Here is a 55,200-nt window from a genome sequence, read left to right as displayed (position 1 = left end):
TTCGGCGATACCGCCCATCCCGGCACCACCGATGCCGATGAAGTGGATGCGACGCACGCGGCGCATTTCAGGGATAACGGTACGCAGTTTTGCCAGTTCAACCTTGGTCATAGTTCTCTCTCAATCTGCCCGGTCGCCAGGCGTTTGCACTCATCGGCAACTCGCTCGGCGGCATCGGTAATGGCCACACGACGGGCGGCCTGGGCCATGTTCAATAGGGTTTCCCTGCGCCCGGCAAGCCAGGAGAGACGGGCGGCCAGGGAGGCCGTCGTCAGCTCGGATTGGGGCAGGAATTCAGCCGCACCGCCGTCGACCAGGGTCAGGGCGTTGCGGGTCTGGTGATCATCCACCGCGTGGGGCAGCGGTACAAAAATGGCGGCGACCCCGGCGGCAGCCACTTCGGAGACGGTCAGCGCCCCCGCCCGGCACACCACCAGATCGGCCCAGGCGTAGGCACCGGCCATGTCTTTGATAAATTCGCTCACTTCAGCCGCAACGCCCTCTTTGGCGTAGGCTTCGGCCACCGCATCGCGATTGCCCTTGCCACACTGGTGACGCACCTCGATGGGCACGCCGGCCGCCGCCACCGCTGGCGGCACCTGCTCGTTGAGCACCCGGGCCCCCAGGCTGCCACCGACGATCAGCAGCCGCAGTGGCTCGGCCCCGCTGCGCAACTGGGGATCCGGCAGCGCCACCACTTCGGGGCGTACCGGGTTGCCCACCACGGCGGTGCGACGGCTCGGCGCAAAGGCGCCCGGAAATGCCATCAGCACCCGCTTGGCGAGGCGAGCCAGCAACTTGTTGGTCAGGCCTGCGGCAGCATTCTGCTCGTGCAGCAGCAGCGGGATACCGGACAGCCAGGCCGCCACGCCACCCGGGCCGGAGGCAAAGCCGCCCATGCCAAGCACCACGTCGGGGCGAATGGTCTTGAGCACCCGGCGGGCCTGCAGCACGGATTTGACGATGCGATAGGGCGCCACCAGCAGACGCTTGATGCCGTTGCCACGCACCCCCTGAATATCGATGAAGGAGATGGGGTAACCATGGGCAGGCACCAGCTCGGCCTCCATCCGGTCGGCGGTGCCGAGCCAGTGAATGGTCCAGCCCTGGGCCTTGAGGCGATCAGCCACGGCCAAGCCGGGGAACACATGGCCCCCGGTACCGCCTGCCATCACCAACAGCGTCTTGCTCACTAAACCTCCCGCACGCGCGCCTGGGCACTGGCCTGGCGCAACTCGAAATCGATACGAATCAACATGCTCACCGCCACCATCATGATGATGAGGCTCGAACCACCATAACTGACCAGCGGCAGGGTCAGCCCCTTGGTCGGCATCATGCCGCTGGCTGCCCCCACGTTGACGAAGGTCTGGAAGCTAAACCAGATGCCGATGCCGATGGCCAGATAGCCTTCATACAGTCGCTCGGCCACCAGCGCCTGGTGCCCCAGCTTGAGCGCCTTGATTGCCAGCGCAAAGATGAGAAACAGCGCGCCCAGCACGCCCACATAGCCCAGCTCTTCCCCCAGGATGGCGAACACGAAGTCGGTGTGCGCCTCCGGCAGGTACTCCATCTTCTGGATGGAGTTGCCAAGCCCCTCGCCAAACCAGCTGCCACGGCCGAAGGCCATCAGCGACTGGGTCAGCTGGTAGCCGCTGCCGAACGGATCGGCCCAGGGATCGAGGAACGAGGTCACCCGCCGCATCCGGTACGGTTCGGCGATGATCAGGGTCACCACGGCGCTCACCCCCACCAGGATGAGACCGATGAACTGCACCAGGCGGGCACCGGCCAGGAACAGCATGCCGAGCGAGGTGACGAACATCACCACCACCGAGCCCAGATCGGGCTGGGCCAGCAGCAGGATGGCCACCACGAACAGCACCGCCATCGGCTTCATGAAACCGATGAAACGCTCGCGCACCTCGCTCTGGCGGCGCACCAGGTAGCCCGCCAGATAGACGAACAGTGCCAGCTTGCCGAACTCGGCCGGCTGCAGGTTGAAGGGGCCGAGCGGCAACCAGCGCACCGAGCCGTTGACGCTGCGCCCCACCAGCAGCACCAGCACCAGCATGACGATGGCCAGCAGCAGCATGGGGCCGTTGTAGTGCTGCCAGCGCGCCATCGGCACCTGCAGCACGAACCAGGAGATGCCGAGCGCCATCAGCAGAAACAGGCCGTGACGCTTCACGAACATGAAGGGATCGTTGTTGATGGCGATCCCCTCCGGGATCGAGGCGGAGGCCACGATCACCAGACCTACCGCCATCAGCGCCAGCGCCAGCACGACCAGCTGCCGGTCATAAAGCCCGGCAGGGCGCGCCGGCAACAGCCAGCGCTGCAAGAAGCCTGCGACTGCGCGAAGGGCGTTCATAACTTTTGTACCAGCTCGGTGAAACGATCACCGCGCGCTTCGAAAGACTTGAATTGGTCCAGGCTGGCGCAGGCCGGCGCCAACAGCACCCAGTCGCCGGGTCTGGCATCGGCGGCCGCCTTGGCGACCGCGGCATCCAGATCCGCGACCCGTTCGGTCTGCTCACCCAGCGCCAGCAGCACCTCGGCATCCTGGCCGAAGCAGTACATGTGATCGATCTGGCTGCCGAGCAGGGCCTGCACCGGGCCGAAATCCTGGCCCTTGCCCTGGCCACCGGCCAGCAGCAGCAGACGGCCCTTCACCGACTCGCGCACCCCGGCCACGGCAGCCAGGGTCGCCCCCACGTTGGTGGCCTTGGAGTCGTTGATCCAGCGCACCCCGTTCACCTCCCGCACGAAGCGGGCACGGTGAGGCAGCCCCTCGAAACGGCGCAGTACTCGCAACTGCGGCTCGCGCGGGATGCCGACCGCATCGCACAGGGCCATGGCCGCCAGCGCGTTGGCCTGGTTGTGGGCGCCGACGATCTTCATCTCGTCCACCGCCAGCAACGGCTCGCCGTGCAGGGTCAGCCAGTGACGGCCATCCAGCTCGCAGCGACCGTAACCGTTGCAGTCGAGGCCGAAGCTCTGCCACACCTGGCCCACGTCGGGCAGGGTCTGGGCATCGTCGCGATTGATCAGGATGTGCTGGGAGTGCTGATGGATCTCCATCTTGGCGGCGCGATAGTCGGCCATGCCCTGATAGCGATCCATATGATCTTCGGAGAGGTTCAATACCACGGAGGCGGCGGCGCGCAGGCTGTGGGTGGTCTCCAGCTGGAAGCTGGAGAGCTCCAGCACGCAGAGATCCATCGGCTGCTTGAGCAGCTCGAGCGCCGGCGTGCCGATGTTGCCACCTACCCCGACCTTGAGGCCGGCTTCGGCGATCATTTCGCCCACCAGGGTGGTGACCGTGCTCTTGCCGTTGGAGCCGGTGATGGCGATCACCGGCACCTGGGTCTCGCGCACGAACAGCTCGATGTCGCCGACGATGCGCACCCCGAACTCGGCGGCGGCTTGCAGTTCGGGCGTCGCCAGGGCAATGCCCGGGCTCGCCACTATCATGTGTGCCTGCTTGAGCAGCTCGCCATCCAGCCCGTGGATGAGTTCCACCTCGGCAGGCAGTTGATCCTTGCCGGGCGGGTTGGCGCGGGTGTCCATCACCAGCGGCGTCACGCCACGGCCGAGGAAATAGTCGACGCAGGAGAGTCCGGTTTTGCCGAGTCCGATGATGATGACCATGGCTTACCTCACCTTCAGGGTGGCGAGGCCGAGCAGCACCAGCATGAGCGTGATGATCCAGAAGCGCACGATGACGCGCGGCTCCGGCCAGCCCTTCTTCTCATAGTGGTGATGGATCGGTGCCATGCGGAAGATGCGCACGCCGCGCAGCTTGTAGGACCCCACCTGCAGGATCACCGAGACGGTCTCCATCACGAAGACGCCGCCCATGATCACCAGCAGGAACTCCTGACGCACCAGCACGGCGATGGTGCCGAGTGCGCCGCCCAGCGCCAGGGAGCCCACGTCCCCCATGAACACCTGGGCCGGATAGGTGTTGAACCAGAGGAAACCCAGACCCGCCCCGACGATGGCGGTACAGACGATCACCAGCTCGGAGGTATAGGGTACATAGGGAATATGCAGGTAGTTGGCGAAATTGACGTTGCCGGTGGCCCAGGCGATGAAGGCGAAGCCCCCCGCCACCATCACGGTCGGCATGATGGCCAGACCATCCAGGCCATCCGTGAGATTGACCGCGTTGGAGGTGCCGACGATGACGAAGTAGGTCAGTACGATGAACATCAGCCCGAGTTGCGGCATCACATCCTTGAGGAAGGGCACCACCAGCTGGGTCTGACCGTCGTGCGTGGCGGTGGCGTAAAGGAACACGGCCACCCCCAGCGCAACGGCGGATTGCCAGAAGTACTTCCAGCGGGCGATCAGGCCGTCGGTGTTCTTGCGTACCACCTTGAGGTAGTCATCGGCAAAGCCGATGGCGCCATAGGCACCCAGCACGAACAGCACCAGCCAGACATAGGGGTTGTCGAGGCGGCACCAGAGCAGCACCGAGATGAAGATGGCAGCGATGATCATCAGGCCGCCCATGGTCGGGGTGCCTTTCTTGCTCAGGTGCGACTCCGGACCGTCATTGCGGATCACCTGGCCGAATTTGAGGATCTGCAGGCGACGGATGAGGCGCGGCCCCATCCAGAGCGCCACCACCAGGCCGGTGATGATCGACAGGATGGCGCGAAACGTCAGGTAGGAGAAGACGTTGAAGAAGGTGAAGTGCGGGGTGAGCAGTTCCGCCAGCCAGACTAGCATGTGGCTGACTCCTGACGGTCTTTGACCATCTCGACGATATCTTCCATGCGGGAGCCGCGGGCACCCTTGACCAGGATCGCGATTTCTTGATGTGTATTTATCATTTGCGCAAGCACTTCAAACAACGACGCCTTGTTATCGAAATGTCGGCCAGCCGCGGCATCTGCGGTGTGGCGACTCTGTTCCCCTACGGTCAGCACGGCATCGAGGCCGCGCTCGCTGGCGTGGCGTCCGACCCGGGCGTGTTGCTCGGCGGACTCCTCACCCAACTCCTTCATGTCACCGAACACCAGCACCTTGTAGCCGCTCATGGCGGTCAGGGCATCGATGCCCGCCAGCACGGACTCCACGCTGGCGTTGTAGGTGTCGTCCACCAGGGTGAGACCACCCCAGCGCTGGACGCAGAAACGGCCCTTGACCGGTGCCATCTGCTCGAGCCCGGCCTTGACCGAGGCGAGCGAGGCGCCGAGCGCCAGCGTGCCGGCGGCGGCGGCCAGGGCGTTCGCCACGTTATGGCGGCCCGGAATGGCCAGGGTCAGGCTCACTTCACCCTGCGGGGTCACCATGACGAACTCGGCACAGCCCTGCTGGTTGATCACCACGTTGCTGGCATGGAACGGCTGACGCTGATCCTCGATGGAGAAGGCGCACTGGATCCCGCGCGCCTGCCACTTCGGCCAGAATTCGTTGTCGGCATTGACGATGGCGGTGCCGCCCTCGCCCAGCCCCTCGAAGATTTCGCTCTTGGCGTGGAATACCCCTTCCAGCGAGCCGAAGCCCTCCAGGTGCGCGGCCGCCACGTTGTTGATGATGGCAGCATCGGGTTTGGCCAGCGAGGTCGTCCAGGCAATCTCGCCCGGGTGGTTGGCCCCCAGCTCCATCACCGCAAACCGGTGTTGCGGCTCGAGGCGCAGCAGGGTGAGCGGTACCCCCACTTCGTTGTTGAAGTTGCCGGCGGTGGCCAGCACTTCCCCTTCCTGGCGCAGGATGGCGGTCGCCATCTCCTTCACCGTGGTCTTGCCGCAGCTGCCGGTGATGGCCAGCACTTTCGGGTTGATCCGCTCGCGCACCAACCGGCCGAGGCGACCCAGTCCCTTGAGACTGTCGGTCACCACCAGCTGGGGAATCGCCAACGGCAGTTCACGCTCGACCAGCAGGGCCGATGCCCCGGCGGCCACGGCCTGCTCGCAGAAATCGTGGGCATCGAAACGCTCGCCGCGCAGCGCAACAAACAGCGCGCCTGCGCCCAGGGTACGGGTGTCGGTGCTGACAGCCGTGATCGCTCCGTCTTCACCAATCAGACGGGCATCGAGTACCTGCGCCAGCTCGGCAAGCCTGAGGGTCATCATGCGAATGACTCCAATAATGTGTGCAAGGCGGCCGCGACGGTTTCCCGGTCGCTGTAGTGCCGCTTGTCGGTTCCAATGATCTGATAATCCTCGTGACCCTTACCGGCCACCAGGATGATGTCCTGTTTGCTCGCCTGGCTCAGTGCCAGCTGGATTGCCTTGGTCCTGTCGTGCTCGATCTGCACGGCGCCGGGATCGCGAAGACCCGCCACCATGTCGGCCATGATCCGGGCCGGCTCCTCGGTACGGGGATTGTCATCGGTCAGGATCACGCGATCCGCATGCAGCTCGGCCATGGCGGCCATCATGGGACGCTTGCCGCGATCCCTGTCGCCGCCACAACCCACCAGGCACCAGAGCCGCCCTTCACAGTGCACCCGCAGGGCCTGCAAGGCCTTCTCCAGCGCATCCGGCGTGTGGGCGTAATCGACTACGGCGAGCGGCGCCTTGCCGCCACCAAAGCACTCCATGCGGCCGGTTACCGGCTGCAGTTGCGGCGCGCTGGCCAGCAACTCGTCGAAGTCATAACCGAGCACCAGCATGGCGCCCATCGCGGCCAGCACGTTGCTGACGTTGAAGCGCCCGAGCAAGGGGGCGGATAATACACCATTCCCCCAGCTGGAGTTAATCTGCGTGCGAAAACCTTGCTGGTGGAAATGGGGATCCTGCGCCGTCAGCTGTCGCCCCGGGTGACCGGCCACCGGGCCGTGCACGCTGAACGCCACGGCGGCCGGATAGGCAGCCAGCCATTGGCGGCCCAACCGGTCATCGGCATTGAGCACGGCGCAGGGTTCGTCCACCAGTTTCAACAGCTCTTCCTTGGCGGCGCCGTAGGCCTCCATGGTGCCGTGATAGTCCAGATGATCCCGGCTCAGGTTGGTGAATACGGCGGCGGCAAACGGCAGGGCCGCGACGCGATGCTGTACCAAGCCGTGGCTGGACACCTCCATCGCTACCAGATCCGCCCCCTGCGCTTGCAGAGCGGCCAGATTGGCCTGTACCTGCACCGCGCTGCCGGTGGTGTTTTCCGCTTCCACCAGATCGCCGAACAGACCGTTGCCGATGGTGCCCATCACCCCGGCCTTGCCCCCCAGCAGGGTGCGCCAGTTAGCCACCAGCAGCGCCGTGGTGCTCTTGCCGTTGGTGCCGGTGATGCCCACCAGATCGAGCTTGCTGGCTGGCTGGTCGTAGAAATAGCCGGCCAGCTCGGAGAGCCTGGCTGGCAGATCCGGGATCCCGAGACAAGGCACGCTCAGCGCCGGTGCCACGAATTCACCATCCTCTTCAAACAGTACGGCGGTCGCTCCCTGAGCCACCGCCTGTTCGATAAACCGTCTGCCATCCACCTGATGCCCGCGAATCGCCACGAAGAGACAACCGGGCACGACCCGCCGACTGTCCAGCTGGATGTCGGTAAGCGCGAGCGCCGGGGCAGTAATGCCAAAGGGGCGCATCAGTTGATCAAGTGCGCGGGACAACATTGGAAGCCTCCGTACGGGCAAGTTTGGTGGGCACCGCAGGCGGTACCGCGTCGGGACGAATATTGAAGAGCTGCAGTACCCCGCCCATGGCTTCGGCAAACGGCGGCGTCGCAACGGCACCACCGTAGTAGGCGTCGCCCTTGGGCTCGTTGATCACCACTACCATGACGAAACGGGGATTGCTGGCCGGGGCGAAACCGGCGAACCAGGCCATGTAATCCTTGCCGTAGCCACCTGCGACCGCGACCTTGGCGGTACCACTCTTGCCGCCGACCCGGTAACCGGGGATCTGCGCTTTCGGAATGGCATTGCTGACCACGTACTCCAGCGCCTGCAACATGGCGGTAGCATTGTTGTGGTCGATGACCTGCTCCCCCTTGGGCGGCTCGGTCACCTTGACGATGGAGAGCGGTACCCGCTTGCCCTTGTTGGCCAAAGTGGCATAAGCGGAGGCCAACTGCAGCGGGGTGACCCGCAGGCCATAACCGAACGACAGGGTGGCCCGTTCGATGTCGGACCAGCGCCGGCGCTGGGGCAGCATGCCGCTGCTCTCACCCATCAGGCCGCTGCCGGTGTCCATCCCGAAGCCCACCATGCTGAGGGTGTTGATCATCTCCTGCGCCGGCATCCGCAGCGCGATGCGCGACATGCCGATGTTGGAGGAGTAGCGCAGGATGTCGTACAGGTTGGTCGCCTTGTGGATACTCACGTCGCGGATCTGCTTGGCCCCGATAAACAGAGGGCCACCCGGAATGGTGTCCTTCCAGCTGGTAACACCGGCCTGCAGCGCGCTGAGCAGGATCAACGGCTTGACGGTGGAGCCCGGCTCGTAGGTATCGGTCACCACCCGGTTGCGCACCCGGAAACTCTGGTACTGACCGCGGTTGTTGGGGTTGTAGGAGGGGGTGTTGACCATGGCGAGCACTTCGCCGGTCTTGACGTCCAGCATCACCATGGAGCCGGAGGTTGCCTTGTTCTCGTCGGTGGCGCGCTTGAGCGCCCGGTAGGCCAGCGCCTGCACCCGTTGGTCGATGCTCAGTTGCAGGTCGTTGGCGTTCTTGCCCTCTTTGACCAGACCAAGCCGCTCGATGACCCGGCCCTGCCTGTCCTTGCGCACCCGCATCTCGCCAGGGGTTGCCGTCAGCCACTCGTTGTAGCTGCGCTCAATCCCCTCGATGCCGCTACCGTCGATGTTGGTCACCCCCACCAGGTGGGCGCTGATCTCGCCGGTCGGGTAGAAACGGCGCGCCTCGGGGCGCAGATAGATGCCACCCAGCTTGAGGCCCTTGATGTATTCCGCCACCGCCGGCGTCACCTGACGCTGCAGGTAGACGAAGCGCTTGCTCGGGTTGGAGATGCGGTGCTTGAGAGTATTGATGTCGAGCTTGAGTACGGCGGACAGGGCCAGCCAGGCCCGCTCGTTATGGATGGCGCCAGATTCGTGCACCGTCTTGGGATCGGCCCAGACGGCTTCCACAGGCACCGACACCGCCAGCTGCTCGCCGTTGCGATCGGTGATCATGCCGCGCACCGCCTGAGTGGCGGTGGTACGCAGCGAACGCATGTCCCCTTCCTGACGCAGCCGATCCGGGTCGATCACCTGGATCCAGGCCAGTCGCAGGATCAAGCCGGCAAACGCAATGCCGATGAAGAACACCAGCGTGCGAAAGCGCCACGGATAGAGTGACGGAGCTTTGACCTTGGGTTGAGCCTTGGCGGAAGCCTTGCGTTTCATGGTTGTGTAATTACCTTCTCGGTGGTCACCAGCGGGCGAGCCATCTGCAACTTGTCCATGGCCAGACTCGCCACCCGGGAGTGCTCGGCCAGCGTGCCCTGCTCCAGCAACAGGTGCCGCCATTCGATGTTGAGCCGATCCTCCTCCGCCATCAGGTCGTTCTGCTTGGCCGTCAGACCACGGGTCATGTTGGTCACCAGGATCACCGCAAAGGCGGTGATCAGCACGGCGATGGCCAGCACCACCTGCAGCTTGTGCCGCCAGAGATCTCCGAGGATCTCCCTGGCCAGATGAACGCGCACCTCGCTCATGGCTTACTCCGCCAACCGCTGGGCGACCCGCAGCACCGAGCTGCGGGACCGACTGTTTTCATTGACCTCGTGCTCGGAAGGCTTGAGCGCCTTGCCGACCGACTTCAATTTGCGACCGCCGGCCAGCTGGGCCTCGGTCAACGGAATGCCGTGCGGCACTTCCGGCCCTTTCTCATGCTTGCGAATGAAATGCTTCACCAGCCGATCTTCCAGCGAGTGGAAGCTGATGACGGAGAGACGACCTTCCGGTGCCAGCACCTGCAGGGCACCGTTGAGCGCTGTCTCGATCTCGTCCAGCTCGCTGTTGATGTAGATGCGGATGGCCTGGAAGCTGCGGGTGGCGGCGTGCTTGCCCTTCTCCTTGCTCGGATTGACGCGGGCAATCATCTCCGCCAGTTGACGGGTGCGGACATAGGGCTCGGTCACCCGATCGTGCACGATGGCACGAGCGATCTTCTTGGCGAAACGCTCCTCGCCAAAGGTCTTCAGCACCCAGGCAATGTCGTCCACATCGGCGCGAGCCAGCCATTCGGCGGCGCTCTGACCGGAGGTGGGGTCCATCCGCATGTCGAGCGGACCGTCCTTCATGAAGCTGAAACCACGCTCGGCATCGTCCAGCTGGGGAGAAGAGACCCCCAGATCCAGCAGGAAACCGTCTACCTTGCCCAGCAGGCCGCGTTCATCCAGATAGGAGGCAATGCCGGAGAAGGGGCCGTGCACGATTTCGAAGCGGGGATCGTGGATCTTGGCCGCTTCTGCAATGGCCTGGGGATCCCGGTCGATGGCGATCAGCCGGCCGTTGGGGCCAAGCTGCTGGAGAATGAGACGAGAGTGACCACCCCGGCCAAACGTACCGTCGACGTAGATGCCGTCCGGCTTGATGGCCAGCCCTTCAACGGCTTCGTGCAGCAGCACTGTGATGTGTTCAGCGGCTTGGGTCATTTATAAAGAGAAATCCTGTAGTCGTGGCGAGCTTGCCCAATCGTCCTCGGGCAGGCCCTGAATGTCGTCATTGACCTGTTGTTGCCAGCGGGCTTCATCCCACAGCTCAAACTTGTTGAGCTGGCCCACCAGCATGATCTTCTTGTCCAGCCCTGCATGGCTGCGCAGTGGCTGGCTGAGCAGCAAACGGCCATTGCCGTCCAGCTCGCATTCGGTCGCATGCCCGAGCAACAGCCGCTGCAGGCGGCGCTCAAGGGGATTCATGCTGGAGAGCGTCTTGAGCTTGCGCTCTATCTCTTCCCATTCGTTCAGGGGGTAAAGCAGCAGGCAGGGATGGGCAATATCGATGGTGCAGACCAGCTGGCCCTCGCTTTCGTCGCGCAGCCAATCACGGTACTTGGTCGGAATCGCCACTCGCCCCTTGCTGTCGAGGCTGATGGCATGCGCACCACGCAACAAATTGCAGTCCCTGAAAATGAGTTAAAGGGGGCAAATCGCCCGATAAAAACCACTTTGATCCACTTTTCCCCACCTTGAAGTTTAAGGACGTGCTGAGGGCTTTTCAAGCAAGGATCTCGGGCATGGGGAACATATTGACGCAGCATTTCAGCAGCGAGGATTAAATGAGTTGATTTTCCACAAGTTATTTGTGTTTACGGCAATACGATTAATTGCGAAGAATTAAAAGCTCAGCAGGGTGAGCGAATAAGCAGCGGTATGATCCGCTCAGATTCACAGGTACCCACATAACTCAGGCATTGAGTATGAAAAAAACCATAACCAACTGATCTATATGCATAGAGCCAGCTATCTCACTATCCGCCAACACATATATCTCTCGGCACAAGCTGCTATTTTCTCGCCAATAAAAAAGAGCCTCGCGATAAATCGCAAGGCTCTTCAGGAATAGGTCGGAGTCGGCCTGTAAGCCGGGTTCTGTACCGGGTTGCCCCGGGTAGCAATCATTCCTCTAGGCCAGCAATCGCTCACTGGCTCAAGCAACCTACCCGCCCCCAACGCGGGCCGCGCCAATAGGGGCCTATTTGGTCTTGCTTCGGGTGGAGTTTACCGTGCCACGAACTGTTACCAGTCGCGCGGTGCGCTCTTACCGCACCCTTTCACCCTTACCTGATCCCTTGCGGGCCATCGGCGGTTTGCTCTCTGTTGCACTGGTCGTAGGCTCACGCCCCCCAGGCGTTACCTGGCACCCTGCCCTATGAAGCCCGGACTTTCCTCCCCTCCGCCCGTCTGTCCCGAGGGACACAACGACGAAGCAGCGATTGCCCAGCCAACTCCGGTCGCGGATTATAGCCTTGTCCGGCACCTCGGGTAAACCTGCAATTGAGTTTTGACCGAGTTAATCACACTCGAGAGAACGCCCAAGCTGGCCTCTGGCCTGCATTTATCCGCCTCAGTAATGTTCGAGGCCGTACTTGTAGAGCGCGTTCTTCTTGACCCCGTGGATCTCGGCGGTGAGGGCTGCCGCTTTTTTGAGCGGCAGTTCGGTCACCAGCAGTCCCAGGGTACGGATCGCCTCGGCCGGCAGCTCCTCTTCCGTTTTATTGGCACCCGCGACCACCAGCACGATCTCGCCGCGGCAGCGATTTTCGTCCTCACCCAGCCAGACCAGCATCTCGGAGGCGGGCAGACCGTGGATCGACTCGAAGGTCTTGGTCAGCTCGCGGCACACCACGACCTGACGTTCGCCGAGAATGCGGGCGATTGCTTCCACCGTGTCCTGCACCCGACGCGGGGATTCGTAGAATACCAGTGAGCGGGCGTCTTCGATCACCGCCTGCAAACGGTCGTCACGGCCCTTGCTCTTGGCAGGCAAAAAACCTTCGAAGGCAAACCGGTCGGTGGGCAGCCCGGCCGCGGAAAGCGCCGTGATCGCGGCACAGGGGCCGGGCAGCGGCACTACCTTGACCCCGGCTTCGCGACAACGGGTGACCAGGTGATAACCGGGGTCGCTGATGAGTGGCGTACCGGCATCGGAGACCAGGGCCACGCTCTTGCCCTCTTTTATCCGGCCGATCAGCACGTCCGCCTTCTGCTGCTCGTTATGATCGTGCAGCGCGAAGGTGGGCACCGAGATTTGATAGTGGCTGAGCAGGATGCCGGTATGGCGGGTATCCTCGGCTGCCACCAGATCGACACTGCGTAAAATGTCCAATGCACGCTGGGTAATGTCAGCCAGATTGCCGATCGGGGTGGGGACTATGTACAGGGTTGGGATGTCACTCATGGGAGCTCCGAGTGTCCCGACAATTGTGTCGCCATATTGGCCCGTTTACACTATGGAGAATTTCAACACTGGTCGGGGAATGAACTTGAACCGGGTTACAAAGCAGCTAAGTGTATCACGACTCTTCGGCATCCTACTCGCGGCAGTACTGCTTGCCGCCTGTGCGTCGGAGCCCAATCAATCAGCCGGACAATCCGGCATGCCGTCGGCCTTCTCGGATCTGACCAAGAATGCCCAGTGGTATCTGGCACAGGTGGACCCGGCCAAACCGGCCGAAGCCTTCACCTGGCAGGTGATGGCGGCGCGCAGCTATCTGGCGCTCGGCCAGGCCAAGCCGGCCGCGGCCCTGTTCCAGCAACTGCAGAAGCAGGGCCAGAGCACCGAGCAAAAGGCCCAGCTGCAACTGTTGCAGGCTCACCTGCTGCTCGCCCAGGGCAACGCCAACCAGGCGCTGATCCTGCTGGAGGGCAAACCCGAGGTGGCGCTGGATGCCGATACCCAGAAGGACTGGTATCGCCAGCGGGTGGTGCTGCAACTGGACATCAACAACAAGTTCGGTGCCGCCAAGTCGCTGATCCTGCTGGAGCCCTATCTGGCACAGAACGAGCTGGCCACCAATCACCAGCAAATCTGGTCACTGCTCAAAAGCATGACCCCCTCCACCCTGCAGGCTCTGGAAGAGGCGCCGGCTCCCGACGTGACTACCGGCTGGCTGCGACTGGCGGCGCTGGTGAACGAGTTCGGCGCCCAGCCCAATCAGCTGGCACGCCAGCTCGCTGGCTGGAAGCAGGCCTTCCCGAACCACCCGGCCCAGAAAGACATGCCGGCGGGTCTGGGTGATCTGGCGACCAGCAACGTCAACACCCTGCAGCAGATCGCCGTGTTCCTGCCGCTCTCCGGCAATCTGGAACCGCAGGGCGCCGCCATCCGCAATGGCATGCTGATGTCTTACAAGGAGAATCAGGGCCAGTTCACCCTGAACTTCTACGACACCCAGACCAAGGCGATGGGCGAGCTCTACAAACAGGCGATTCAGGAAGGGGCCAACATGATCATCGGCCCGCTGCTCAAAGACCGGGTCGAGGAGCTGCTCAAGTCCAATCCGACCGTGCCGGTGCTGGCACTCAACGAGCTGGACAAGCCGATCGTCAATGACAACACCTTCTACTTCTCCCTTTCCGCCGCCGCCGATGCGGCGCAGGCCGCCCAGTACCTCTACGGTCAGGGCTATCGCAAGCCGCTGCTGATCGCCGCCCAGGGGCGGATCGGTTATGGCAGCATCAAGGCGTTCGAACAGGCCTGGGCCACCGTGAGCCAGGACAAGCCGGTCGTCGCCACCTTCGGCGCTCGCAACGAAGTGCAGGGCATGGTCAAGAACGCTCTGAGCGGTCGCTCCACCGCCCGGGCCGGCGAAGTGGTGCAGCTTGCTGACACGGCGCCGCGCAGTATCGACGTGGTCTATGTGGTCGCCAACAGCCTGGAGACCCGGATGATCAAGCCGTATGTGGACATCTCGGTCAATCCGATGGGCAGCTTGCCGATCTACAGCAGCTCTCGCAGCTATGACAGCGCCACCACCGAAGTGGCTTCTGAGCTCAACGGCATGCATATCTCCGACATGCCGCTGCTGCTGGGTGGTTACGAGAAGCAGCGCGAACAGATCGCCCTGCTCTGGCCGCAAACCCAGGGTGACCTGCTGCGCCTGTTCGCCCTGGGCTACGATGCCGTGGCGCTGGCGGAAAACCTGCAGCAGATGCGCAAGGTCAATGCCATGCAGCAGCCGGGCATGAGCGGCCAGCTGAGCGTGGATGCCAGCGGCAACATAGTGCGGGTACTGGACTGGGCCACCTACCAGAATGGCAAGCTGGTCAGTGACAGTGCCATGCCTCAGCTCGAGGGCGCTCCCCATGAAGGGTCTATTGGCACGGATGCACCAGCAGTGGCAGAACCTGTTCCCGTCAGCACCGAGCAAGGGACAGCACTTTGAGCAGCTAGCGGAACATTGGTTGCAGGCCCGCGGCCTGCAACCCGTGACCCGCAACTACCGCTGCCGGGGCGGCGAGATCGATCTAATCATGCGCCAGGGGGAGACCCTGGTGTTTGTCGAGGTCCGCTACCGCGCCCAGAACAGCCATGGCGGCGCCGCCGCTTCGGTCACTCGGCGCAAGCAGCACAAGATCGTGCTGGCAGCGCGCCACTATTTCAAGCAACATGCCATCAACGAGGCCAGCCAGGCCTGCCGATTCGATGTGATCGCGTTCGAGGGCGACCAGCCAGACTGGATCCAGAACGCATTTTAAGAGGACCCCATGACTGACCGCATCAAAGAGAACTACACCGAGAGCATCCAGACCAAGATAGCCGCCGCCGAGGCGCTGCCGGATGCCATCCATACCGCAGCCCAGATGCTGACCATCTGCCTGCTCAATGGCCACAAGGTGATGGCATGCGGCAACGGTCCTTCCGCAGCGCTGGCCCAGCTGTTCATCTCGGAATTGGTCAACTGCTACGAAACCGAGCGCCCTTCCCTGCCCGGCATGGCGCTGACCCCTGACATGGCCACCATCAGCGCCATCGCCACCGACCATGGTTTTGAAGAGGTGTATGCCAAGCAGATCCGGGCGCTCGGTCAGCCCGGCGATATCCTGGTGGTCATCACCACCACCGGCAACAGCCGCAGCCTGATCAAGGCCGCCGAGGCAGCCCTCTCCCGTGACATGACCATAGTGGTGCTGGGTGGCGGTGACGGCGGCGAGATCGCCGGTCTGCTCGGCCCCAACGACGTGGAGATCCGGGTGCCGTCGGCTCGTCGACCCCGCATTCTGGAAGTGAACCTGTTGACCCTGCACTGCCTGTGTGATCTCATCGACCAGACTCTTTTCCCGCAACAGGAAGATTGAAACCATGAACAAGCAAATGCTCCTGCTCGGCCTGCTGGCCGGCACCCTGCTGCTGCAAGGTTGCGCGGCCGTAGTGGTAGGCGGTGCAGCCGGCACCGCCAAAGCCTCCGGCGATCGCCGCACCCTGGGCGCCCAGTGGGATGATCAGGCTATCGAGCTGAAAGCGGCCAACCTGCTGGCTGACAACAAGCCGCTCAGCACGGCCAGCAAGATCAGCGTCTACAGCAACAACGGCCGCGTGCTGCTGGTCGGCCAGACACCTTCTGACGCTTACAAGCTCGAAGCTGGCAAGATAGTGGCCCGCATCGAGGGAGTACGCCATGTCTACAACGAATTGCGCCTCGGCCAGCCGGTCAGCATAGGGGTTCGCAGCAACGACTCCTGGATCACCTCCAAGGTGCGGGCAGACATGCTGGGCGCCAAGAATTTTGACAGTGCCAAGGTCAAGGTGGTCACCGAAAATGGCGAGGTATTCCTGATTGGCCTTGTGACCCGCCAGGAAGGGGATCACGCCGTCGAGATCGCCCGCCACGTCAGCGGCGTGAAGCGCGTGATCAAGGCCTTCGAGTTTGCCCAGAACTAGCACTGACTACCGACGCTCGGCATAAAAAACGCAGCCAGTTGGCTGCGTTTTTTTATTTGATGACCTTCAGGGTCGGACGACCGCTCGGACGCGGCGGTTCCGGCTCGGGTTCCACCGGCGCTTCGGCTTGCTCCAGCCAGAGGTCATAACCCGGCTCGGGCGGGAACAGGGTCCCCACGCCGTTTTCCCGGGCATGGATGGCCAATACGGCCGCCATGGGGATGTAAACCTGCTGGGAGACACCACCAAAACGGGCGCTGAAGCTGATGGCTTCATTGTCCATGTGGAACTGCCCTACCGCACGGGGGGCGATGTTCAACACTATCTGTCCATCCTGGACAAACTGCATCGGCACCATCACATGAGGGATGTTGACGTTGACCACCAGATGCGGGGTCAGGTCATTGTCCAGCAACCAGTCGAAGAACGCCCGCAGCAGGTACGGGCGACTGGGTGTCATTGTCGGTTCCATGCTCATACGCCGGCACGGATCTCGCGCTCGGCTTCAGTCAGAGAAGCCTGGAAAGACTCGCGCTCGAACAGACGAACCATGTAGGCCTTCAGCTCTTTGGCGCCACGACCGGTGAAGTCGATGCCGAGGCTCGGCAGACGCCACAGCAGCGGGGCCATGTAGCAATCGACCAGACCAAACTCTTCGCTCATGAAATAGGGCATTTCACCGAAGATCGGCGCGATGGCCAGCAGGTTGTCCCGCAGTTCGGCACGCGCCGCATCCACGTCGGTACCCGCCATGATCTTGTCGGCCAGAGAATACCAGTCCAGCTCGATACGATGCATCATCAGACGGCTGTTGCCGCGGGCCACAGGGTAGACCGGCATCAGGGGCGGGTGCGGGAAGCGCTCGTCCAGATACTCCATGATGATGCGTGAGGTGTACAACGCCAGCTCGCGATCGACCAGGGTCGGTACGGTGTTGTAGGGGTTCAGCTCGGCCAGCTCATCCGGCAGGTTGCTTGGGTCAACCTGGCAGATATCTACGCTAACACCCTTCTCCGCCAGGACAATGCGCACCTGATGGCTGAACATATCGTTGGCACCGGAAAACAGCGTCATTACCGAACGCTTATTGGCAGCTACAGCCATTGAACCCTCCCGTCATTAAAAAGCAGAAACGGCAATGAAGCCTCTTGGTCTTCATTGCCGTGCATTATATTACCCGGATCTGGTCGCTTAGTGAACGTCGCGCCAGAATTCCTTCTTCAACAGCACAGTGAAGATGAAGAAGATCACGATGAAGCCAAGTACCCAGAAGCCCATGCGTTCGCGCTCCTGTTGTACCGGTTCAGCCGAGTAGACCAAGAAGTTTACCAGATCCAGTACCGTCTGATCATACTCTTCGTTATTCATTTCACCGTTGCCGTCAGATTTGACACTGACAACCTGCTGCACTTCCACTCCGTCGACGGTGTGGGTCGCGAACTCGGCGCGGGGCGTGCCTTGCAGCGGCTCCAGCACATGGGGCATGCCCACGGACGGGAATACCACGTTGTTCACGCCAAACGGACGGGTCTCATCCACGTAGAAGGAGCGCAGGTAGGTGTAAATCCAGTCGGCACCACGTACCCGGGCAACCAGCGTCAGATCGGGGGGCGGAGCGCCAAACCATTTGGCCGCATCCTTGTCCGGCACCGAGTTTTCCATCAGATCGCCGATCTTGGCACCATTGACGATCAGGTTGGCCGCCATCAGATCTTCCGGAATACCAATGTCTGCCGCCACCCGGTTGTAACGCTGGTACTGGGTGCTGTGACAGCCAAAGCAGTAGTTCATGAAGGTGGCCGCACCACGCTGCAACGACGCCTTGTCGTTCAGGTCATAGTTGGCCTTGTCCAGGTGCACTGCCCCGGTGTTGGCAAACACCAGCGACGGCAGCAGGGTCAGCACTGCAAAAATTATTCTTTTCATTTAAATGTCACCCTCTCCGGCAGCGGCTTGGTGCTTTCATTCTTGCTGTAGAAGAACAACAGGATGAAGAACCCGAAATAACCCAGGGTACAGATCTGGGCGATCAGCGTCAGGGTCGGAGTCGATGGCAAGACGCCGAGCACCCCGAGAATGATGAAGCAGACCACGAACTGGGCGATGTTCAGCTTGTGCAGGGTACTGCGATAGCGCACCGAACGTACCTTGCAGCGATCCAGCCAGGGCAGCAGGAACAGCACTACGATGGAAAGCCCCATCATGATGACGCCCAGCAGCTTGTCAGGCACCGCCCGCAAAATGGCGTAGAAGGGGGTGAAGTACCACACAGGCGCAATGTGTGCCGGGGTCTTCAGACCATTGGCTACTTCAAAGTTCGGTTTCTCGAGGAAATAACCCCACATGTCCGGCTTGAAGAAGATGATGGCGCAGAACAGGAACAGGAAGCCTGCAACCCCGATCATGTCCTTGACGGTGAAGTAGGGGTGGAATGCCACCGCATCCAGCGGCCAGCCGTTCTCGTCCTTGTGCTTCTTGATGTCGATACCGTCCGGGTTGTTGGAACCCACTTCGTGCAACGCCAGGATGTGCATGGCAACCAGCATCACCAGTACCAGCGGCAGGGCGATGACGTGCAGTGCGAAGAAGCGGTTCAAGGTAGCGCCGGAGATGACGTAGTCACCGCGGATCCATAGGGTCAGATCGTCACCGATGACCGGAATGGCGCCAAACAGTGAGATGATGACCTGGGCCCCCCAGAACGACATCTGGCCCCACGGCAGCAGATAGCCCATGAAGGCTTCCGCCATCAGGCAGAGGAAGATCAGCATGCCGAAGATCCACAACAGCTCGCGCGGCTTCTGGTAGGAGCCGTAGATCATGCCGCGGAACATGTGCAGATAGACCACGATGAAGAAGGCGGATGCACCGGTGGAGTGCATGTAGCGCAGCAACCAGCCGTAGTCCACATCCCGCATGATGTACTCCACGGAGGCGAAGGCACCTTCGGCGGAGGGGTTGTAGTTCATGGTCAGCCAGATACCCGTGATGATCTGGTTGACCAGCACCAGCATGGCGAGCGAGCCAAAGAAGTACCAGAAGTTCAGGTTCTTGGGCGCCGGGTACTTGGCCATGTGGTCGTTGTACATGGCAGTGAGCGGAAAGCGGTAGTCAATCCAGCCCATCAGTTTGGCAAACATGGTCAGGCCTCCTTGCCATCGGCACCGACCAGGATGGTGGTGTCGCTAAGATATTTGTACGGCGGAATGACCAGGTTCAAGGGTGCTGGCACCCCCTGGAACACTCGACCAGCCATGTCAAACTTGGAGCCATGACAGGGGCAGAAGAAGCCTGAGGTCACGCCCTGTACCTGCTCGCCAAAGCTGTCCGGCAGATAGGAGGGGGAGCAGCCCAGATGAGTGCAGATACCGACGGCCACGAAGATCTCCGGCTTGATGGATCTGTAACCGTTGTGGGCATAGTCGGGTTGCTGGGGCTCGTCGGAAGCCGGATCGCGCAACTTGTCGTCGTGCGCGGCCAGGGCATCCAGCGTCTGTTTGGTGCGTTTCACCACCCAGACCGGCTTGCCTCGCCACTCAACACGGATGAGCTGGCCTGGTTCCAACTTACTGATATCCACTTCGACCGGAGCACCCGCCGCTTTGGCTTTGGCACTCGGGTTCCATGACTTAATAAACGGCACTGCGGTAAAAGCAGCTCCTACCCCACCAACGGCGACCGTTGACCAGGTAAGAAATCTGCGGCGACCGGTATCAACTGGCGCATTGCTCATCCAAAAACTCTCCCATGTGGACTCCGCACATTCTTATTGTGTCCCTGTTCCCCTTTCTTCCATGACAACAGCGGCGGAAGCGGAGTTACAATTGTCACAGAAAAACCGAGGGAATTTTAAAGAAAAGATAACAACTTGACAAGAAAGAGAAGCGAAGGTCAAAAACAATAAATACACAATTTTTTGTCTTTTGTGACGTGGTGTTAGCAATACCGTTGGTAATATTACCAATAAAAAAAGCCTGGCACATGGCCAGGCTTTTTTGACACTCGTGAGAGTGCGTACCAAAAGCGAATTAACGCTTGGAGTACTGCGGACGCTTACGAGCTTTGTGCAGACCGACTTTCTTACGCTCAACCTTACGGGCATCGCGAGTAACAAAGCCTGCTTTACGCAGTTCGGAACGCAGGGTTTCATCGTACTGCATCAGAGCACGAGTGATACCGTGGCGGATCGCACCAGCTTGACCGGAGATGCCACCACCGTTAACGGTGATGTACAGGTCCAGTTTCTCGGTCATCTCAACCAGTTCCAGCGGCTGACGAACTACCATGCGGGCAGTCGGACGGCCGAAGTACTGCTCCAGGGAGCGCTGGTTGATTACGATTTTACCGCTACCCGCTTTGATAAATACGCGAGCAGTGGAGCTTTTGCGACGGCCGGTACCGTAGTATTGATTTTCTGCCATTGTTGCCAGTTCCCGTTAGATATCCAGTACTTGAGGTTGCTGAGCAGCATGAGCGTGCTCGGCGCCTGCGTAAACTTTCAGCTTACGGAACATGGCACGGCCCAGCGGACCCTTCGGCAGCATGCCTTTGACGGCAGCTTCGATTACCATTTCCGGTTTACGCTGAATCAGCTTGTCGAAGCTGATGGACTTGATACCACCCGGGAAACCGGAGTGAGCATGGTACATTTTGTCGGTAAATTTCTTACCGGTTACGTGTACCTTCTCAGCGTTTACAACGATGATGTAATCACCGGTGTCAACGTGCGGAGTGTACTCAGCTTTGTGCTTACCACGCAGACGAGCAGCGATCTCGGTTGCGATACGACCCAGAGTTTTACCTTCTGCGTCCACAATGTACCAGTCACGTTTTACGGTTTCTGGCTTGGCAACGAAAGTTTTCATTAAGTTAAACCCAATTACCTGTTACAGACCCAATTGCTTATGGGGGCTCTCCCACAAACAACAAACGATGGCCTACCTGTACCCCTTCGAATACAAGTAAAGCTTAAAGTGTTGCTGTCTTATCGACAGCTGTAACGTGGGCCGGGCGATTATAAGTGAAGTTGCCTTAAATATCACCTGCTAATTTCACTGCCATGAAGCTAGCAAATGTCGCCCGGCCCTACCTGCCGCAGATGCCCATCCGACTGGCAGGCGCGGTATTGTGACTAAGGAAGGTGCACTCTGGCAAGGTATTCGTGCGATTGCATTTCCTGAAGCCGTGAAAGACAACGTTTGAACTCGAAATTCAGCAGCCCGTTGCCATAGAGTTCCTGCATGGGCACCGCCGCCGATATGATCAGCTTGACGTGCCGCTCATAGAACTCGTCCACCATGGCGATGAAGCGGCGCGCCGCGTCATCCGTGCCCGCCCCCATTGGCTGCACATTGGCCAGCAGGACGGTGTGAAACAGCCGGGCCAGCTCGATGTAATCGCCCTGTGAGCGGGGAGTACAGCAAAGTTGCTCAAACTCCATATAGAGCACACCTTCCCCCATCCCCAGCGACGCCAGTTGACGGTGATTGATCTCGACACTGCCCGCCCGGGCCTCTTCCAGCCCGGTTAACTGCCGAAAATAGCGATCCAGATTGGATTTTGCCTGCTGATCCAGCGGGAAATGATAAATCTCCGCCTGCTCCAACGTACGCAGGCGATAGTCGGTGCCGCCGTCCACGTTAAGTATCTCGCAATGGCGCTCGATGAGCGCGATCGCCGGTAGAAAACGGGCGCGCTGCAGACCATTTCGATACAAATCCTGCGGCGGTATGTTCGAGGTCGCCACCAGCACCACTCCATGGCCGAACAACTCCTGGAACAGAGTCCCCAGCAGCATGGCGTCGGTGATGTCGGAGACGAAAAACTCGTCGAAGCAGATGACGTCGGTTTCGCCGGCCAGCTTGCTGGCGATCAGCTTGAGCGGATCGGCCTGACCGGTCAGCCCCTTGAGCTCATCGTGCACCCGGTGCATGAAACGGTGGAAGTGAATGCGCAGCTTGCGCTCTCCCGGCAGGCTGTCGAAAAAAGTATCCATCAGCCAGGTCTTGCCTCTGCCCACTCCGCCCCACATATATAGACCCAGGATGGGCGTGCGGGGTTTCGGCTTTTGCAGCCAGCCCAGCAGGCCGCGGGATCTGGTCGGAGTCGGGGTTTGGCACAAATCCTGATAGAGTCGCTCCAGACGGGCCACTGCGATCGCCTGGGCGGGGTCGGCCACGAAGCCGGGGCGCTGCAAATCCTGCTGATACTTTTGCTGCGGGGTCATCCTGTCGATTGCCTTCAAGTCCCTGAATGAAGGACAAAATGGTATCACGCTCTCGGGGTGCACGGTATAGTGCCATCAAGGCGTAGCGGCCGCTTTGGCCGCATCAACCCACATTGATTTAGCTGTAACAAGGAGCATCTATGAGTCTGTTAAACGGGATCCTGCTGGCTGTCGCCGCCTTGATTATCGGTGTCATCATCGGCCGCTTCACAGTGCGCAGCCGGGATGCCGGCCGTCTGGAACAAGAACTGAAGAAGGCTCACAAGGAACTGGAAAGCTACCAGGGCCAGATCAATACCCACTTCGCCGACAGCGCAGCCCTGATGGAACAGCTGGCCGAGCAGTACCAGACCCTTTATCGCCATATGGCGGAGCAGAGCAAATTCCTGGCCAAGGCTCAGGAGCCGCTGTTCCGTGAAACCCTGCTCGACGAGAGCAGCGATGTCCCGGCCAATGAAGAACCGGGCGTACCACCCCGTGACTATGCAGGGGCCTCCGGTCTGCTCAAGCAGTCCAGTTAGTTCCCTGCGGAACTAATTGCGCGGTAGCGTGGTCAGACCTTGACGATTGCATTGCAACTTTTTCTGGGAGCTGTTTTTCATATGCGTAAACCTCTTTCTGTGCTCAGTGTGTTAGCCCTCAGTGTCGGTATCGCCATGTCTGCGGCCCCTGTACAGGCTGCACTGCCCTCTCTGCTGGCGAACAATCAGGAGATGCCGAGCCTGGCGCCGGTACTCGAGCAGGTCACTCCTGCCGTGGTCAACATTTCAGTCTCCGGCAAGAAGATCACCCGCCAGCGTCTGCCGGAACAGTTCCGTTTCTTCTTCGGCCCCAACATGCCCGACGAGCAGGTGAGCGAGCAGCCCTTCCAGGCACTCGGCTCCGGCGTCATCATCGATGCCAAGAAGGGCTACGTGATCACCAACGCCCACGTGGTGCACGAGGCGGACGAGATCAAGGTCAACCTGAAGGATGGTCGTGAATACGCCGCCAAGAAGATAGGCGAGGACAAGCAGTCCGACATCGCGCTGCTGCAAATCAAGGCCGAGGATCTGGTGCAGATCAAGTTTGCCGACTCCGACGAGCTGCGGGTCGGTGACTATGCGCTGGCCATCGGCAACCCGTTCGGCCTCGGCCAGACCGTCACCTCCGGCATCGTCAGCGCGCTCGGCCGCAGCGGCCTCAACATCGAAAATCTGGAAAACTTCATCCAGACCGATGCGGCCATCAACTCCGGCAACTCAGGTGGCGCCCTGCTCAACCTGCGCGGCGAGCTGATCGGCATCAACACCGCCATCCTGGGCCCGAACGGCGGCAACATCGGCATCGGCTTCGCCATTCCGTCCAACATGGTACGCGACCTGTCCGAGCAGATCGTGAAATACGGTGAAGTGCGCCGCGGCCAGCTGGGCATCACCGGCACCGAGCTCACCTCCGAAATCGCCAAGACCTTCGGCTACAACAAGAAGGATGGTGCCTTCGTCAACCAGGTCATGCCTGACTCCGCCGCCGCCAAGGCGGGCATCAAGGCCGGCGACATCATCATCAGCATCGATGGTAAAGCTATCCGCTCGTTTGGTGAACTGCGCGCCAAGATCGCCACCATGGGGGCTGACAAGCAGGTTGCCCTTGGCCTCATCCGCGATGGCAAGGAGCAGACCGTCAAGGTCACGCTGAAGAAGGCGGATGACAGCGAGATCCTGGCCAGCGCCCTGCACCCGGCCCTGGAAGGGGCCAAGCTGAGCACCACCGCCGAGCCGGTGACCGGCGTGGCCGTGGCCGACATCGATCCGCGCTCGCCTGCCGCCGCTTCCGGCCTGCAGAAGGGTGACATCATCATCGGGGTCAACCGCCTGCGCATCAACTCGTTGGAAGAGCTGAGCAAGGCATTGAAGAACAAGCCGGATGTGCTGGCGCTGAACATCCAGCGCGGGGAATCCTCCCTCTATCTGGTGATCCGTTAACTCCCTCTCACCCGCGGCCCTCGCCGCGGGTGATTTTTATCCACCGATAGTGTTATTCTCTGCGCGCTGTATGTACGGATGAGAATGACATGAAAATCCCCCCTCTAGTCAGTTACTTGGGCAAGTCTGTCGGCTTCGGTCTCACCGTGGCGGCTCTTCTGTTGCTGCTGTTTCCCAATTTCCGTGGCGGGGCCCAGCTACCCGGCCTCATCACCAATGCCCGTGAACTGAGTTTCTCCTACGCCGCCCACCGCGCCGGGCCGGCGGTCGTCAACATCTATACCCGCAGCTTCGCCCGCAACCAGGGCAATCAGGCCGAACTCAGACCGCAGGGGCTCGGCTCCGGCGTCATCATGAGCCAGCGTGGCCACGTGCTGACCAACTATCATGTCATCGCCGACGCGGACCAGATCATCGTTGCGCTGCAGGATGGGCGGGTATTCAGCGCCGAGCTGGTCGGCTCCGATCAGCTAACCGATCTGGCGGTGCTCTACATCGAGTCGGACAATCTGCCGGTGATCCCGCAGGATCCGGAGCGCCTGCCCGACGTGGGTGACGTGGTGCTCGCCATCGGCAACCCCTACAACGTCGGCCAGACCATCACCCAGGGCATCATCAGCGCTACCGGCCGCATCGGCCTCTCCAGCATGGGCCCGGACAGCAACGGCCGGCAGGATCTGCTGCAGACCGACGCCGCCATCAACGAGGGCAACTCGGGGGGCGCCCTGGTCAATGCCCGCGGCGATCTGGTGGGCATCAACACCGCAGCCTACCACCTCAACGGCAACCAGGAGAGCTACGGCATCAGCTTCGCCATCCCCTACAAGCTGGCCAAGCGCATCATGGATGAGCTGATCGCCAACGGCCGGGTGATCCGCGGCTACCTCGGCATCTCCAGCGTCGAGATCAACCCCATCGTCGCCCGCATGATGAACCTGGGCGATCTGCGCGGCCTGGTGGTGGAGAGCCTGGATCCCAACGGTCCGGCCACCAGAGGCGGGTTGAAGCGGGGCGACGTGCTGCTCAAGATCAACGGCGAGGCCATCAGCGGCGTACGTACCGCCATGGACAAGATCGTCGAGAGCCGGCCGGGCACCAAGCTCACCATCTCGGTGATCCGTGACGGCAAGCCGCTGGAGGTGGAGGTCACCATCGAAGAGGATCTGCGCTACCAGAACCGGGCCAGCGCGAGCGCCGCCACCGCCAGCTGATCCCGCCAACTCTCTTTGACAGGGGCGGTCAACCGCCCCTGTTTGCTTCTCCCACACTCCTCCATCCGTGAGGCGACTCACAGTTTCCAGCAAGCCTGCTCGTCCCGGCTCGACGGACCAAGTGCGCCCTCGATCACACAAAGTCGGCCCCGATAGCAGCCCTTTGCCCCTCCACCCCACAAAAATCACCGTTTTCAGCCCAGGCGTGCGGGAATTTCCGCTTCGAATCGGAAAAACCGTGCCTCCTCTCTCCTCTACTGCCGGCTTAGGGTAGCGCTATCCCTTCTGCCAGCCTTGGAGAGCAGACCTTGCACACAGAGACCCATGACCAGAACCTGACCCCGGACAGCCCGGCGTTGCTGCGCCAGACCGACCACACGCTGGCGCGCATCCACACCCTGCTCGGCGAGCAGGGCATCCGCCCCAACGAGGTACAGCGGCAGATGCTGGCCTCCCACGTCAAAGCCATGGTATGGCGCTCCTACAGCGGTGAATCGCTGCCGGAGGTGGATCTCAGCCTGTTCGAGGAGATCTCCCCCCTCTCCCTGCGTCTGGCCGAACAGGTCGTCGCCTGGCTGGACAAGCTGGCCTATGAAGAGGCCCATCTGCTGTCCGTCCATTTCGAAGTTGCCAAAGAAAACGAACTCAGCTCAGTGAAAGGAGAAAGCTAAATGACAGCCATCAAACTCGTGATCGGTGATCGACTCGGCAAGGGGCAGAAAGTGGGGGCAGGTGCGGAAACCGCCGGCGCCAGCGTGACCATCATCCCCGGCATGGCCGCCGACATGAAGCTCGGTGACGTGATGAACAAGGAGCAGGCGGATCTCGGCATCTCCTTCTGCGGCAGCGGCGGTGCCGGTGCCATCACGGCGCAGACCAAGTACGGCTACAAGTGCCGCTACGGCATGCGCTCCATCGAAGAGGGCGTGACCGCCATCAACGAAGGCTGCGTGGTGCTGGGCTTCGGCTTCATGGACAAGGAAGAGCTGGGTCAGAAGCTGATCGAAGCCTTCGCCAAGAAACACGGACGCGCCTGATGAAAGAGGACTTCACCACCCAGGTCATGGTCAGCGGCAAGGGGCCGACTCGCCAGCAGGCGTTCGCCGCCGCCCTCAGCCAGGTGCAGCCAACGCTGCTCAAGGACAACCCGCGGGTGATGCTGCGCATCGAGCCGCTCGAGGTGCAGGTGCTCAAGGCCGAAGAATCGGTCCGGGTGGAGAAGTTCCTATTCTTCTTCCTGCCGCGCCAGCGCCGCGAATTCCGGGTCCAGCTGGCGATCACGGTCAAGGTCACCAGCCTGGATGCCGAGCAAGTGGCGTTCACCCTGGTGTGACGCCGCCCGCGGGTACCACCCCACAAGAAGGATACGTTGGATGTTTCTAATCATATTTATCAAGTCACTCATCATCGGCGGCCTGGTCGGCGTCGGGGTGGGGGCCGGCGCGGCACGGATGTTCCACGCGCCGACCGTACAGGGCATGGGAGCCTTCCGTACCCTGGGAGAGCTCAACTCCTGTGAAGGGGACCCCGCCTCCCACTTCTCGTTTGGTCTGGGCTTCTTCTTCAACGCCTGGGCCTCCACCGTGGCGGCCGGCGCCTTCACCCAGGATGTGGATCATCGCATCATTCCGCACTGGGCAACGGCGGCACTGCTGTTCAAGAACCGGGATCTCGCCACCACCCTGCACGACCCGAAGAAGATGGCCATCGCCGGCGGCATCATAGGTGCCATCGTGGTCGCCTTCCTCAACAGCACGGCCGCCGCCGTACCGGCCGCATTGCAGGTCACCGCGGTCAAGGTGCTGGTACCGGCCGCCAACCTGCTGGTCAACACCGTCATGCCGGTGATCTTCTGGCTGGCCGCCATCGAGGCGGGCAAGAAGTCCGGTTTCTGGGCCACCATCTTCGGCGGTCTGGCCCAGCTCATCATGGGCAACGCGGTACCGGGCCTGGTGCTCGGCATCCTGATCGGCAAGGGCGTGGAAGAGAGTGGTTGGAACCATGTCACCAAGGTGATGATGGCGGCCATCGTCCTGCTGTTCGTGCTGAGCGGCTTCTTCCGCGGCTTCGACATGAAACTCATCGAGTCCTTCCATCTGGGGGTTCCCCTGTGGCTGGAAAACGTCCATAACCTGCTGAGCGGCAAATAAGGGGTCACACCGTGGATGAGAAACTGAAAAACAACTTCTGGTACGCCGACTGGTCCTTCCCCATCTTTGTCGGCCTGCTCTCGGCCGGGGTCTTTGCCGGTACCCACATGTTCTATCTGTACGGGGTCGGCGCCTTCAACGAGGTGGCCTTCGTCGCCATGCTCAAGGCCGGCATGGACACCGGTGCCTATGGTGCGGTGGCGGCTTTCGGCGCCAGCTTCCTGTTTGCCCGCATCATCGAGGGCTCCCTGGTGGGGATCCTGGATATCGGCGGCGCCATCCAGACCGGGGTCGGCCTCGGCGTGCCCGCCCTGCTGCTGGGGGCCGGCATCGTCTATCCGGTGGAGAACTTCGGTGCCTCCCTGGCAACCGGCATGGGGATTGGTCTGGCCATCGGCTACGTGATCATCCTGGCACGCAAGTTCACCATCAATCAGAGCAACTCCACCTACGGCGCCGACGTCATGATGGGGGCTGGCAACAGCTCGGGCCGCTTCCTCGGCCCCTTAATCATCCTCTCCGCCATGGGCGCCTCGATTCCGATCGGCATCGGCTCTCTGCTGGGTGCGCTGCTGTTCTACGTGTGGGGCAAGCCCATCACCGGCGGTGCCATCCTGGGGGCCATGCTACTCGGCACCTTCTTCCCGGTTGCGCTTGCATAACCATCCGCCGCCCTGCGGGGCGGCGCTCGAGAGGCCATCTAGCATGTACGACATCATCATCAAAGCGGGGCGCCAGGGAGATGGCCTGCTCGTCGATATCGCCATCTGGGAGGGCAAGATAGCCGCCATCGGTACCCTGCCGGAGATGGCAGCAGCGCAGCAGATCCTGGATCTCGGCGGCCGGGTGCATGTGAGCGCCGGCTGGATCGACGGCCACACCCACTGCTACCCCGCCTCCCCCATCTATCACGATGAGCCGGACAAGGTGGGCGTGGAATCCGGCGTCACCACCGTCATCGACGCCGGCAGTACCGGGGCCGACGACGTGGATGACTTCCAGCGTCTCGCCGCCGGCTGCAAGACCCGGGTGCATGCCCTGCTCAACATCTCCCGCATCGGCCTGCTGCGCCAGAACGAGCTGGCCGACAGCCGGGACCTCGATATGGATCTCGCCTCGGCGGCCATTGCCCGCCACCCCGGCTTCATCGTCGGCATCAAGGCGCGGATGAGCGGCAGCGTGGTGGGTGAGAACGGCCTGCAGCCGCTGCGCATGGCCAAGGCACTGCAACAGGCCCACGGCCGGCTGCCGCTGATGGTACACGTGGGCAACACGCCGCCGGATCTGGACGAGATTGTCGCCCTGCTGGGCGATGGCGATCTGCTGACCCACTGCTTCAACGGCAAGCCCAACCGCATCCTGACCCCGGCCGGTGAACTGCGCCAGGCGGTGCGTGAGGCGATGCAACGGGGACTCTTGCTCGACATCGGTCACGGCGGCGCCAGCTTCAGCTTCGAGGTGGCGGAGCTGGCCATTGCCCAGGGGATCCTGCCCCGTACCATCAGCTCGGATATCTACTGCAAGAACCGCATCAAGGGGCCGGTCTACAGCCTGGCCCACGTGATGTCGAAGTTTCTCGCCATCGGCATGACCCTGGAGCAGGTGCTGGCCTGCGTCACCCAACATGCCGCCGATGCCCTGCGCCTGTCCGGCAAGGGGCGACTCGAGGTGGGCGCCGATGCCGACCTGACCCTGTTCGAGGTGAGCAGCGGCCCCACCCTCTTTACAGATACCGAAGCCGGCGCCCGCAATGGCGATCGGCAGTTGCTGCCCCTCGCCGCCCTGGTCGGTGGCGAACTGGTTCTGACTCACTATGGGAAATCACACCATGCCTTCTGTGTATGAGAAATATCAGCTCAAACCGGTGATCAACGCCTCCGGGCGCATGACCATTCTCGGCGTCTCCACCCCCGAGCAGGAGGTGGTCGACGCGGTCAACTTCGGCCTCGGCCACTACTTCGAGGTGAAGGATCTGGTCAACAAGACCGGCGCCTACCTGGCCGGCTTGCTGGACGTGGAAGATGCGGTGGTGGTCTCCTGCGCCAGCGCCGGCATCGCCCAGTCGGTGGCCGCAGTGATAGTGCGCGGCGACCCCTACCGCCTCGAGCAGTTGCACGCCCATGCCCACGATGTGCCGAGCGAAATCGTGTTGCCCAAGGGACACAACGTCAACTTCGGCGCCCCGGTCGGCACCATGGTCAACCTGGGTGGCGGCAAGGTGGTGGAGGCCGGCTACGCCAACGAGTGCTCTGCCGCCCAGCTGGCCGCCGCCATCAATGCCAGCACAGCTGCCATCCTCTACATCAAGTCCCACCACTGCGTGCAGAAGAGCATTCTGTCGGTGGCCGAGGCAGCCGAGGTGGCCAAGGCCCACGGGCTCCCGCTCATCGTCGATGCGGCGGCCGAGGAAGATCTGCGTCTCTACTACAACCTGGGGGCCGATCTGGTCATCTACAGCGGCGCCAAGGCCATCGAAGGGCCCACCAGCGGGCTGGTACTTGGCAAGCGCCAGTACGTGGAGTGGGTCAAGCAGCAGGCCAACGGCATCGGTCGCGCCATGAAGGTGGGTAAGGAGGGGCTCCTCGGCCTCACCCACGCCATCGAGCGCTATCTGGCCAAGGAGAAGGAGAGCGGCGCCGCCATGGTCGCCAAGATGACCCCCTTCATCGAGCGCCTCAACCAGCTACCCGGCGTCAGCGCCAAGGTGGTGTGGGACAGCGCGGGGCGCGACATCGCCCGCACCGATATCGCCTTCGACCACCAGCAGATCGGCATGACTACAGTGCAGGTCGTCGCCCGTCTGCAACAAGGCACGCCTGCCATCTACTGCCGCGGCTACAAGGCCAACGAGGGGCACCTCGAGATAGACGTGCGCAGCGTCACCCTGCCCCAGCTCGACCAGATCCACTCCGCCATTGCCCACCTCGTTCAGGAGAACAACTGATGTCTTTGACTCCCAATTACTACCGCGATCGGGTCTGCCTCAACGTGCTGGCCGGCTCCCGACAGAATGCCGTCGACATTTATGAGGCCGCCCAGGGCCATGTGCTGGTCGGCGTGCTCTCCAAAAACTACCCGGATGTGCCCTCCGCGGTGGCCGACATGCAGGCTTACGCCAAGCTTATCGACAATGCCCTCTCCATCGGGCTGGGGGCCGGCGATCCGCGCCAGTCCGCCATGGTGGCCGAGCTGGCTCGCCAGCTGCAGCCCCAGCACGTCAATCAGGTGTTCACCGGCGTCGGCGCCAGCCGGGCGCTGCTCGGCCAGTCTGACACCCTCGTCAATGGCCTTGTCTCCCCCACCGGCACGCCGGGGATGGTGAAGATCTCCACCGGCCCACTGAGTAGCCAGCAGCCCGACGGCATCGTCCCCATCGACACCGCCATCGCCCTGCTCAAGGACATGGGCGGCAGCTCGGTCAAGTTCTTCCCCATGGGCGGACTGGCCTGCCGCGCCGAATATCAGGCGGTGGCCGAGGCCTGTGCTCGCCACGGCTTCTGGCTGGAGCCCACCGGCGGCATCGATCTCGACAACTTTGAGGAGATAGTGCGGATTGCGCTGGATGCCGGGGTCGAGAAGGTGATTCCCCACATCTACAGCTCCATCATCGACAGTGCGAGCGGTCAGACCCGTCCCGAGGACGTGCGTACCCTGCTGACCACGGTGAAGCGGCTGCTGGCCTGACAGCCCTCAGGCACCGGTCCGATCACTGACTGGTGCCTGGCTTGTTAATGACTCGCTTGTTAACATCGATTTTTCATTCCGCGACAGGAGTCCGTTCCCCCCTCATGATCAAGCTGCCCCACCCCAGACTCCATCAACTGCTCACCCTGCTCCACGCCGAACCGCTGCCGCAGGAGGAGCTGGCCCGCCGCCTCAATGTCTCCACCCGCACCGTGCGCACCGACGTGGCGACCCTGAACGAGATCATCGCCACCCGGGGCGCCCACCTGATCCACCAGCGCGGCAGCGGCTATCAGCTCAAGATCTACAATCAGGAGCTGTTCGAGGTACTACTGGCGGCCCAGGAGCAGGAGAGCGGGCTGCCCCGCACCAGCCGCGAGCGGGTGCTGCACCTGCAGATCCTGCTGTTGACGGTAGAGCAGGGCATCAAGCTCGACGAGCTGGCGGACACCTGGTATCTGAGCCGGGCGGCACTGCAGGGGGACATGGCGGAAGTACGGGAGCGGCTCGCCCACTTCGGACTCACCATCGACAGCAAACCCAGACAGGGGATGCGGATCCAGGGGGGCGAGACGGCCATCCGCGCCTGCCTCACCCAGCTGCTCTATCAGGAGCTGCTGCACAGCAACCCGCTGCAGAGCCTGCTGCCCAACCTCTGTCCCAGCAAGACGCTGGAGGTAGTGGGCAATCACATCCACGAGCAGCTCGGCCGTCATCAGCTGCGCCTGGCCGATGAGAGCCTGCAGCAGCTCGCCATCTACTGCGCCGTCGCCCTGCTGCGCCAGGCGGCCGGCCACGAGCTGCACCAATTCACCTGCGAGGATCTCACGGCACCTCTGCTGGCGGTCGCGCGCGACATCTATGGCGAGCTGCCGACCCTGACCCCGCCGGGGGAGGAGGAGATAGCCTGCCTCGCCATCCAGATCCAGGCCCGCCTCACCGCCGATGCCCCCCAGCTCAGCCCGGCCATGGCGGCCGAGAGCGAACAGCTGGTGGAGCATCTGCTGGCCTACATTCACCAGCACTACCCCTATGACCTGCGCGGCGATCTGCAACTACGGGCCGACCTGCAGACCCACATCAGCGCCATGCTGCTGCGGGTCAAATACCAGATCGGCAGCCACAATCCGCTGGCGGACCACATCAAGCAGTACTACCCCCTCGCCTACGACATCACGCTGGCGGCTATCTCGGAGTGGATCAGGCAGACTCCCTATCGGCTGACCCACCACGAGATAGGCTATCTGGTGATCCACATCGGGGTCGGGCTGGAGCGCCACTACGACATCGGTTACACCCGCCGCCCCCAGGCGCTGCTGCTGTGCGATGCAGGCAACGCCACCTTTCGGGTGCTGGAGGCCCGCATCAAGCGGGAGTATCCCCAGTTGCAGCTGACCATGCTGGAGTCGGTGCGGGATTACGAAGGGCTGGCGCGGATCGAGCAGGACTTCGTCATCAGCACCGTCAAGGCCGGCGAGAAGAACGTGCCCGTGGTGCAGGTCGCCCCCTTCCCGACCCAGTACCAGCTGGAGCAGCTCGGCAAGCTGGTGCTGGTCGATCGCACCCGCCCCTACCTGCTCGACAAGTACTTCGATGCCGACCACTTCATGGTGGCTACCGAACCGCTCAGCCAGGCGGCGCTGTTTGATCGCATCTGCAGTCAGCTGGAGGCGGAGGATCTGGTGGAGAGCGGCTTTCGGGGATCGTTGCAGGAGCGGGAGCGGATCGTCTCCACCATGCTGGGGGACGGCATCGCTCTGCCCCACTCCCTCGGCCTGCTGGCGCGCCGCACCCTGGTCTATACCGTGCTGGCCCCGCAGGGGATCGACTGGGGCAACGGCGAGAGCGCCACCCTCGTCTTCGTGCTGGCCATCGCCAAGGCCGACTACGAAGAGGCCATGGGGCTCTACGACCTGTTCCTGGCGCTGATGAACGAAAAAGCCAGCAGGAATCTGCTGGCTTGTCGGGATTTTGCCGCCTTCAAGGCGCTGGCACGCAGCGCACCTTGAGCATGCCGAGGTGCGTTACTCCTCGTTGAAGCCCGAGGTGAACAGCGCCACCACGGCGGCCAGGGCCTCCACTTCCTCGGGCCCCTCCACCTGGACTTCCACCTGCTTGCCCTGGGCGGAGTCCAGCATCAGCAAGCCGATCACGCTGTCCGCGTCGGCCTCGACCCCCTCTTCGTTGCGCAGCAACACGTGGGCATCGAACCCCTGCACCAGCTCGAACAGCATCATGGCCGGTCTGGCATGCATGCCCAGTTTGTTTTTCACTTCCACCGAGGCTGAGACGGTCATCTGATCTTCCTATTGGTCCATCAAAATTGCGGCGCACTCTTGTCGAGGGTGCGGTGGCGGATCTGGACGTTCTTGCCCAGCAGGCGGAAAGCGCCGGCCAGCTGCTCGGCAATGAACACCGATCTGTGCTGGCCACCGGTGCAACCGATGCCGACTGTCACATAGCTGCGATTGTTGCGCTCCAGGTGAGGCAACCAGGTCGCCAGCATGTTCTCGATCTGCAGGATGAACTGCATCACGTCGGGCTGGCTGGAGAGGTAGCGTGCCACCGGCTCATCCTTGCCGGTGAAGGGCTTGAGTTCGGGGATCCAGTGCGGATTGGGCAGGAAGCGGGCGTCGAACACGAAGTCGGCATCCTTGGGAATACCGTACTTGAAGCCGAACGACTCGAACACCAGCACCAGCTCGTTCTCCTTCTTGCCGAGCACCCGGGTCTTGATGAGCTCGCTCAGGTCGTGAATGCTGAGGTTGGTGGTATCGATGCGCAGGTCGGCCGTCGAGGAGAGCGGCGCCAGCAGGTGGGTCTCTTCCCGAATCGCCTCGTCCAGCGACAACTGATTGCGTGACAAGGGGTGCAGCCGGCGGCTCTCGCCGTAGCGCTTGAGCAGGGTGGAGTTTTCCGCATCGAAGAAGAAGCTCGAGAACTCCACCCGCCCCTCGTTGCGAACCTGGGCCAACAGGGTTTCCAGCTTGTCTGGGCTCGCCGGCAGGTTGCGCACGTCGATGCTGACCGCCAGCTTGTCATACTGGCTCTCGACCGAGACGATCAGCTGGGGCAGCAGGTTGACCGGCAGGTTATCCACGCAGTAATAACCGAGATCCTCCAGCACACGCAGGGCAACTGTCTTGCCCGAGCCGGAGCGCCCACTCACCACTATTAATTGCATCTTGTTCCCTCACCGCTTGGCGTCATTGCAAGGGCCTGCATCTCAGGCCGATGTCATGATCTGATAGAGTTCTTCGTCGCTGGTTGCCTGGCGCAACTGGCGGCATACCGCCTTGTCGCCCAGTTTGGATGCCATCAGGGAAAGGGTCTTGAGGTGCTGCTTGCACTCGCTTTCCGGCACCAGCAGGGCGAACAGCAGGTCAACCGGTTGATTGTCGATGGAATCGAAGGGGATCGGCTCTGCGAAGGTCATCAGGATGGCGGTCGGCGGAAACTCGTCGCCGATCCGGCCGTGGGGAATGGCGATACCGGCACCGATCCCGGTACTGCCCATTTTTTCTCGCGCCAGCAGGCACTCGAAGAGCACCTGACGAGAGGTCCCCAGACGCTCAGCGGCTAACTCGCTGATGATCTCCAGGGCGCGTTTCTTGCTGGTACAAGGGACCGCACTTTTGGTGCAGTCCCGACTCAGTATGTGTTCAAGTTGCATGGTTATTTTTGATTTAACTTATCTTTGTGCTTGATGATCTGCCGATCCAGCTTGTCCAGCAGGGTATCAATCGCAGCGTACATGTCGGCATGCTGCGAATTGGCGAACACCTCACCCCCGCTGACATGCAGCTTGGCTTCGGCGATCTGGTTCAGTTTTTCTACGCTCAACACCACATGAACATTGTTGATGTGGTCAAAGTGACGCTCGAGTTTGGCAAATTTGTTGTTCACATAATCACGCAGAGCTTCGGTGATCTCGACATGGTGTCCGGTCAGGTTAATTTGCATAACGTCTTCCTTTTGTTTTGCCTAAACCAGGCGTTTGCGCTGATTGGATGGCGGGATCAACAAGGATTCACGGTACTTTGCGATCGTGCGTCTCGCCACCATAATACCCTGTTCGGCCAGCAAATCCGCGATCTTGCTATCACTTAGCGGCTTAGCGGGATTCTCCGCCGTGACCAGCTTCTTGATGAGCGCGCGAATTGCGGTCGATGAGCACTCTCCTCCTCCCTCCGTGTTGACATGACTGGAGAAAAAAAACTTCAGTTCGAAGATGCCGCGCGGCGTGTGCATGTACTTCTGGGTCGTGACCCGCGAGATGGTCGACTCGTGCATCTCCACCGCTTCGGCGATGTCGTTGAGCACCATGGGTTTCATGGCCTCTTCACCGTATTCAAAAAAGCCCTGCTGCTGCTCGACGATACAGCTGGCCACCTTGAGCAAGGTGTCGTTGCGGCTCTCCAGGCTCTTGATGAACCACTTGGCTTCCTGCAGGTGGGAGCGGATGAACTGGGTATCCTGGCTGGTGCGAGCCTGACGGGCCATGGCGGCATAGGTCTCGTTGACCCGGATGCGCGGGGCCGAGTCCGGATTGAGCTCGACCACCCACTTGTTGCCCTTCTTGACCACGGAAACATCCGGGATCACGTACTGGGATTCGCTCTGAATGACGCCGTTGCCGGGTCTCGGCTCCAGCTGCTGGATCAAATCCAGCACCTCCTTGAGGTCGCTCTCCTTGAGCCGGGTCTTGCGCGCCAGGGTGCGGTAGTCGCGATTGCCGAGCAAGTCCATGTGCTCGAGAATCACCTCCTTGGCCTCGTTGAGCCAAGGCAGGTCCGGGGAGTATTGGCCCAGCTGGATCAGCAGGCACTCCTGCACCGAGCGGGCGGCGATGCCGACCGGATCGAAATGTTGCACCCGCTTGAGCACCGCCTCCACTTCATCGAGCTCCACCTCGACATCCTCGCTGCTTACCGCAGTCTGGATATCTTCCAGCGACACCGTCAGGTAACCGGATTCGTCGATGGCGTCGATAATGGCGAGGGCGATGGCGGCATCCACGTCGCTGAATGGGGTCAGGCGCATCTGCCACAGCAGATAATCCTGCAGGTTTTCGGTGGTTTCGCCCTGATAGATGCTGTCTTCGCCGTCGTGGATCGGGCCCGCGCTCTGGGCCGTGCCAGCCGAGTAGACCTCTTCCCAGGTGGTATCTACCGGCAGTTCGTCCGGCATGTTGTCCTGGGACATGGCATCGCTGGAGTCGAGTTGGCTGGCATCGACCGGCTCTTCCGGGCTGGTCTCCTGCACATCATTTTCTTCTTGCTCCAGCAAGGGGTTGTTGTCGAGCGCTTGCTGAATTTCCTGCTGGAGTTCCAGAGTGGAGAGCTGGAGCAGACGAATCGCTTGTTGTAATTGCGGCGTCATGGTCAGGGACTGGCCGAGACGCAACTGTAATGTCGGCTTCATCTACGTCGGGATATCCTTATGTTCAGCGAGGCAGTCGTCACAGGAAATGAAGAGATGCCCCCTTACTATAGACTGAATTGATCGCCCAAATAGACGCGCTTGACCTGTTCGTCGGCCAGTATGTCGGCCGGTGCACCTTCGGCAATCATCTTGCCGTGGCTGACGATATAGGCCTTCTCACATACGTCCAGAGTCTCTCTGACGTTGTGGTCGGTGATCAAGACGCCCAGGCCTCTATCTTTGAGATGCTGGATGATCTTCTTGATGTCTATCACAGAAATGGGGTCGACCCCGGCAAAGGGTTCATCCAGCAGGATAAAACGCGGCTCGGCAGCCAGTGCCCTAGCGATCTCGACCCGGCGCCGCTCCCCGCCCGACAGGCTCTGCCCCAGGCTGTCACGGATATGGGTGATGTTGAACTCTTCCAGCAGTTGCTGGACCTTGTCCTCCCGCTCTTCGCGGCTCAACCCCTTGCGGGTCTGCATGACCCCCATCAGGTTGTCGAACACCGACAGGCGACGGAAGATGGAGGCCTCCTGCGGCAGATAGCCGATACCGTTGCGGGCACGGATATGCATGGGTTGCAGGCTGATGTCCTGATCATCGATGGTGATGAGGCCGGCATCGCTCTGCACCAGCCCCACAATCATGTAGAAGGAGGTGGTCTTGCCGGCGCCGTTCGGACCTAATAGCCCGACAATCTGGCCGGTCCCCACTTCCAGGCTCACATCGCTCACTACCATGCGGCGCTTGTAACTTTTTTGCAGGCCGGCTGCTTTCAACACTGCCATGGTTTATTTTCCCTGCTTCTTCTGATCGGCCGGCTTGTCGAAATTCTCTACCTGATCCGGCAGGAACACCGTCTTGACCCGCTGGTTCGGGGTCTTGCTCTCGGCAATCATCTTCTGTTTGACGATGTCGTAACGGATCAGGTCGCCATTGACCTGGCTGTCTTCCTGCTTGAGCTGACCGTTGCCGGTGATGGTCACCAAGCGGTTCTTCAGCTCATAGCGGATGCTGTTGCCATGGGCATTGACCGGCTTGCCGTTGTCCAGGATCTGGAAGAAGGTGGCAGGCTTGCCATAAGCCGTCATCACCTCGGCACCCTTCTCGCCGGAGCGGATCACCACCACCTTGTCCGCCTTGATCTTGATGGTGCCCTGAGTGATGGTCACATCCTGCTCGAAGGTGATGCGGTTGTCCTGCATCTCGGCCACCTGCTTGACCGCATCCACATAGACCTTCTCGGCAAAGTCGGACTCTTTGGCGCTCACGGTGCCGCACAGCAGCAGGGCCGCGAGGGCCAGATTAGCGTTTTTCATTGAAATAGATGGCATGGCCCTGATCCAGTAATTCAAAATATTTGCGTTCCAGATGACCCTTCAGGCCGACGCCCTCGGTCTGGAAATCCTTACCCACTATGCTGACCTGCTGATTGCTTCTCACGTTCTGGGTCACCAGATCCAGCTCCAGATAGGGGGTATCCAGCGTGGAGATGAAAGAGGTGGGCAGCAAGCCGTCCAGATGCACCTTGTCCCGCAGGATCACGTTGTCATCGGTGTTGAGCACGCCGGTGTCGGCAGTGACCTTCCACTCGGGCTCCCCCTGCTTGTCGAACATGTAGACCACCGGCTTGTCAAAGGTGGCCTGCTCGAGGATCTGGTAGTACTCCGCATAGCGGGACTCCAGCCGCTCGGTGCGACGCCCCTCGACATCGAAGCGGGTCGTCACCAGATTCTTGGCGGTGAAGTCCGGCTGATAATTCTCCACCTTGGTGGTCGGCTCCGGCGCCAGTTCGATGTCGCCGAGCTGCCAAGCGGCCAGCGCAACCAGGAACAGCAGGGCGAACAACAGGGTCTGTCTGCTCATACCGAGGCCTCTGGCTGATAGTCACCCAGCCCCTGGGCCTGCAAAATGAGATCGCACACCTCGCGCACCGCGCCAACACCGCCGGCCAGCCGGGTCACCATGTCAGCCCGCGCCAGCACCAGCGGATGGGCATCGGCCACGGCGATGCCGAGGCCACAGGCCTGCATCACCGGCAGATCGATGGTGTCATCGCCGATATAGGCCGCCTGCTCGGGGGTCAGTGCCAGCTTGGCCAGCAGCGCTTCGAAGTGGGGCAGCTTCTGATCTGCCCCCTGTACCAGGTGCTGCACCCCCAGGCTCTTCATCCGATCGCTGACGATGCGGGAGTTGCGCCCGGTGATGATGGCAATCTCGACCCCGGCGTTGAGCAGCGCTCGCATGCCGGCACCGTCGCGGGTACAGAAGGTCTTCAGCTCTTCGCCGTCATTTCCCATGTAGATGAGGCCATTGGAGAGCACCCCGTCCACATCGCACACCAGCAGGCGGATCTGCGCCGCCTTCTCAAACTGGCTGCGCGTCACCGGACCATAGAGGGTCGGTACGTTTTGCATCAAATTACTCCGGCTTTCAGCAGGTCATGCATGTTGAAGGCACCCAGCGGGCGCTTGTCGCCATCCACAACCAGTAATCCGTTGATCTTTCTGGTTTCCATCAGTTTGACGGCCTCGGCTGCCATCATCTCTGGTCCCACGGTAACACAGTTGACCGTCATCACGCGGCTGATCGGGGTGTGGTGGATATCCACCTGCAGGTCCAGAATGCGGCGCAGGTCGCCGTCGGTGAACAGACCGGCCAGACGGCCATCGGCATCGGCCACGGCCGTCATGCCAAGCCCCTTGCGGCTCACTTCCAGCAGTGCCTGGCTGATGGTGGCATCTATCCCCACCTGGGGCAACAGCTCACCGCTGTGCATCAGATCACCAACCCGCAGCAGCAGTCGCTTGCCAAGGGAACCGCCCGGATGAGAGAGGGCGAAATCATCGGCGGTAAAGCCACGGGCTTCCAGCAAGGCCACTGCCAGCGCATCGCCCATCACCAGGGTCGCGGTGGTACTGGAGGTGGGTGCCAGCCCCAGCGGGCAGGCTTCTTTCTCTACCTTAATGCACAGGTGCACGTTCGCTTCTTTCGCCATGGTGGAGGCCGGGTTGCCGGTCATGCAGATGAGCGGGATGCCGCGGCGCTTGAGCACCGGCAGCAAGGCCAGGATCTCGTCGCTCTCACCGGAGTTGGAGATGGCGATGATGAGATCGCCGCCGGAGATCATCCCCAGATCGCCGTGGCTGGCTTCACCCGGATGGAGGAAGAAGGCGGGAGTGCCGGTGCTGGCCAAGGTAGCCGCAATCTTGCTTCCGACATGACCTGACTTGCCCATGCCGGTGACCACTATCTTGCCACTGCAACGCAGTATCATCTCGCACGCCTGATCGAAGGCATCGTTCAGGTACTGGTAGAGTCCATCAATCGCTTGTTTCTCGATGTCCAGCACGGTACGGGCGCTGCGACGAAAATCGAACAGTTCAGACACTTTTTCAGACTTTACAGACATAAAGGCACAGCTCCGGGCTGAAATTTGCTGCGGGATTATAAAAAAGTCTGTCGAGATAAGCGAATCGGATACTTCCCGACCCGAAAAGAGAGACAATTGGTTACAAAAAACTGTCGCGCGTCTGGACAGGCAGGCTGTTCAATAGTTGTTCCTTGCTGTTGCTTAGACCTAGACTAGCCCATAAAATTCGCTCTTCATTTACACCGGATGGACAATTGTTTGAACGATGACCTGATCACCATCTCCGACCTGACCTTCAGTCACGGAGATCGGCTGTTATACGACGGGATAAACCTGACCATTCCCCGTGGCAAGGTCACTGCGGTCATGGGCCCCAGCGGCATCGGCAAGACCACCTTGCTGCGGTTGATCGGCGGCCAGCTCAAGCCCGAATCCGGTCATATCCTGTTTGACGGGGAAGATATCCCCACCCTCTCTCGCTCGCGCCTGTACGAGGTGCGCAAGCGGATGAGCATGCTGTTCCAGAGCGGCGCCCTGTTTACCGGCATGACTGTGTACGACAACGTGGCCTTCCCGCTGCGTGAGCACTCCGGCCTGCCCGAGGAGCTGATCCACACCATCGTCATGATGAAGCTGCAGGCGGTGGGCCTGCGCGGCGCGGCAAGACTGATGCCGTCCGAGCTCTCCGGCGGCATGGCCCGGCGCGCGGCGCTGGCCCGTTCCATCGCGCTGGATCCGGACCTCATCATGTATGACGAGCCGTTCGTCGGCCAGGATCCCATCACCATGGCGGTGCTGGTGAAGCTCATCAAGGATATGAACGATGCCCTCGGCATCACCTCCGTCATCGTCACCCATGACGTGAAAGAGGTGCTCAGCATTGCCGACTACGCCTATATCATCGCCAACCGCAAGGTGGTGGCGCACGGCACGCCGGCACAGCTGCGCGAGGAGCACAATCCCGAGGTCGAGCAGTTCCTGAAAGGATTGCCCGACGGTCCTGTTCCGTTTCATTTTCCGGCAGGCGACCTGCTACAGGATCTCTGATGTTGACAAGCCAGGTAAGCAAACTGGGGCGAAGCGGGGTGCGATTCATCAGCGCCATCGGCCGCGCCACCATCATGTTGTTTCACGCGTTGGCGGGCAAACCTGCGCCGCGCAAGCACTTCCCGCTGCTGGTGCAGCAGTTGTATGTGGTCGGGGTGCAGTCGGTCGCCATCATTCTGGTGTCGGGCCTGTTCATCGGCATGGTGCTCTCGTTGCAGGGCTACAACGTACTGAAGGACTTCGGTGCCGAGCAGAGTCTGGGGCCGCTGGTCTCCCTCTCTCTGCTGCGGGAGCTGGGCCCCGTGGTGACCGCGCTGCTGTTTGCCGGCCGCGCCGGCTCGGCCCTCACCGCCGAAATTGGCCTGATGAAGGCCACCGAACAGCTCTCCAGCCTGGAGATGATGGCGGTGGATCCGCTGCGCCGGGTCGTCGCGCCGCGCTTCTGGGCCGGGGTCATCAGCATGCCGCTGCTGGCCTTCATGTTCAGCCTGATCGGCATCTTTGGCGGCAAGCTGGTCGGTGTGGACTGGCTGGGGGTGGACGAAGGCAGCTTCTGGTCCGCCATGCAGGCCTCCGTCGACTGGCAGGATGACATCATGCAAGGGGCCATCAAGAGTCTGATCTTTGCTCTGGTGGTCACCTGGATTGCGCTCTTTAACGGTTATGATGCCAAGCCGACCTCGGCCGGGATCAGTCAGGCCACGACCCGTACCGTGGTCCACTCCTCCCTGGCCGTGCTCGGCCTGGATTTTATACTCACCGCAGTCATGTTTGGATAAGGTAAAGATGAAGTTCAGCAAAGTAGAATTCCTGGTTGGCGCTTTCATGCTGGCCGGCATCGGTGCCATTCTGGCGTTGGCACTGCAAGTGGCAGGTTTGAGTTTCAAACCGGAAGGAGAAACCTATACCCTGCGCGCCCATTTCGATAATATCGGCGGCCTGAAAGTACGCTCACCGGTCAAGGTGGGCGGCGTGGTGGTCGGTCGGGTCAGCGACATCACTCTGGACGCCAAGAGCCAGGTGCCGATCGTCTCTTTGCAGATGCAAAAGAGCGCCGGCGAGTTCTCCGAGACCAGTACCCTCTCCATCCTGACTTCGGGGCTGCTCGGCGAGCAGTACATAGGCCTGATGCCCGGCTTTACCGATGAGGAGATGGGCACCAGCATGCTCAAGGATGGCGACATGATTGAAGACACCAAATCCGCCATTGTGCTGGAAGACCTGATTGGAAAGTTCCTCTACAGCCAGTCTTCCGACACCAAATCAGACAGCAAGTAAGGAGTAACCATGTTCAAGAAGATCGCCCTGCTGCTGGGCCTGATGACCAGCATACTGTTTTCCCTGACCGCGCAAGCCACCGATGCCACCGATCCCTATGCCCTGGTGGATCAGGCGGCCAAGCAGACCTTCGCCCGCCTGAAGGCCGATCAGGCTCAGGTGAAGAGCAATCCGGATCACCTGCGGGTGATCATCCGCGAAGAGCTGCTGCCCTACGTGGACAACCGCTTCGCCGCCTACAAGGTGCTCGGCAACCAGATCAAGCAGACCACCCCGGCCCAGCGTGACGCCTTCGTCGAGGTGTTCACCGAGTACATGGTGAGCTCCTACGCCGACGCCCTGGCCCATTTCGACAAGCAGACCGTCAAGGTCGAGCCGGGCAAGGCCGCCGGTGACAGCAACATCACCGCGGTCAACGTCAGCGTGAAAGAGGCCGGCAAGCCGGACATCTTCCTCGAGTTCAAACTGCGCAAGAACAACAAGACCGGCGAATGGAAAGCCTTCGACATGGTCGCCGAAGGGATCAGCCTGCTCTCTGCCAAGCAGAACGAGCTGGGCGGCCTCATCCGCCAGAACGGCATCGATGCGGTGATCGCCCAGCTGCGCGCCCACAATGCCAAGCCGCTGGTGCTCAAGAAATGAGACTGAGCGGCGAGCTGCAGGCGACCCAGGTCGTTGAGTTGTGGCAACGGCGGGCCGACTGGTGGCAGGAAGACCAGATCGAGCTTAGCGATGTTAGCACCCTGGATTCGGCAGGGCTTGCCCTGCTGGTCAAATGGGCCAAAGCCGCATTGGCACGAGGCGCCACACCGCAACTGGTGGGCGCCTCCACTGATTTTTATACCCTGGCCAACCTCTACGGGGTGGCCGGATTGTTTCAGTCAACCCCGCTCACAACTGAGGACGCATAATGCAAGTCTCTGAAATTGAAGCGATACTCCTCGAGGCTCTGCCATTGTCCGAAGTCCATGTCAAAGGGGACGGCAGTCACTACCAAGTGATCGCCGTCGGCGACATGTTTGACGGCATGAGCCGGGTCAAGAAGCAACAGGCCATCTATGCCCCGCTGATGGACAAGATCGCCAGCAACGCCATTCACGCACTCTCCATCAAGGCTTTTACCGATGCCGAGTGGAAACGCGAACGTAAATTCCTACTGCCCTCCTGATTTGGTATCAAACGTAAATGGACAAATTCAAGATCGATGGTCGTTGTACTCTCAACGGCGAAGTGACCATCTCTGGCGCCAAGAACGCCGCTCTGCCGATCCTGTTCGCCACCCTGCTGTGTGATGAGGAGATCCACCTCTCCAACGTGCCGCGCCTGAAAGACGTGGGTACCACCATCAAGCTGCTGGAGATGCTGGGTGCCACCACCAAGGTGAACGGCAACGTCACCGTGCTGACCGGTGCGGTGAACAACCATGTCGCCCCCTATGAGCTGGTAAAGACCATGCGCGCCTCCATCCTGGCGCTGGGCCCGCTGGCCGCCCGTTTCGGCGCGGCTGACGTCTCCCTGCCCGGTGGCTGCGCCATCGGTGCCCGTCCGGTCAACCTGCACGTGCACGGTCTGGAGCTGATGGGCGCCAAGATTGCCATCGAGGATGGTTACATCAAGGCCCGTGTCGACGGCCGCCTGAAGGGTGCCCACATCCTGATGGACATGGTCTCCGTCACCGGTACCGAGAACCTGATGATGGCCGCCACCCTGGCTGACGGCCGCACCGTGATCGAAAACGCCGCGCGCGAGCCGGAAGTGGTCGACCTGGCCAACTTCCTCAATGCGCTGGGCGCCAAGATCCAGGGCGCGGGCACCGACACCCTGACCATCGACGGTGTCGAGCGTCTGCATGGCGGCAGCTACAGCGTCCAGCCCGACCGTATCGAAACCGGTACCTTCCTGGTGGGTGCAGCGGTCACCGGCGGCAAGATCACCTGCCGCAAGACAGACCCGACCCTGCTGGAAGCGGTACTGGTCAAGCTGGAAGAGGCTGGCGCCCTGATTGAGAAGGGTGAAGACTGGATCACCCTCGACATGACTGGCCGTACCCTCAAGCCGGTCACCATCAAAACCGCCCCCTACCCGGCCTTCCCGACTGACATGCAGGCCCAGTTCACCGTGCTGAACGCGGTGGCCAAGGGCACCGGCATGGTCACCGAGACCATCTTCGAGAACCGTTTCATGCACGTACCCGAGCTGGTGCGGATGGGCGCCGACATCGAACTGCAGGGCAATGTGGCCATCTGCCGCGACACCCAGCAGCTCAAGGGTGCCCAGGTGATGGCGACCGACCTGCGCGCCTCCGCCAGTCTGGTGCTGGCCGGCTTCGTCGCCGAAGGCTCCACCATCGTCGATCGCATCTACCACATCGACCGTGGCTACGAAGACATCGAGCACAAGCTGCAAGGCCTCGGCGGCCGCATCGAGCGCATCAAGGGCTGATTGCCGCCCCTGCGCACGCCGATACAAAAAGGCCCCTCGCACTGCGAGGGGCCTTTTTCATGGCTGCAATCCGCTGATGCCGGGATCAGTGGCCGGCCAGCTTCATACTCTCGACCAGCACCGAGCCGGTCTTGAGGCTGGAGCGCTCATCTTCGTCGCTGCCCACCGCCACGATATGGCTGAACATCTCGGCCAGATTGCCGGCGATGGTGATCTCTTCGACCGGATAGGCTATCTCGCCGTTCTCCACCCAGAAACCGGCAGCACCGCGGGAGTAGTCCCCATTGACGATATTGACCCCCTGCCCCATCAGTTCGGTCACCAGCAGGCCGGTGCCCATCTCCTTGAGCATGCCATTGAAATCCTGACCGGTGCTGGAAACCTGCCAGTTGTGGATGCCGCCGGCGTGGCCCGTGGTGGTGAGCCCCAGCTTGCGGGCCGAGTAGGAGGTAAGTAGCCAGCTCATCAGCTCGCCATTGCGCACTATGTCCATGTCGCGGGTCAGCACGCCTTCGCCATCGAACGGAGTACTGGCGAGCCCCCCCAACAGGTGGGGGAACTCCTGGATGGTGAGCCACTCGGGCAGGATCTGCTTGCCCAATTTGTCGAGCAGGAAGCTCGACTTGCGGTAGAGATTGCCACCGCTGATGGCCATCACCAGATGACCCCACAGACCGGCCGCCGTATCGGGATGGAACAGCACGGGAGCGTGGCGAGTGCTGATCTTGCGGGCCCCCAGACGAGAGAGGGTGCGCTCCACCGCCTCGTCGGCGATGCGCTGCGGGCTCCAGAGCCCGTCCAAGGTACGGCTGGAGGAGTAGCCGTAATCGCGCTGCATGTCGCCGTCCTGCTCGCCGATCAGCACGCAGCTCAGGGAGTTGCGCGATGCCGCGTAGCCTTTGACGAAGCCATGGCTGTTACCATACACCTTGATGCCGAGGTGACTGGAGAAACCGGCGCCGTCGGAGTGCTTGATGCGGGTATCGCGGCCCAGCGCCAGTCGTTCACATTCGATGGCCAGTTCGATGCCGCGCTGCGGATCCAGCTCGATCGGATGACACAGTTGCAGATCCGGGGCGTCCCAGGCCAGCAGCTCGGCATCAGCCAGACCGGCGCAAGCATCTGGCGAGGTGTGCCGGGCAATCTCCATGGCCGCTTCGACGGCGGCACGAATGGCTGACGGGCTCAGATCCGTGGTGGAGGAGGAACCCTTGCAGCCATCGCGATAGACGGCGATGCCGAGCGCCCCGTCCTTGTTGAATTCGATGCTTTCCAGTTCACAACCCCGGGTGTTCACCGACAACCCGGTCTGCTTGCTGATGGAGACTTCGGCAAGCCCGGCGCCCAGTCCCTTGGCAATCTCCAGGGCCTCGGCAACTACGGCTTCAAGATGGGCTTGATCCTGGCGGATTTGGTCTTGCTGATCCATAACTCACATCTGTATGAAGGAAGGAAAGGGGCTAAGCATATCAGACCCCTGCGCCCAGCGGGAGAAGCTGGTAACATATCCACCAAACGTGAATGACAGGAATCAAGAGACCGATGAGTCAATATCAAGACGACAACGAGTGGGAAGACTGGGGCCCCAGCAAAAGCCAGCTCAAGCGCGATGCCGAAGCCTTGCAGAAGATGGGGGAAGAGATCGTCTCCCTCAGCCACAGCGAGCTGGAGAAGATCCCGCTGGATGAAGAGCTGGCCGAAGCGGTCGAGCTGGGCCGCAAGCTCAAGCCGAAGAAGGACGAGTCTTTCCGTCGCCACCTGCAGTTCATCGGCCGGTTGATGCGCAGCCGCGATGTGGAGCCCATCGTCGAGGCGCTCTCCATCATCAAGAATCGCCACTCCACCGTGAACGCCCGCCTGCACCGGCTGGAGCAGTGGCGTGAGCGGCTGATCAATGAAGGCGACAGCGCCCTCAACGAGCTGATGTCCCAATTCCACGAACTGGACCGTCAGAAGCTGCGCCAGCTGATCCGCACCGCCAACAAGGAGCGGGAGCTGAACAAGCCGCCGGTGGCCTATCGCGAGATGTACCAGTATCTGCGCGGCGAGATCGAAGATCTGCTGTAAGTGATGACTCACCGTCGCCGACCGGCGATGAACAGTACGAAATAAAACGGGGCCAATATGGCCCCGTTTTCGTGTCGCTGCAACTGTCAGCTGCCCGCCATGCACTGGGTATGAGTGCCTGGCTGCAGATACGGCATCAGCAGCGGAGCCATCCCCTTGAGCACCTGCACCGGCAGGGCCGAGGTGAAGCGGAACTTGTCGGACTGGCTGCCCGGCACATAGGCCGTCAGGGTGCCGAAGTGATCCTCTCCCAGATAGAAGACGAAGGTGGCGGTCCGGTTGCGAGCCAGCGAGCTGGTCACGTTGCCGTAGCGGCCGACCGTTTCAATCCGGTTGTCGCCCGTCCCCGTCTTGCCTCCCATCTGCAGCACGGTACCGTCCGGCAGGGCGAAGGCACCGGCAATCCGTCTGGCCGTGCCCCCTTCCACCACCTTCGACAGCGCGTTGCGCAGCGCGGTGGCCACCTCGACCGGCAGCACCCGGGTCCCCTCGGTCTGCGCCGGTTGGAACTCGGTTTCGAACGGCGTGCCCTTGGCAAACGACAGATGCTCGATGCGCAGGGTCGGCGCACGAATACCGCCGTTCTGGATGATCCCCATCAGCTCGGCCAACGCAGCAGGGCGGTCGCCCGAGCTGCCCAGGGCCGTTGCCAGCGACGGCACCAGGTGATCGAACGGGTAGCCCAGTCTGGCCCAGCGTTGATGGATGTCGAGGAAGGCCTCGACCTCCAGCATGGTGCGGATCCGGCTGTCGCGGGCGCTGCGGTGGCGGGTCTTGAACAGCCAGCTGTAGACCTCCTGCCGCTCGTCCCGGCTCGCCTCGACGGCATCGGCGAAAGTCGCCTTGTCGAACTCCTTGAGATAGGAGAGCAGCCACAGCTCCAGCGGGTGCACCCGGGCGATATAGCCTTGATCCGGCAGCGAATACTTGCCGGGACCATAGCTGGTATAGAGCTGCTCGATACGACGATCGCTCAGCTTCTCCCGCGGCAGACGCTTCGCCAGGAAGGCAGCGAACGTCTCCTGCGACGCATCCGGCATCAGGTAACGGTGTACTGCGGCCAGGCGCACGGCGCTGGGCTTGAGACCATCCAGGAAGGTATCGAGCTGTTCATCCGCAGTCTTGCCACGGTATTTGCGCCAGAAGCGCAGCAGATAGGTCTGCCCCTCTTTATCCGCAAACTTGGCCAGATACTCGGTACGGCGCGGATCCTTGTCATCCTTGAGCAGCTGGGCACGGTTGCCCTCCCGGTAGAGGCTGTAGCGGACTATGTCACGCATCAGACGCACGAACGGCAGGTTGATGGATTCACGCAGCGCGTCGCGAATGGCCGGGATGCGGCCATTGTCCTCACGCCGGAAGTTGTTGAAGGTGTGCATGCCGCCGCCGGTGAAGAATCCCTCGTTCGGGCTGGCGGAGTATTTGCGATCGAGCGCCGCCTCCAGCATGGGTGGCAGGCTCTTGTCCTTGGCGGTCATCAGGTAGGATACGGCCCAGCGGCTGATGTTGTCCTGCTCCGATACCTCTATCTTACGCAGGCTCTCGGCCGACATGTCCGCGTAGTTGTCGTGCAGCTCGGAGACGATCTCCAGGTAGGTAGTCAACACCCGCAGCTTGGCAGTTGACCCCAGCTCCAGCTTGCTGCCCTCGTTGATGTCGAACGGCTGATCCGTGTTGTCGGTCTGCACCCGCACCTTGAAGCCCTGCGGGGATTTCTCGAACAGCGTGAAGCTGTACTTCACGTCTCCCGTCTTCTCCGGCGAGAGCAGGCGCTCACCAAACAGCCCTACCTGAGCTGCAAACGTCGGATCGGCCAGCTGCTGCAGGTAGCGAGAGACCTCATTTTGCAGCGGCATGTTGAGGCTGGTATCGGCCGTCAGATCGAGTCGGTCCAGATCATAGAGCTGCACCCCGAGCTGACGGCTCAGACGGGTGCGGGCAACTTGCAGGCCCTTGTTGTTGTTGACCTTGGTCACCGCCGGGGACTGCAAGAAATCACGGAACGAGATCTTGGCCTTCAGCGCGGCTTCCATCAGCGGCGGCGTGATCATCCCCTCCTGTACGAACAGCCGCAGATAGCTGTCGGTCAGGGTCGCCAGTGCATCACGCCCCTGCGCCAGATAGTAGGAGGGACGACGGTGAGCGATCATCAGCGAGACCACCTGGCGCAGCGCCAGGCCCTGCTCCGCCAGCGAGGCATCCTGGTTGCGCGCAGGATCCAGCAGCCGGTTTACCTCGTCCACATTGGCGCCAAACCATACCCAGAGACCATCCCCCAGGCCGTGCACCTCCCCATAGCCGGGAGCCGCAGAGAGCGGTACCGAGTTGAGGTAGGCCCAGGCGACCAGCTTGCGCGCCTCCAGCGTCTTGGGGCCCAACCGGTAGGCCCGCACACTGGCGGACGCCATCTGACGGATCTTCTCGGTGGGTGACAGCGTCAGGCCATCCGGCGAGTGGCGATACTTCTCGACCTGAGTCGCCAGCGTGCTGCCGCCGGCCGATTGATCCTGCATATCGAGCGCCTTGCCGACCTGCGACATGGCCGCCTTGGCAAAACGGGGCCAATCCACGGCCGGATTGGCCAGTGGCTGCTCATTGCTGAGCAAGTCGCGGTTCTCGATGAACAAGAGCGACTGGATCACCAGCGGCGGGATGGAGGCGAAATCCGGGTAATAGTGGGTCGGATACTTGAATTGATAGAAGGGTTCCGCCCGACAGTCATGCAGGGTCAGGCCGGCTTGCACCTTCTCGGTATAAGGCACGAAAAAGCCGCGACTGGCGTAGTCATACAAGGCGTCGGAGAAATGTACCTGCTCGCTGACCTGATAACCCCGTTGCAGCAAGCGCTCCTGCATCATGGGCAACAGCACATAACCGAGCCGCTTGTCGAAGGGACCGTCTTCGGGGAAGGCAATCTGCTTGCTGGGGCCCGGTTCGACCTGATAGGTCAGCTTGGCCGCATAGCGGGAGATCTCCTGCGATTGCAGGCGGGAAGTCTGCATCTCATAACCGACCAGAGCAATTACCGCAGCCAGGCACAGCAAAAAGAAAAAGCAGAACAACCAGCGCCACCAGGAACGACGCTTGCGCTTGTACTTGCCGTCCGCGCTTGGGACAGATGAATCCTGAGATGCCACTTTGTTCAAATCCGTCTGTTCTGATGCGCCCATATCAGCCCCACCATGGTTGCGCAATTTATTGTGTTTCACTCAAGCTTAGTCGTTTCAAGTCAATGGCTTGAAAACTATTGACCGCTTTGTAGTGATGGTAACAGGGCGATCATAAAAAGGGGAGCCGATTGTTGCAGCGCGGTGAGAGATCCGAGCTGATGACAGAAAGCAAAACACCGGCCTATGGCCGCAATGCTGTTCACTTAAGCGGAGCCGCATTGCGATTTACCGGAAAACGGGTCTTTGATATCTTCACCGCCCTGGGTCTCGATGGCCTGGGGCGTTTTTCTATGAACATGACGCCTATGCAGCCCCGCAACTCCGCCAACCTCCGTGGCGTATGGGCTGGCGATAACGCGCCCGCCATCACTGCCATCTGGTTCGCGATGAAATGACAGGCAAACTTAAAGCTCACCTCATTGGGCGCTCGCTGATGGGCTACGGCGGCCTGGCTGGCCTCCCGCCTGACCAGATTGTATCCAAGCAGCAATCCCCACAGCTCCTGATAGACCAAGTCCACTTTCTTGCTTCTCAGCGTGATGGCGTTGTGCTGCATCGCGCTTTTGATATCCCGGTATCCCAGCTCGATTTCCCAGCGCTCGTGGTACAGGGTCGCCACCTGAGCTGCGCTGAATCGCGCCACGGGCAGGGAGGTAAAGACCGTTTTCTCCTTGCCTGCCACCTCATAGGTCACTGCGCGAACTTGCCAGTGTGTCGGCAACGCCGGGTTTTTCTTGCGAGCCTGAGGCGAGACCGTCATTTGCAACAGACGGTCACCGTCGCCATAGCGCTCAAGTTCCGTGTATACCAGCCCCTTGCGTTCCGGGATGAGCCAGTGACGGTCGGTGTCTTCGGCCTGAATACGCAGCAACAGGTCGGCACCGAAGAAGCCTTTATCCAGCAGGGTCACTGACTTGTCCGGCAATGAGTGAATGAACTCGCTGGCCAGGGGGATTTCCCCTTTGCGGTACGGGCTGATGGCCGCGTTGGCAATGACATGCGAGCGGACATTCATGAGCGTGACCAACCGCAGCATCGGGTAGGGTGTCTGCCGGTTGGTTGAGGTGTTACCCGAGCCGAAATGTGCTCTGAGTTCAGGCATATCCTGGGTTCGGAACAGGGCCCCATCGATGGCAAAGACCTGTAAACCGTGCCAATGGTCTTCAGGATAACGTTCCCGCCCCCACACATCGGCGCACTGTTTGAACAGCCACTCGAGCGGCTGTTTGCCGAGTCGCTGACGGGCCTGAGACAGGGCACTGTCCGCGAGCAAGGCATCATTGGCCAACCCTTCTGCACAGATGTTGAGGCGCCGAGCGACCTCGGAGATAGGCTCATTGCGGAAAAAGGCCATCCCCACGACGAGCCACAAGACCATATCAGAAGGTAAGCGGCGTCGGCGGATAGTGGCCTTTTCAGACAAGGCGGCAGCGGCAGTAATCCATTCGTCGGGAATATGGTCGGCAAAAATGGCCAGCCGAGCCAGCATGTCGCCAGATGCCTCAACAACATCGTTCAGATCGTTTGCAATAGACATAAAAAAATCCGGAACCAGTGATTGGTTCCGGATTGTCCTACAGCAGAAGGATCGGTCAATGGATCCTTAACTGATCAGCATTGGGCCTATGGCCGGTGTTTTGAGAAGACAGTGAACAGGCTTATTTACTGGAACTCATCGCCTTGAGCTTGGTGCTCAGCTCTTTACGCTCTTTGGACAGCTCAGCATTCTTGATGATGTGGTCGTCCACACGCTCTTCATAATCAGCCCGCATGTTGGCGATGATGGCTTGCACCTCATCGATGCTCATACCCGGTTTGATGTAATCGCTCAGGTTGTCGAGCAGCAACACCCGCTTCTGGTTGTCACGGACCTTCTTCTCGTTGTCCGCAATTTCACGCTTGAGTTTGTTCTGACGACGGGACATACGCACATATTCCAGTACATCGCTGAAGGTGGACTTGTTTACTTGTTCCATATCGATACCACTGACGTAAGGTTGATAAAAGCAGGCCAAGTTGCATCCGTACTAAAGAAACCAGCATGAGAGAGTACGGGCCAACCCAAGATGCCTTTACTCTACCGAGTTATGAGGCAGATACAACCCTAATTGCAGGCCTGACACCGGGTTTCGGCACGAGAGAGTCGAGTGAACAACAGGGTGGAAAGCAGCACAGGCTCCCCATCTGAAGGGACATTCCAGGGGTGAGATAAGACGAATTTCAGGCAATAAAAAACCCCGCTCAGATGAGCGGGGTTTCTCGTGTTGGGTGCCTGGCAGTGTCCTACTCTCGCATGGCGAATGCCACACTACCATCGGCGCTACCGCGTTTCACTTCTGAGTTCGGCATGGGTTCAGGTGGTTCCACGGCGCTATGGCCGCCAGGCAAATTCTTCAATCTGTGAAAGCTGATGTAAGTAGTTTCGTATTTGTCACAAGGCTCGAAACACTTCTTGGGTGTTGTATGGTTAAGCCTCACGGGTAATTAGTATGGGTTAGCTCAACACGTCGCCGCGCTTACACACCCCACCTATCAACGTTGTGGTCTCCAACGGCCCTTTAGGACCCTCAAGGGGTCAGGGATGACTCATCTCAGGGCTCGCTTCCCGCTTAGATGCTTTCAGCGGTTATCGATTCCGAACTTAGCTACCGGGCAGTGCCACTGGCGTGACAACCCGAACACCAGAGGTTCGTTCACTCCGGTCCTCTCGTACTAGGAGCAACTCCCTTCAATCATCCAACGCCCACGGCAGATAGGGACCGAACTGTCTCACGACGTTCTGAACCCAGCTCGCGTACCACTTTAAATGGCGAACAGCCATACCCTTGGGACCGACTTCAGCCCCAGGATGTGATGAGCCGACATCGAGGTGCCAAACACCGCCGTCGATATGAACTCTTGGGCGGTATCAGCCTGTTATCCCCGGAGTACCTTTTATCCGTTGAGCGATGGCCCTTCCATTCAGAACCACCGGATCACTATGACCTACTTTCGTACCTGCTCGACCTGTCCGTCTCGCAGTTAAGCTGGCTTATGCCATTGCACTAACCTCCTGATGTCCGACCAGGATTAGCCAACCTTCGTGCTCCTCCGTTACTCTTTGGGAGGAGACCGCCCCAGTCAAACTACCCACCAGGCACTGTCCGCGACCCAGATTCATGGGCCTGCGTTAGAACATCAAACATACAAGGGTGGTATTTCAAGGACGGCTCCAGCGCAACTGGCGTCACGCCTTCAAAGCCTCCCACCTATCCTACACATGTAGGTTCAATGTTCAGTGCCAAGCTGTAGTAAAGGTTCACGGGGTCTTTCCGTCTAGCCGCGGGTACACCGCATCTTCACGGCGAATTCGATTTCACTGAGTCTCGGGTGGAGACAGCATGGCCATGGTTACACCATTCGTGCAGGTCGGAACTTACCCGACAAGGAATTTCGCTACCTTAGGACCGTTATAGTTACGGCCGCCGTTTACCGGGGCTTCGATCAAGAGCTTCGCTTGCGCTAACCCCATCAATTAACCTTCCGGCACCGGGCAGGTGTCACACCCTATACGTCCACTTTCGTGTTTGCAGAGTGCTGTGTTTTTGATAAACAGTCCCAGCCATCTGGTCACTGCGACTCCCAACTGCTCCATCCGCAAGGGACTTCACTGTCAAGAGCGAACCTTCTCCCGAAGTTACGGTTCTATTTTGCCTAGTTCCTTCACCCGAGTTCTCTCAAGCGCCTTGGTATTCTCTACCCGACCACCTGTGTCGGTTTGGGGTACGATGACTTGTAATCTGAAGCTTAGAGGCTTTTCCTGGAAGCAGGGCATCAATGGCTTCCGCACCGTAGTGCGTTCGTCTCGTGTCTCAGTGTTGTGTCTCCGGATTTGCCTAGAAACACCACCTACGCACTTTCACCAGGACAACCGTCGCCTGGCCCACCTAGCCTTCTCCGTCCCCCCATCGCAATTACAAGTCGTGCAGGAATATTAACCTGCTTCCCATCGACTACGCCTTTCGGCCTCGCCTTAGGGGTCGACTCACCCTGCCCCGATTAACGTTGGACAGGAACCCTTGGTCTTCCGGCGAGGAGGCTTTTCACCCCCTTTATCGTTACTTACGTCAGCATTCGCACTTCTGATATCTCCAGCATGCCTCTCGACACACCTTCGCAGACTTACAGAACGCTCCCCTACCACTCACGCTTAGCGTGAATCCGCGGCTTCGGTGCCTGGTTTGAGCCCCGTTACATCTTCCGCGCAGGCCGACTCGACTAGTGAGCTATTACGCTTTCTTTAAATGATGGCTGCTTCTAAGCCAACATCCTAGCTGTCTGAGCCTTCCCACATCGTTTCCCACTTAACCAGAACTTTGGGACCTTAGCCGGCGGTCTGGGTTGTTTCCCTCTTCACGACGGACGTTAGCACCCGCCGTGTGTCTCCCGGATATTACTTACTGGTATTCGGAGTTTGCATGGGGTTGGTAAGTCGGGATGACCCCCTAGCCCAAACAGTGCTCTACCCCCAGTAGTATTCGTCCGAGGCGCTACCTAAATAGCTTTCGGGGAGAACCAGCTATCTCCGAGTTTGATTGGCCTTTCACCCCCAGCCACAGGTCATCCCCTAACTTTGCAACGTTAGTGGGTTCGGTCCTCCAGTTGATGTTACTCAACCTTCAACCTGCCCATGGCTAGATCACCCGGTTTCGGGTCTACACCTTGCAACTAGACGCCCAGTTAAGACTCGGTTTCCCTACGGCTCCCCTATACGGTTAACCTCGCTACAAAATGTAAGTCGCTGACCCATTATACAAAAGGTACGCAGTCACCCCGAAGGGCTCCCACTGCTTGTACGTACACGGTTTCAGGTTCTATTTCACTCCCCTCACAGGG

General features: G+C 60.8%; 58 protein-coding genes, 2 rRNA genes and 1 other RNA gene (2 of these 61 only partly in view). 24 read left to right on the top strand and 37 right to left on the bottom strand.

The annotated features are described in order from the left end of the window. The 13 genes from murC to rsmI form a co-directional block, all read right to left on the bottom strand. Nucleotides 1-111 carry the start of a UDP-N-acetylmuramate--L-alanine ligase gene (gene murC / locus ACPW75_RS23315; RefSeq protein WP_016352177.1) on the bottom strand. 1,344 nt of this gene lie to the left of the window's left edge, so only the first 111 of its 1,455 coding nucleotides appear in the window; its start codon is at nucleotides 109-111; its stop codon lies off the left edge, out of view. Further along, a complete protein-coding gene (gene murG / locus ACPW75_RS23310; RefSeq protein WP_045788901.1) occupies nucleotides 108-1,193 on the bottom strand; it encodes an undecaprenyldiphospho-muramoylpentapeptide beta-N-acetylglucosaminyltransferase in 1,086 nt (361 codons plus the stop codon). The genes murC and murG overlap by 4 nt, the downstream gene beginning before the upstream one ends. Then, nucleotides 1,193-2,374 carry a cell division protein FtsW gene (gene ftsW / locus ACPW75_RS23305; RefSeq protein ID WP_016352178.1) on the bottom strand — a complete coding sequence of 394 codons (1,182 nt, stop codon included), beginning with the start codon at nucleotides 2,372-2,374 and terminating at the stop codon, nucleotides 1,193-1,195. Before ftsW ends, murG begins: the two co-directional genes overlap by 1 nt. After that, a complete protein-coding gene (murD, locus tag ACPW75_RS23300; RefSeq protein WP_065392461.1) occupies nucleotides 2,371-3,654 on the bottom strand; it encodes a UDP-N-acetylmuramoyl-L-alanine--D-glutamate ligase in 1,284 nt (427 codons plus the stop codon). Before murD ends, ftsW begins: the two co-directional genes overlap by 4 nt. 3 nt (nucleotides 3,655-3,657) lie before the next feature. Further along, nucleotides 3,658-4,740, bottom strand: coding sequence for a phospho-N-acetylmuramoyl-pentapeptide-transferase (gene mraY, locus ACPW75_RS23295; RefSeq protein WP_011707583.1), 1,083 nt, complete (start codon nucleotides 4,738-4,740; stop codon nucleotides 3,658-3,660). Continuing rightward, nucleotides 4,734-6,089, bottom strand: a complete 1,356-nt coding sequence (gene murF / locus ACPW75_RS23290; protein WP_077095244.1) for a UDP-N-acetylmuramoyl-tripeptide--D-alanyl-D-alanine ligase — start codon at nucleotides 6,087-6,089, stop codon at nucleotides 4,734-4,736. Before murF ends, mraY begins: the two co-directional genes overlap by 7 nt. After that, a complete protein-coding gene (murE, locus tag ACPW75_RS23285; RefSeq protein ID WP_077095245.1) occupies nucleotides 6,086-7,570 on the bottom strand; it encodes a UDP-N-acetylmuramoyl-L-alanyl-D-glutamate--2,6-diaminopimelate ligase in 1,485 nt (494 codons plus the stop codon). The genes murF and murE overlap by 4 nt, the downstream gene beginning before the upstream one ends. Beyond that, on the bottom strand, nucleotides 7,551-9,305 hold the full coding sequence (locus tag ACPW75_RS23280; protein ID WP_011707586.1) for a peptidoglycan glycosyltransferase FtsI: 1,755 nt from the start codon (nucleotides 9,303-9,305) through the stop codon (nucleotides 7,551-7,553). The genes murE and ACPW75_RS23280 overlap by 20 nt, the downstream gene beginning before the upstream one ends. Further along, nucleotides 9,302-9,616 carry a cell division protein FtsL gene (gene ftsL / locus ACPW75_RS23275; RefSeq protein ID WP_005305726.1) on the bottom strand — a complete coding sequence of 105 codons (315 nt, stop codon included), beginning with the start codon at nucleotides 9,614-9,616 and terminating at the stop codon, nucleotides 9,302-9,304. Before ftsL ends, ACPW75_RS23280 begins: the two co-directional genes overlap by 4 nt. 3 nt (nucleotides 9,617-9,619) lie before the next feature. Beyond that, nucleotides 9,620-10,558 (bottom strand): 16S rRNA (cytosine(1402)-N(4))-methyltransferase RsmH, encoded by a 939-nt coding sequence (gene rsmH / locus ACPW75_RS23270; protein WP_077095246.1) that lies wholly within the window; start codon nucleotides 10,556-10,558, stop codon nucleotides 9,620-9,622. Next, a complete protein-coding gene (mraZ, locus tag ACPW75_RS23265) occupies nucleotides 10,559-11,017 on the bottom strand; it encodes a division/cell wall cluster transcriptional repressor MraZ (protein ID WP_077095247.1) in 459 nt (152 codons plus the stop codon). It lies immediately after the preceding gene. A gap of 450 nt (nucleotides 11,018-11,467) precedes the next feature. Further along, nucleotides 11,468-11,854: RNase P RNA component class A (rnpB, locus tag ACPW75_RS23260), an RNA gene on the bottom strand. A gap of 115 nt (nucleotides 11,855-11,969) precedes the next feature. Further along, nucleotides 11,970-12,803, bottom strand: a complete 834-nt coding sequence (gene rsmI, locus ACPW75_RS23255; protein ID WP_077095248.1) for a 16S rRNA (cytidine(1402)-2'-O)-methyltransferase — start codon at nucleotides 12,801-12,803, stop codon at nucleotides 11,970-11,972. Between the two features lie 199 nt (nucleotides 12,804-13,002). On the opposite strand from rsmI, the gene ACPW75_RS23250 reads away from it, so the two are divergent. The 4 genes from ACPW75_RS23250 to dolP are packed head-to-tail and all read left to right on the top strand — an operon-like array spanning nucleotide 13,003 to nucleotide 16,286. Beyond that, complete coding sequence (locus ACPW75_RS23250; protein ID WP_232105269.1) at nucleotides 13,003-14,790, top strand: penicillin-binding protein activator; 1,788 nt, start codon at nucleotides 13,003-13,005, stop codon at nucleotides 14,788-14,790. Then, nucleotides 14,711-15,103 carry a YraN family protein gene (locus tag ACPW75_RS23245; protein WP_077095250.1) on the top strand — a complete coding sequence of 131 codons (393 nt, stop codon included), beginning with the start codon at nucleotides 14,711-14,713 and terminating at the stop codon, nucleotides 15,101-15,103. Before ACPW75_RS23250 ends, ACPW75_RS23245 begins: the two co-directional genes overlap by 80 nt. Nucleotides 15,104-15,112: 9 nt before the next feature. Continuing rightward, nucleotides 15,113-15,703 carry a D-sedoheptulose-7-phosphate isomerase gene (locus ACPW75_RS23240; RefSeq protein WP_005305871.1) on the top strand — a complete coding sequence of 197 codons (591 nt, stop codon included), beginning with the start codon at nucleotides 15,113-15,115 and terminating at the stop codon, nucleotides 15,701-15,703. A gap of 4 nt (nucleotides 15,704-15,707) precedes the next feature. Then, nucleotides 15,708-16,286, top strand: coding sequence for a division/outer membrane stress-associated lipid-binding lipoprotein (gene dolP, locus ACPW75_RS23235; RefSeq protein WP_081398578.1), 579 nt, complete (start codon nucleotides 15,708-15,710; stop codon nucleotides 16,284-16,286). A gap of 52 nt (nucleotides 16,287-16,338) precedes the next feature. Here dolP and ACPW75_RS23230 read toward each other — a convergent pair whose 3' ends face one another. The 8 genes from ACPW75_RS23230 to zapE all read right to left on the bottom strand — a co-directional run bounded on the left by ACPW75_RS23230 (nucleotide 16,339) and on the right by zapE (nucleotide 22,512). Then, entirely contained in the window at nucleotides 16,339-16,764 is a 426-nt protein-coding gene (locus ACPW75_RS23230) for a ClpXP protease specificity-enhancing factor (RefSeq protein WP_017409380.1), read from the bottom strand. Beyond that, nucleotides 16,761-17,390, bottom strand: a complete 630-nt coding sequence (gene sspA, locus ACPW75_RS23225) for a stringent starvation protein SspA (protein ID WP_011707594.1) — start codon at nucleotides 17,388-17,390, stop codon at nucleotides 16,761-16,763. Before sspA ends, ACPW75_RS23230 begins: the two co-directional genes overlap by 4 nt. Before the next feature lie 87 nt (nucleotides 17,391-17,477). Next, a complete protein-coding gene (locus ACPW75_RS23220; RefSeq protein WP_011707595.1) occupies nucleotides 17,478-18,212 on the bottom strand; it encodes a cytochrome c1 in 735 nt (244 codons plus the stop codon). Continuing rightward, complete coding sequence (locus ACPW75_RS23215; RefSeq protein WP_077095252.1) at nucleotides 18,209-19,426, bottom strand: cytochrome b; 1,218 nt, start codon at nucleotides 19,424-19,426, stop codon at nucleotides 18,209-18,211. Before ACPW75_RS23215 ends, ACPW75_RS23220 begins: the two co-directional genes overlap by 4 nt. A 2-nt stretch (nucleotides 19,427-19,428) precedes the next feature. Next, on the bottom strand, nucleotides 19,429-20,019 hold the full coding sequence (gene petA, locus ACPW75_RS23210; protein ID WP_011707597.1) for a ubiquinol-cytochrome c reductase iron-sulfur subunit: 591 nt from the start codon (nucleotides 20,017-20,019) through the stop codon (nucleotides 19,429-19,431). Between the two features lie 295 nt (nucleotides 20,020-20,314). Next, nucleotides 20,315-20,707 (bottom strand): 30S ribosomal protein S9, encoded by a 393-nt coding sequence (gene rpsI, locus ACPW75_RS23205; RefSeq protein ID WP_005336286.1) that lies wholly within the window; start codon nucleotides 20,705-20,707, stop codon nucleotides 20,315-20,317. 15 nt (nucleotides 20,708-20,722) lie between these two features. Next, on the bottom strand, nucleotides 20,723-21,151 hold the full coding sequence (gene rplM / locus ACPW75_RS23200) for a 50S ribosomal protein L13 (RefSeq protein ID WP_005336289.1): 429 nt from the start codon (nucleotides 21,149-21,151) through the stop codon (nucleotides 20,723-20,725). A gap of 266 nt (nucleotides 21,152-21,417) precedes the next feature. Continuing rightward, nucleotides 21,418-22,512, bottom strand: coding sequence for a cell division protein ZapE (zapE, locus tag ACPW75_RS23195; RefSeq protein ID WP_043160648.1), 1,095 nt, complete (start codon nucleotides 22,510-22,512; stop codon nucleotides 21,418-21,420). A gap of 140 nt (nucleotides 22,513-22,652) precedes the next feature. Between zapE and ACPW75_RS23190 the strand changes: the two genes are divergently transcribed. From ACPW75_RS23190 to ACPW75_RS23135, 12 genes are all read left to right on the top strand, one after another. Further along, nucleotides 22,653-23,033: a YhcB family protein gene (locus ACPW75_RS23190; RefSeq protein WP_011707599.1), complete on the top strand. Its 381-nt coding sequence runs from the start codon at nucleotides 22,653-22,655 to the stop codon at nucleotides 23,031-23,033. 81 nt (nucleotides 23,034-23,114) lie between these two features. Next, complete coding sequence (locus ACPW75_RS23185) at nucleotides 23,115-24,476, top strand: Do family serine endopeptidase (protein ID WP_011707600.1); 1,362 nt, start codon at nucleotides 23,115-23,117, stop codon at nucleotides 24,474-24,476. Between the two features lie 89 nt (nucleotides 24,477-24,565). Further along, nucleotides 24,566-25,687, top strand: coding sequence for an outer membrane-stress sensor serine endopeptidase DegS (gene degS, locus ACPW75_RS23180; RefSeq protein WP_011707601.1), 1,122 nt, complete (start codon nucleotides 24,566-24,568; stop codon nucleotides 25,685-25,687). A gap of 308 nt (nucleotides 25,688-25,995) precedes the next feature. Next, nucleotides 25,996-26,358, top strand: coding sequence for a transcriptional regulator (locus ACPW75_RS23175; RefSeq protein ID WP_017409378.1), 363 nt, complete (start codon nucleotides 25,996-25,998; stop codon nucleotides 26,356-26,358). Continuing rightward, the gene (locus tag ACPW75_RS23170; protein WP_011707603.1) at nucleotides 26,359-26,724 is read left to right on the top strand and encodes a glycine-rich SFCGS family protein; all 366 of its coding nucleotides are present in this window, start codon (nucleotides 26,359-26,361) and stop codon (nucleotides 26,722-26,724) included. It begins immediately after the preceding gene. Further along, nucleotides 26,724-27,020 (top strand): DUF4312 family protein, encoded by a 297-nt coding sequence (locus tag ACPW75_RS23165; RefSeq protein ID WP_029302025.1) that lies wholly within the window; start codon nucleotides 26,724-26,726, stop codon nucleotides 27,018-27,020. The genes ACPW75_RS23170 and ACPW75_RS23165 overlap by 1 nt, the downstream gene beginning before the upstream one ends. A 40-nt stretch (nucleotides 27,021-27,060) precedes the next feature. Then, nucleotides 27,061-27,837 carry a DUF4311 domain-containing protein gene (locus tag ACPW75_RS23160; RefSeq protein ID WP_016352193.1) on the top strand — a complete coding sequence of 259 codons (777 nt, stop codon included), beginning with the start codon at nucleotides 27,061-27,063 and terminating at the stop codon, nucleotides 27,835-27,837. Nucleotides 27,838-27,848: 11 nt separating this feature from the next. Then, a complete protein-coding gene (locus ACPW75_RS23155; RefSeq protein ID WP_011707606.1) occupies nucleotides 27,849-28,499 on the top strand; it encodes a DUF4310 family protein in 651 nt (216 codons plus the stop codon). 43 nt (nucleotides 28,500-28,542) lie between these two features. After that, nucleotides 28,543-29,682, top strand: a complete 1,140-nt coding sequence (locus tag ACPW75_RS23150) for an amidohydrolase/deacetylase family metallohydrolase (RefSeq protein WP_425904374.1) — start codon at nucleotides 28,543-28,545, stop codon at nucleotides 29,680-29,682. Continuing rightward, nucleotides 29,666-30,781 carry a DgaE family pyridoxal phosphate-dependent ammonia lyase gene (locus tag ACPW75_RS23145; RefSeq protein WP_077095254.1) on the top strand — a complete coding sequence of 372 codons (1,116 nt, stop codon included), beginning with the start codon at nucleotides 29,666-29,668 and terminating at the stop codon, nucleotides 30,779-30,781. Before ACPW75_RS23150 ends, ACPW75_RS23145 begins: the two co-directional genes overlap by 17 nt. Beyond that, nucleotides 30,781-31,521 (top strand): 2-dehydro-3-deoxy-phosphogluconate aldolase, encoded by a 741-nt coding sequence (dagF, locus tag ACPW75_RS23140; RefSeq protein ID WP_077095255.1) that lies wholly within the window; start codon nucleotides 30,781-30,783, stop codon nucleotides 31,519-31,521. The genes ACPW75_RS23145 and dagF overlap by 1 nt, the downstream gene beginning before the upstream one ends. Before the next feature lie 104 nt (nucleotides 31,522-31,625). Next, complete coding sequence (locus ACPW75_RS23135; RefSeq protein ID WP_077095256.1) at nucleotides 31,626-33,530, top strand: BglG family transcription antiterminator; 1,905 nt, start codon at nucleotides 31,626-31,628, stop codon at nucleotides 33,528-33,530. A gap of 15 nt (nucleotides 33,531-33,545) precedes the next feature. Here the strand turns inward: ACPW75_RS23135 and npr are convergent, their stop codons facing one another. The 10 genes from npr to ACPW75_RS23085 all read right to left on the bottom strand — a co-directional run bounded on the left by npr (nucleotide 33,546) and on the right by ACPW75_RS23085 (nucleotide 40,360). Continuing rightward, nucleotides 33,546-33,818, bottom strand: coding sequence for a PTS phosphocarrier protein NPr (npr, locus tag ACPW75_RS23130; protein WP_005305943.1), 273 nt, complete (start codon nucleotides 33,816-33,818; stop codon nucleotides 33,546-33,548). Between the two features lie 20 nt (nucleotides 33,819-33,838). Next, entirely contained in the window at nucleotides 33,839-34,705 is an 867-nt protein-coding gene (gene rapZ / locus ACPW75_RS23125) for an RNase adapter RapZ (RefSeq protein WP_011707611.1), read from the bottom strand. 42 nt (nucleotides 34,706-34,747) lie between these two features. After that, the gene (gene ptsN, locus ACPW75_RS23120) at nucleotides 34,748-35,194 is read right to left on the bottom strand and encodes a PTS IIA-like nitrogen regulatory protein PtsN (protein WP_005305951.1); all 447 of its coding nucleotides are present in this window, start codon (nucleotides 35,192-35,194) and stop codon (nucleotides 34,748-34,750) included. Between the two features lie 2 nt (nucleotides 35,195-35,196). Then, nucleotides 35,197-35,484: a ribosome hibernation promoting factor gene (gene hpf / locus ACPW75_RS23115; protein WP_005305957.1), complete on the bottom strand. Its 288-nt coding sequence runs from the start codon at nucleotides 35,482-35,484 to the stop codon at nucleotides 35,197-35,199. A 21-nt stretch (nucleotides 35,485-35,505) separates the two neighbouring features. Further along, nucleotides 35,506-36,945 (bottom strand): RNA polymerase factor sigma-54, encoded by a 1,440-nt coding sequence (locus ACPW75_RS23110; protein ID WP_011707612.1) that lies wholly within the window; start codon nucleotides 36,943-36,945, stop codon nucleotides 35,506-35,508. 65 nt (nucleotides 36,946-37,010) lie between these two features. Then, a complete protein-coding gene (gene lptB / locus ACPW75_RS23105) occupies nucleotides 37,011-37,736 on the bottom strand; it encodes an LPS export ABC transporter ATP-binding protein (protein ID WP_011707613.1) in 726 nt (241 codons plus the stop codon). Between the two features lie 3 nt (nucleotides 37,737-37,739). Further along, on the bottom strand, nucleotides 37,740-38,267 hold the full coding sequence (gene lptA, locus ACPW75_RS23100; protein WP_016352198.1) for a lipopolysaccharide transport periplasmic protein LptA: 528 nt from the start codon (nucleotides 38,265-38,267) through the stop codon (nucleotides 37,740-37,742). After that, nucleotides 38,254-38,814, bottom strand: coding sequence for an LPS export ABC transporter periplasmic protein LptC (gene lptC / locus ACPW75_RS23095; RefSeq protein WP_016352199.1), 561 nt, complete (start codon nucleotides 38,812-38,814; stop codon nucleotides 38,254-38,256). The genes lptA and lptC overlap by 14 nt, the downstream gene beginning before the upstream one ends. After that, on the bottom strand, nucleotides 38,811-39,365 hold the full coding sequence (gene kdsC / locus ACPW75_RS23090; protein WP_077095257.1) for a 3-deoxy-manno-octulosonate-8-phosphatase KdsC: 555 nt from the start codon (nucleotides 39,363-39,365) through the stop codon (nucleotides 38,811-38,813). The genes lptC and kdsC overlap by 4 nt, the downstream gene beginning before the upstream one ends. After that, entirely contained in the window at nucleotides 39,365-40,360 is a 996-nt protein-coding gene (locus tag ACPW75_RS23085; protein WP_017409369.1) for a KpsF/GutQ family sugar-phosphate isomerase, read from the bottom strand. The genes kdsC and ACPW75_RS23085 overlap by 1 nt, the downstream gene beginning before the upstream one ends. A 207-nt stretch (nucleotides 40,361-40,567) precedes the next feature. Between ACPW75_RS23085 and mlaF the strand changes: the two genes are divergently transcribed. The 7 genes from mlaF to murA are packed head-to-tail and all read left to right on the top strand — an operon-like array spanning nucleotide 40,568 to nucleotide 45,088. Continuing rightward, nucleotides 40,568-41,368: a phospholipid ABC transporter ATP-binding protein MlaF gene (mlaF, locus tag ACPW75_RS23080; protein WP_011707618.1), complete on the top strand. Its 801-nt coding sequence runs from the start codon at nucleotides 40,568-40,570 to the stop codon at nucleotides 41,366-41,368. Beyond that, complete coding sequence (gene mlaE, locus ACPW75_RS23075; protein WP_011707619.1) at nucleotides 41,368-42,147, top strand: lipid asymmetry maintenance ABC transporter permease subunit MlaE; 780 nt, start codon at nucleotides 41,368-41,370, stop codon at nucleotides 42,145-42,147. The genes mlaF and mlaE overlap by 1 nt, the downstream gene beginning before the upstream one ends. A gap of 7 nt (nucleotides 42,148-42,154) precedes the next feature. Then, complete coding sequence (gene mlaD, locus ACPW75_RS23070; RefSeq protein ID WP_011707620.1) at nucleotides 42,155-42,646, top strand: outer membrane lipid asymmetry maintenance protein MlaD; 492 nt, start codon at nucleotides 42,155-42,157, stop codon at nucleotides 42,644-42,646. A 9-nt stretch (nucleotides 42,647-42,655) separates the two neighbouring features. Beyond that, nucleotides 42,656-43,288, top strand: a complete 633-nt coding sequence (gene mlaC / locus ACPW75_RS23065) for a phospholipid-binding protein MlaC (protein WP_043160671.1) — start codon at nucleotides 42,656-42,658, stop codon at nucleotides 43,286-43,288. Beyond that, nucleotides 43,285-43,557 (top strand): STAS domain-containing protein, encoded by a 273-nt coding sequence (locus ACPW75_RS23060; RefSeq protein WP_077095258.1) that lies wholly within the window; start codon nucleotides 43,285-43,287, stop codon nucleotides 43,555-43,557. Before mlaC ends, ACPW75_RS23060 begins: the two co-directional genes overlap by 4 nt. Further along, the gene (gene ibaG, locus ACPW75_RS23055) at nucleotides 43,557-43,814 is read left to right on the top strand and encodes a BolA family iron metabolism protein IbaG (protein WP_005306001.1); all 258 of its coding nucleotides are present in this window, start codon (nucleotides 43,557-43,559) and stop codon (nucleotides 43,812-43,814) included. The genes ACPW75_RS23060 and ibaG overlap by 1 nt, the downstream gene beginning before the upstream one ends. A gap of 17 nt (nucleotides 43,815-43,831) precedes the next feature. After that, a complete protein-coding gene (murA, locus tag ACPW75_RS23050; RefSeq protein WP_011707623.1) occupies nucleotides 43,832-45,088 on the top strand; it encodes a UDP-N-acetylglucosamine 1-carboxyvinyltransferase in 1,257 nt (418 codons plus the stop codon). Between the two features lie 85 nt (nucleotides 45,089-45,173). On the opposite strand, the gene pmbA is transcribed toward murA, so the two are convergent. After that, complete coding sequence (gene pmbA / locus ACPW75_RS23045) at nucleotides 45,174-46,517, bottom strand: metalloprotease PmbA (RefSeq protein ID WP_011707624.1); 1,344 nt, start codon at nucleotides 46,515-46,517, stop codon at nucleotides 45,174-45,176. A 113-nt stretch (nucleotides 46,518-46,630) separates the two neighbouring features. Between pmbA and yjgA the strand changes: the two genes are divergently transcribed. Continuing rightward, nucleotides 46,631-47,155, top strand: a complete 525-nt coding sequence (gene yjgA, locus ACPW75_RS23040) for a ribosome biogenesis factor YjgA (protein ID WP_010635921.1) — start codon at nucleotides 46,631-46,633, stop codon at nucleotides 47,153-47,155. An 86-nt stretch (nucleotides 47,156-47,241) separates the two neighbouring features. Here the strand turns inward: yjgA and ACPW75_RS23035 are convergent, their stop codons facing one another. The 5 genes from ACPW75_RS23035 to ACPW75_RS23015 form a co-directional block, all read right to left on the bottom strand. Then, nucleotides 47,242-50,325, bottom strand: coding sequence for a transglycosylase domain-containing protein (locus ACPW75_RS23035; protein WP_011707626.1), 3,084 nt, complete (start codon nucleotides 50,323-50,325; stop codon nucleotides 47,242-47,244). Between the two features lie 199 nt (nucleotides 50,326-50,524). Continuing rightward, on the bottom strand, nucleotides 50,525-51,862 hold the full coding sequence (locus ACPW75_RS23030; RefSeq protein WP_024945976.1) for an IS4-like element ISAeme15 family transposase: 1,338 nt from the start codon (nucleotides 51,860-51,862) through the stop codon (nucleotides 50,525-50,527). Nucleotides 51,863-51,983: 121 nt separating this feature from the next. Further along, the gene (gene tmaR / locus ACPW75_RS23025) at nucleotides 51,984-52,301 is read right to left on the bottom strand and encodes a PTS system regulator TmaR (protein ID WP_016352207.1); all 318 of its coding nucleotides are present in this window, start codon (nucleotides 52,299-52,301) and stop codon (nucleotides 51,984-51,986) included. 294 nt (nucleotides 52,302-52,595) lie between these two features. Continuing rightward, nucleotides 52,596-52,710: ribosomal RNA gene (rrf, locus tag ACPW75_RS23020) — 5S ribosomal RNA — on the bottom strand. A gap of 78 nt (nucleotides 52,711-52,788) precedes the next feature. Further along, nucleotides 52,789-55,200 (bottom strand): 23S ribosomal RNA (locus ACPW75_RS23015) (it continues 477 nt past the right edge of the window).

Source organism: Aeromonas sp. FL131, from assembly GCF_049860615.1.
GTDB classification, from domain to species: domain Bacteria; phylum Pseudomonadota; class Gammaproteobacteria; order Enterobacterales; family Aeromonadaceae; genus Aeromonas; species Aeromonas hydrophila.
Note: the sequence above shows the minus strand (reverse complement) of the source record. Positions and strands in the feature narration are given on the sequence as shown.

Bases quoted from the DNA above. Each gene is read 5' to 3' on its own strand.
- ftsW (WP_016352178.1), bottom strand. From the start codon at position 2,374: ATGAACGCCCTTCGCGCAGTCGCAGGCTTCTTGCAGCGCTGGCTGTTG.
- murD (WP_065392461.1), bottom strand. From the start codon at position 3,654: ATGGTCATCATCATCGGACTCGGCAAAACCGGACTCTCCTGCGTCGAC.
- mraY (WP_011707583.1), bottom strand. From the start codon at position 4,740: ATGCTAGTCTGGCTGGCGGAACTGCTCACCCCGCACTTCACCTTCTTC.
- murF (WP_077095244.1), bottom strand. From the start codon at position 6,089: ATGATGACCCTCAGGCTTGCCGAGCTGGCGCAGGTACTCGATGCCCGT.
- murE (WP_077095245.1), bottom strand. From the start codon at position 7,570: ATGTTGTCCCGCGCACTTGATCAACTGATGCGCCCCTTTGGCATTACT.
- ACPW75_RS23280 (WP_011707586.1), bottom strand. From the start codon at position 9,305: ATGAAACGCAAGGCTTCCGCCAAGGCTCAACCCAAGGTCAAAGCTCCG.
- ftsL (WP_005305726.1), bottom strand. From the start codon at position 9,616: ATGAGCGAGGTGCGCGTTCATCTGGCCAGGGAGATCCTCGGAGATCTC.
- rsmH (WP_077095246.1), bottom strand. From the start codon at position 10,558: ATGACCCAAGCCGCTGAACACATCACAGTGCTGCTGCACGAAGCCGTT.
- rsmI (WP_077095248.1), bottom strand. From the start codon at position 12,803: ATGAGTGACATCCCAACCCTGTACATAGTCCCCACCCCGATCGGCAAT.
- ACPW75_RS23250 (WP_232105269.1), top strand. From the start codon at position 13,003: ATGCCGTCGGCCTTCTCGGATCTGACCAAGAATGCCCAGTGGTATCTG.
- ACPW75_RS23245 (WP_077095250.1), top strand. From the start codon at position 14,711: ATGAAGGGTCTATTGGCACGGATGCACCAGCAGTGGCAGAACCTGTTC.
- ACPW75_RS23240 (WP_005305871.1), top strand. From the start codon at position 15,113: ATGACTGACCGCATCAAAGAGAACTACACCGAGAGCATCCAGACCAAG.
- dolP (WP_081398578.1), top strand. From the start codon at position 15,708: ATGAACAAGCAAATGCTCCTGCTCGGCCTGCTGGCCGGCACCCTGCTG.
- ACPW75_RS23230 (WP_017409380.1), bottom strand. From the start codon at position 16,764: ATGAGCATGGAACCGACAATGACACCCAGTCGCCCGTACCTGCTGCGG.
- sspA (WP_011707594.1), bottom strand. From the start codon at position 17,390: ATGGCTGTAGCTGCCAATAAGCGTTCGGTAATGACGCTGTTTTCCGGT.
- ACPW75_RS23220 (WP_011707595.1), bottom strand. From the start codon at position 18,212: ATGAAAAGAATAATTTTTGCAGTGCTGACCCTGCTGCCGTCGCTGGTG.
- ACPW75_RS23215 (WP_077095252.1), bottom strand. From the start codon at position 19,426: ATGTTTGCCAAACTGATGGGCTGGATTGACTACCGCTTTCCGCTCACT.
- petA (WP_011707597.1), bottom strand. From the start codon at position 20,019: ATGAGCAATGCGCCAGTTGATACCGGTCGCCGCAGATTTCTTACCTGG.
- rpsI (WP_005336286.1), bottom strand. From the start codon at position 20,707: ATGGCAGAAAATCAATACTACGGTACCGGCCGTCGCAAAAGCTCCACT.
- rplM (WP_005336289.1), bottom strand. From the start codon at position 21,151: ATGAAAACTTTCGTTGCCAAGCCAGAAACCGTAAAACGTGACTGGTAC.
- zapE (WP_043160648.1), bottom strand. From the start codon at position 22,512: ATGACCCCGCAGCAAAAGTATCAGCAGGATTTGCAGCGCCCCGGCTTC.
- ACPW75_RS23190 (WP_011707599.1), top strand. From the start codon at position 22,653: ATGAGTCTGTTAAACGGGATCCTGCTGGCTGTCGCCGCCTTGATTATC.
- ACPW75_RS23185 (WP_011707600.1), top strand. From the start codon at position 23,115: ATGCGTAAACCTCTTTCTGTGCTCAGTGTGTTAGCCCTCAGTGTCGGT.
- degS (WP_011707601.1), top strand. From the start codon at position 24,566: ATGAAAATCCCCCCTCTAGTCAGTTACTTGGGCAAGTCTGTCGGCTTC.
- ACPW75_RS23170 (WP_011707603.1), top strand. From the start codon at position 26,359: ATGACAGCCATCAAACTCGTGATCGGTGATCGACTCGGCAAGGGGCAG.
- ACPW75_RS23165 (WP_029302025.1), top strand. From the start codon at position 26,724: ATGAAAGAGGACTTCACCACCCAGGTCATGGTCAGCGGCAAGGGGCCG.
- ACPW75_RS23160 (WP_016352193.1), top strand. From the start codon at position 27,061: ATGTTTCTAATCATATTTATCAAGTCACTCATCATCGGCGGCCTGGTC.
- ACPW75_RS23150 (WP_425904374.1), top strand. From the start codon at position 28,543: ATGTACGACATCATCATCAAAGCGGGGCGCCAGGGAGATGGCCTGCTC.
- ACPW75_RS23145 (WP_077095254.1), top strand. From the start codon at position 29,666: ATGCCTTCTGTGTATGAGAAATATCAGCTCAAACCGGTGATCAACGCC.
- dagF (WP_077095255.1), top strand. From the start codon at position 30,781: ATGTCTTTGACTCCCAATTACTACCGCGATCGGGTCTGCCTCAACGTG.
- ACPW75_RS23135 (WP_077095256.1), top strand. From the start codon at position 31,626: ATGATCAAGCTGCCCCACCCCAGACTCCATCAACTGCTCACCCTGCTC.
- npr (WP_005305943.1), bottom strand. From the start codon at position 33,818: ATGACCGTCTCAGCCTCGGTGGAAGTGAAAAACAAACTGGGCATGCAT.
- rapZ (WP_011707611.1), bottom strand. From the start codon at position 34,705: ATGCAATTAATAGTGGTGAGTGGGCGCTCCGGCTCGGGCAAGACAGTT.
- ptsN (WP_005305951.1), bottom strand. From the start codon at position 35,194: ATGCAACTTGAACACATACTGAGTCGGGACTGCACCAAAAGTGCGGTC.
- hpf (WP_005305957.1), bottom strand. From the start codon at position 35,484: ATGCAAATTAACCTGACCGGACACCATGTCGAGATCACCGAAGCTCTG.
- ACPW75_RS23110 (WP_011707612.1), bottom strand. From the start codon at position 36,945: ATGAAGCCGACATTACAGTTGCGTCTCGGCCAGTCCCTGACCATGACG.
- lptB (WP_011707613.1), bottom strand. From the start codon at position 37,736: ATGGCAGTGTTGAAAGCAGCCGGCCTGCAAAAAAGTTACAAGCGCCGC.
- lptA (WP_016352198.1), bottom strand. From the start codon at position 38,267: ATGAAAAACGCTAATCTGGCCCTCGCGGCCCTGCTGCTGTGCGGCACC.
- lptC (WP_016352199.1), bottom strand. From the start codon at position 38,814: ATGAGCAGACAGACCCTGTTGTTCGCCCTGCTGTTCCTGGTTGCGCTG.
- kdsC (WP_077095257.1), bottom strand. From the start codon at position 39,365: ATGCAAAACGTACCGACCCTCTATGGTCCGGTGACGCGCAGCCAGTTT.
- ACPW75_RS23085 (WP_017409369.1), bottom strand. From the start codon at position 40,360: ATGTCTGTAAAGTCTGAAAAAGTGTCTGAACTGTTCGATTTTCGTCGC.
- mlaF (WP_011707618.1), top strand. From the start codon at position 40,568: ATGGACAATTGTTTGAACGATGACCTGATCACCATCTCCGACCTGACC.
- mlaE (WP_011707619.1), top strand. From the start codon at position 41,368: ATGTTGACAAGCCAGGTAAGCAAACTGGGGCGAAGCGGGGTGCGATTC.
- mlaD (WP_011707620.1), top strand. From the start codon at position 42,155: ATGAAGTTCAGCAAAGTAGAATTCCTGGTTGGCGCTTTCATGCTGGCC.
- mlaC (WP_043160671.1), top strand. From the start codon at position 42,656: ATGTTCAAGAAGATCGCCCTGCTGCTGGGCCTGATGACCAGCATACTG.
- ACPW75_RS23060 (WP_077095258.1), top strand. From the start codon at position 43,285: ATGAGACTGAGCGGCGAGCTGCAGGCGACCCAGGTCGTTGAGTTGTGG.
- ibaG (WP_005306001.1), top strand. From the start codon at position 43,557: ATGCAAGTCTCTGAAATTGAAGCGATACTCCTCGAGGCTCTGCCATTG.
- murA (WP_011707623.1), top strand. From the start codon at position 43,832: ATGGACAAATTCAAGATCGATGGTCGTTGTACTCTCAACGGCGAAGTG.
- pmbA (WP_011707624.1), bottom strand. From the start codon at position 46,517: ATGGATCAGCAAGACCAAATCCGCCAGGATCAAGCCCATCTTGAAGCC.
- yjgA (WP_010635921.1), top strand. From the start codon at position 46,631: ATGAGTCAATATCAAGACGACAACGAGTGGGAAGACTGGGGCCCCAGC.
- ACPW75_RS23035 (WP_011707626.1), bottom strand. From the start codon at position 50,325: ATGGGCGCATCAGAACAGACGGATTTGAACAAAGTGGCATCTCAGGAT.
- ACPW75_RS23030 (WP_024945976.1), bottom strand. From the start codon at position 51,862: ATGTCTATTGCAAACGATCTGAACGATGTTGTTGAGGCATCTGGCGAC.
- tmaR (WP_016352207.1), bottom strand. From the start codon at position 52,301: ATGGAACAAGTAAACAAGTCCACCTTCAGCGATGTACTGGAATATGTG.